The 57159-nt window shown below is 42.0% G+C and carries 72 protein-coding genes and 2 other annotated features (1 of these 74 only partly in view); of the genes, 1 reads left to right on the top strand and 71 read right to left on the bottom strand.

Annotated features, from left to right (window positions below; translation table 11 throughout):
• A protein-coding gene (gene gerD / locus TV75_RS19995; RefSeq protein ID WP_044340546.1) for a spore germination lipoprotein GerD crosses the window boundary here: on the top strand, positions 1-101 show its final stretch. It extends 541 nt beyond the left edge of the window; only the last 101 of its 642 coding nucleotides appear in the window; its start codon lies off the left edge, out of view; it ends in the stop codon at positions 99-101.
• 57 nt (positions 102-158) lie between these two features.
• Here gerD and TV75_RS19990 read toward each other — a convergent pair whose 3' ends face one another.
• The 71 genes from TV75_RS19990 to TV75_RS19645 all read right to left on the bottom strand — a co-directional run bounded on the left by TV75_RS19990 (position 159) and on the right by TV75_RS19645 (position 56601).
• On the bottom strand, positions 159-1208 hold the full coding sequence (locus TV75_RS19990; protein ID WP_044340545.1) for an Mrp/NBP35 family ATP-binding protein: 1050 nt from the start codon (positions 1206-1208) through the stop codon (positions 159-161).
• Between the two features lie 363 nt (positions 1209-1571).
• The gene (cwlD, locus tag TV75_RS19985) at positions 1572-2297 is read right to left on the bottom strand and encodes an N-acetylmuramoyl-L-alanine amidase CwlD (RefSeq protein WP_044340544.1); all 726 of its coding nucleotides are present in this window, start codon (positions 2295-2297) and stop codon (positions 1572-1574) included.
• 103 nt (positions 2298-2400) lie between these two features.
• Positions 2401-2847: a DUF2521 family protein gene (locus TV75_RS19980; RefSeq protein ID WP_044340543.1), complete on the bottom strand. Its 447-nt coding sequence runs from the start codon at positions 2845-2847 to the stop codon at positions 2401-2403.
• 207 nt (positions 2848-3054) lie between these two features.
• Complete coding sequence (rpsI, locus tag TV75_RS19975; protein WP_034765933.1) at positions 3055-3447, bottom strand: 30S ribosomal protein S9; 393 nt, start codon at positions 3445-3447, stop codon at positions 3055-3057.
• 22 nt (positions 3448-3469) lie between these two features.
• A complete protein-coding gene (rplM, locus tag TV75_RS19970; protein ID WP_044340542.1) occupies positions 3470-3907 on the bottom strand; it encodes a 50S ribosomal protein L13 in 438 nt (145 codons plus the stop codon).
• Between the two features lie 182 nt (positions 3908-4089).
• Positions 4090-4842 (bottom strand): tRNA pseudouridine(38-40) synthase TruA, encoded by a 753-nt coding sequence (gene truA / locus TV75_RS19965; protein ID WP_044340541.1) that lies wholly within the window; start codon positions 4840-4842, stop codon positions 4090-4092.
• Between the two features lie 14 nt (positions 4843-4856).
• Positions 4857-5654, bottom strand: a complete 798-nt coding sequence (locus TV75_RS19960) for an energy-coupling factor transporter transmembrane component T family protein (RefSeq protein WP_044340540.1) — start codon at positions 5652-5654, stop codon at positions 4857-4859.
• Positions 5651-6520 (bottom strand): energy-coupling factor ABC transporter ATP-binding protein, encoded by an 870-nt coding sequence (locus tag TV75_RS19955; protein WP_044340539.1) that lies wholly within the window; start codon positions 6518-6520, stop codon positions 5651-5653. The genes TV75_RS19960 and TV75_RS19955 overlap by 4 nt, the downstream gene beginning before the upstream one ends.
• Positions 6496-7332: an energy-coupling factor ABC transporter ATP-binding protein gene (locus TV75_RS19950; protein WP_044340538.1), complete on the bottom strand. Its 837-nt coding sequence runs from the start codon at positions 7330-7332 to the stop codon at positions 6496-6498. Before TV75_RS19950 ends, TV75_RS19955 begins: the two co-directional genes overlap by 25 nt.
• 284 nt (positions 7333-7616) lie before the next feature.
• A complete protein-coding gene (gene rplQ / locus TV75_RS19945; RefSeq protein ID WP_034765940.1) occupies positions 7617-7979 on the bottom strand; it encodes a 50S ribosomal protein L17 in 363 nt (120 codons plus the stop codon).
• 46 nt (positions 7980-8025) lie between these two features.
• Entirely contained in the window at positions 8026-8970 is a 945-nt protein-coding gene (locus tag TV75_RS19940; RefSeq protein ID WP_034765941.1) for a DNA-directed RNA polymerase subunit alpha, read from the bottom strand.
• A 171-nt stretch (positions 8971-9141) separates the two neighbouring features.
• Positions 9142-9531, bottom strand: coding sequence for a 30S ribosomal protein S11 (gene rpsK, locus TV75_RS19935; RefSeq protein WP_032085294.1), 390 nt, complete (start codon positions 9529-9531; stop codon positions 9142-9144).
• 25 nt (positions 9532-9556) lie between these two features.
• Positions 9557-9922: a 30S ribosomal protein S13 gene (rpsM, locus tag TV75_RS19930; RefSeq protein WP_034765943.1), complete on the bottom strand. Its 366-nt coding sequence runs from the start codon at positions 9920-9922 to the stop codon at positions 9557-9559.
• Positions 9923-9946: 24 nt separating this feature from the next.
• Positions 9947-10060, bottom strand: a complete 114-nt coding sequence (rpmJ, locus tag TV75_RS19925) for a 50S ribosomal protein L36 (RefSeq protein ID WP_003156543.1) — start codon at positions 10058-10060, stop codon at positions 9947-9949.
• Between the two features lie 38 nt (positions 10061-10098).
• On the bottom strand, positions 10099-10317 hold the full coding sequence (gene infA, locus TV75_RS19920; protein WP_034765945.1) for a translation initiation factor IF-1: 219 nt from the start codon (positions 10315-10317) through the stop codon (positions 10099-10101).
• Positions 10310-10633, bottom strand: coding sequence for a KOW domain-containing RNA-binding protein (locus tag TV75_RS19915; RefSeq protein ID WP_044340537.1), 324 nt, complete (start codon positions 10631-10633; stop codon positions 10310-10312). Before TV75_RS19915 ends, infA begins: the two co-directional genes overlap by 8 nt.
• 15 nt (positions 10634-10648) lie before the next feature.
• Positions 10649-11395, bottom strand: coding sequence for a type I methionyl aminopeptidase (map, locus tag TV75_RS19910; RefSeq protein WP_044340536.1), 747 nt, complete (start codon positions 11393-11395; stop codon positions 10649-10651).
• Positions 11395-12045, bottom strand: a complete 651-nt coding sequence (locus TV75_RS19905; protein ID WP_044340535.1) for an adenylate kinase — start codon at positions 12043-12045, stop codon at positions 11395-11397. The genes map and TV75_RS19905 overlap by 1 nt, the downstream gene beginning before the upstream one ends.
• 61 nt (positions 12046-12106) lie before the next feature.
• Positions 12107-13399 (bottom strand): preprotein translocase subunit SecY, encoded by a 1293-nt coding sequence (secY, locus tag TV75_RS19900; protein WP_044340534.1) that lies wholly within the window; start codon positions 13397-13399, stop codon positions 12107-12109.
• Entirely contained in the window at positions 13399-13839 is a 441-nt protein-coding gene (gene rplO / locus TV75_RS19895; RefSeq protein ID WP_044340533.1) for a 50S ribosomal protein L15, read from the bottom strand. The genes secY and rplO overlap by 1 nt, the downstream gene beginning before the upstream one ends.
• Positions 13840-13871: 32 nt before the next feature.
• Positions 13872-14054 carry a 50S ribosomal protein L30 gene (gene rpmD / locus TV75_RS19890; RefSeq protein ID WP_044340532.1) on the bottom strand — a complete coding sequence of 61 codons (183 nt, stop codon included), beginning with the start codon at positions 14052-14054 and terminating at the stop codon, positions 13872-13874.
• Positions 14055-14067: 13 nt separating this feature from the next.
• Positions 14068-14568, bottom strand: a complete 501-nt coding sequence (rpsE, locus tag TV75_RS19885; RefSeq protein WP_044340531.1) for a 30S ribosomal protein S5 — start codon at positions 14566-14568, stop codon at positions 14068-14070.
• 23 nt (positions 14569-14591) lie between these two features.
• Positions 14592-14954: a 50S ribosomal protein L18 gene (rplR, locus tag TV75_RS19880; protein ID WP_044340530.1), complete on the bottom strand. Its 363-nt coding sequence runs from the start codon at positions 14952-14954 to the stop codon at positions 14592-14594.
• Positions 14955-14987: 33 nt separating this feature from the next.
• Positions 14988-15527 carry a 50S ribosomal protein L6 gene (gene rplF / locus TV75_RS19875; protein WP_044340529.1) on the bottom strand — a complete coding sequence of 180 codons (540 nt, stop codon included), beginning with the start codon at positions 15525-15527 and terminating at the stop codon, positions 14988-14990.
• A gap of 30 nt (positions 15528-15557) precedes the next feature.
• Entirely contained in the window at positions 15558-15956 is a 399-nt protein-coding gene (gene rpsH, locus TV75_RS19870; RefSeq protein WP_034765964.1) for a 30S ribosomal protein S8, read from the bottom strand.
• A gap of 30 nt (positions 15957-15986) precedes the next feature.
• Positions 15987-16172 (bottom strand): type Z 30S ribosomal protein S14, encoded by a 186-nt coding sequence (locus TV75_RS19865; protein WP_044340528.1) that lies wholly within the window; start codon positions 16170-16172, stop codon positions 15987-15989.
• Positions 16173-16196: 24 nt separating this feature from the next.
• Positions 16197-16736 carry a 50S ribosomal protein L5 gene (gene rplE / locus TV75_RS19860; protein ID WP_034765967.1) on the bottom strand — a complete coding sequence of 180 codons (540 nt, stop codon included), beginning with the start codon at positions 16734-16736 and terminating at the stop codon, positions 16197-16199.
• Between the two features lie 26 nt (positions 16737-16762).
• The gene (gene rplX / locus TV75_RS19855) at positions 16763-17074 is read right to left on the bottom strand and encodes a 50S ribosomal protein L24 (RefSeq protein ID WP_034765969.1); all 312 of its coding nucleotides are present in this window, start codon (positions 17072-17074) and stop codon (positions 16763-16765) included.
• A 39-nt stretch (positions 17075-17113) separates the two neighbouring features.
• Positions 17114-17482 carry a 50S ribosomal protein L14 gene (gene rplN / locus TV75_RS19850; RefSeq protein ID WP_032085280.1) on the bottom strand — a complete coding sequence of 123 codons (369 nt, stop codon included), beginning with the start codon at positions 17480-17482 and terminating at the stop codon, positions 17114-17116.
• A gap of 44 nt (positions 17483-17526) precedes the next feature.
• On the bottom strand, positions 17527-17790 hold the full coding sequence (gene rpsQ / locus TV75_RS19845) for a 30S ribosomal protein S17 (RefSeq protein WP_032085279.1): 264 nt from the start codon (positions 17788-17790) through the stop codon (positions 17527-17529).
• A 20-nt stretch (positions 17791-17810) separates the two neighbouring features.
• Complete coding sequence (gene rpmC / locus TV75_RS19840) at positions 17811-18014, bottom strand: 50S ribosomal protein L29 (protein ID WP_032085278.1); 204 nt, start codon at positions 18012-18014, stop codon at positions 17811-17813.
• Entirely contained in the window at positions 18004-18438 is a 435-nt protein-coding gene (rplP, locus tag TV75_RS19835) for a 50S ribosomal protein L16 (RefSeq protein WP_044340527.1), read from the bottom strand. The genes rpmC and rplP overlap by 11 nt, the downstream gene beginning before the upstream one ends.
• A 2-nt stretch (positions 18439-18440) precedes the next feature.
• Entirely contained in the window at positions 18441-19097 is a 657-nt protein-coding gene (rpsC, locus tag TV75_RS19830) for a 30S ribosomal protein S3 (RefSeq protein ID WP_034765973.1), read from the bottom strand.
• Positions 19098-19100: 3 nt separating this feature from the next.
• Positions 19101-19442, bottom strand: coding sequence for a 50S ribosomal protein L22 (gene rplV / locus TV75_RS19825; RefSeq protein WP_034765976.1), 342 nt, complete (start codon positions 19440-19442; stop codon positions 19101-19103).
• Positions 19443-19461: 19 nt separating this feature from the next.
• Entirely contained in the window at positions 19462-19740 is a 279-nt protein-coding gene (gene rpsS, locus TV75_RS19820) for a 30S ribosomal protein S19 (protein ID WP_044340526.1), read from the bottom strand.
• A gap of 60 nt (positions 19741-19800) precedes the next feature.
• The gene (rplB, locus tag TV75_RS19815) at positions 19801-20631 is read right to left on the bottom strand and encodes a 50S ribosomal protein L2 (RefSeq protein WP_044340525.1); all 831 of its coding nucleotides are present in this window, start codon (positions 20629-20631) and stop codon (positions 19801-19803) included.
• A 31-nt stretch (positions 20632-20662) separates the two neighbouring features.
• Complete coding sequence (gene rplW, locus TV75_RS19810) at positions 20663-20947, bottom strand: 50S ribosomal protein L23 (protein ID WP_034765982.1); 285 nt, start codon at positions 20945-20947, stop codon at positions 20663-20665.
• A complete protein-coding gene (rplD, locus tag TV75_RS19805; RefSeq protein WP_044340524.1) occupies positions 20947-21570 on the bottom strand; it encodes a 50S ribosomal protein L4 in 624 nt (207 codons plus the stop codon). The genes rplW and rplD overlap by 1 nt, the downstream gene beginning before the upstream one ends.
• Positions 21571-21600: 30 nt before the next feature.
• On the bottom strand, positions 21601-22230 hold the full coding sequence (gene rplC / locus TV75_RS19800) for a 50S ribosomal protein L3 (protein WP_044340523.1): 630 nt from the start codon (positions 22228-22230) through the stop codon (positions 21601-21603).
• Positions 22231-22265: 35 nt separating this feature from the next.
• A complete protein-coding gene (gene rpsJ, locus TV75_RS19795) occupies positions 22266-22574 on the bottom strand; it encodes a 30S ribosomal protein S10 (protein WP_007085291.1) in 309 nt (102 codons plus the stop codon).
• A 684-nt stretch (positions 22575-23258) separates the two neighbouring features.
• Entirely contained in the window at positions 23259-24449 is a 1191-nt protein-coding gene (tuf, locus tag TV75_RS19790) for an elongation factor Tu (RefSeq protein WP_044340522.1), read from the bottom strand.
• A 129-nt stretch (positions 24450-24578) separates the two neighbouring features.
• The gene (gene fusA, locus TV75_RS19785; protein WP_044340521.1) at positions 24579-26657 is read right to left on the bottom strand and encodes an elongation factor G; all 2079 of its coding nucleotides are present in this window, start codon (positions 26655-26657) and stop codon (positions 24579-24581) included.
• A gap of 51 nt (positions 26658-26708) precedes the next feature.
• Complete coding sequence (rpsG, locus tag TV75_RS19780; RefSeq protein ID WP_034765993.1) at positions 26709-27179, bottom strand: 30S ribosomal protein S7; 471 nt, start codon at positions 27177-27179, stop codon at positions 26709-26711.
• 44 nt (positions 27180-27223) lie between these two features.
• A complete protein-coding gene (rpsL, locus tag TV75_RS19775; RefSeq protein WP_032085266.1) occupies positions 27224-27646 on the bottom strand; it encodes a 30S ribosomal protein S12 in 423 nt (140 codons plus the stop codon).
• 99 nt (positions 27647-27745) lie between these two features.
• Positions 27746-27994: a 50S ribosomal protein L7ae-like protein gene (locus TV75_RS19770; protein ID WP_044340520.1), complete on the bottom strand. Its 249-nt coding sequence runs from the start codon at positions 27992-27994 to the stop codon at positions 27746-27748.
• A gap of 159 nt (positions 27995-28153) precedes the next feature.
• Positions 28154-31753, bottom strand: coding sequence for a DNA-directed RNA polymerase subunit beta' (rpoC, locus tag TV75_RS19765; protein ID WP_044340519.1), 3600 nt, complete (start codon positions 31751-31753; stop codon positions 28154-28156).
• 51 nt (positions 31754-31804) lie between these two features.
• Positions 31805-35362 (bottom strand): DNA-directed RNA polymerase subunit beta, encoded by a 3558-nt coding sequence (gene rpoB, locus TV75_RS19760; RefSeq protein WP_044340518.1) that lies wholly within the window; start codon positions 35360-35362, stop codon positions 31805-31807.
• A 232-nt stretch (positions 35363-35594) separates the two neighbouring features.
• Entirely contained in the window at positions 35595-36203 is a 609-nt protein-coding gene (locus tag TV75_RS19755; protein ID WP_044340517.1) for a class I SAM-dependent methyltransferase, read from the bottom strand.
• Between the two features lie 156 nt (positions 36204-36359).
• Positions 36360-36719, bottom strand: coding sequence for a 50S ribosomal protein L7/L12 (gene rplL / locus TV75_RS19750; protein WP_044340516.1), 360 nt, complete (start codon positions 36717-36719; stop codon positions 36360-36362).
• Positions 36720-36776: 57 nt separating this feature from the next.
• Entirely contained in the window at positions 36777-37277 is a 501-nt protein-coding gene (gene rplJ / locus TV75_RS19745) for a 50S ribosomal protein L10 (protein ID WP_044340515.1), read from the bottom strand.
• Between the two features lie 42 nt (positions 37278-37319).
• Positions 37320-37464: a sequence feature (ribosomal protein L10 leader region), on the bottom strand.
• Positions 37465-37515: 51 nt separating this feature from the next.
• Entirely contained in the window at positions 37516-38217 is a 702-nt protein-coding gene (rplA, locus tag TV75_RS19740) for a 50S ribosomal protein L1 (RefSeq protein ID WP_034766007.1), read from the bottom strand.
• Between the two features lie 122 nt (positions 38218-38339).
• A complete protein-coding gene (gene rplK / locus TV75_RS19735) occupies positions 38340-38765 on the bottom strand; it encodes a 50S ribosomal protein L11 (RefSeq protein WP_032085258.1) in 426 nt (141 codons plus the stop codon).
• 176 nt (positions 38766-38941) lie between these two features.
• Positions 38942-39475, bottom strand: a complete 534-nt coding sequence (gene nusG / locus TV75_RS19730) for a transcription termination/antitermination protein NusG (protein WP_044340514.1) — start codon at positions 39473-39475, stop codon at positions 38942-38944.
• A 170-nt stretch (positions 39476-39645) separates the two neighbouring features.
• Positions 39646-39825: a preprotein translocase subunit SecE gene (gene secE / locus TV75_RS19725; RefSeq protein ID WP_044340513.1), complete on the bottom strand. Its 180-nt coding sequence runs from the start codon at positions 39823-39825 to the stop codon at positions 39646-39648.
• A 48-nt stretch (positions 39826-39873) separates the two neighbouring features.
• The gene (gene rpmG, locus TV75_RS21655; RefSeq protein WP_079534455.1) at positions 39874-40020 is read right to left on the bottom strand and encodes a 50S ribosomal protein L33; all 147 of its coding nucleotides are present in this window, start codon (positions 40018-40020) and stop codon (positions 39874-39876) included.
• 72 nt (positions 40021-40092) lie between these two features.
• Positions 40093-40737 carry an RNA polymerase sporulation sigma factor SigH gene (gene sigH, locus TV75_RS19720; protein ID WP_374056919.1) on the bottom strand — a complete coding sequence of 215 codons (645 nt, stop codon included), beginning with the start codon at positions 40735-40737 and terminating at the stop codon, positions 40093-40095.
• 77 nt (positions 40738-40814) lie between these two features.
• A complete protein-coding gene (locus TV75_RS19715; RefSeq protein WP_044340511.1) occupies positions 40815-41324 on the bottom strand; it encodes an NYN domain-containing protein in 510 nt (169 codons plus the stop codon).
• 5 nt (positions 41325-41329) lie between these two features.
• Positions 41330-42073, bottom strand: coding sequence for a 23S rRNA (guanosine(2251)-2'-O)-methyltransferase RlmB (gene rlmB / locus TV75_RS19710; RefSeq protein ID WP_044340510.1), 744 nt, complete (start codon positions 42071-42073; stop codon positions 41330-41332).
• Positions 42070-42495 (bottom strand): Mini-ribonuclease 3, encoded by a 426-nt coding sequence (locus TV75_RS19705; protein ID WP_044340509.1) that lies wholly within the window; start codon positions 42493-42495, stop codon positions 42070-42072. The genes rlmB and TV75_RS19705 overlap by 4 nt, the downstream gene beginning before the upstream one ends.
• Positions 42495-43895: a cysteine--tRNA ligase gene (cysS, locus tag TV75_RS19700; protein WP_044340508.1), complete on the bottom strand. Its 1401-nt coding sequence runs from the start codon at positions 43893-43895 to the stop codon at positions 42495-42497. Before cysS ends, TV75_RS19705 begins: the two co-directional genes overlap by 1 nt.
• Entirely contained in the window at positions 43892-44542 is a 651-nt protein-coding gene (gene cysE / locus TV75_RS19695; RefSeq protein WP_044340507.1) for a serine O-acetyltransferase, read from the bottom strand. The genes cysS and cysE overlap by 4 nt, the downstream gene beginning before the upstream one ends.
• A 203-nt stretch (positions 44543-44745) precedes the next feature.
• Positions 44746-44965 (bottom strand) — a binding site (T-box leader).
• 43 nt (positions 44966-45008) lie between these two features.
• Positions 45009-46466 (bottom strand): glutamate--tRNA ligase, encoded by a 1458-nt coding sequence (gene gltX, locus TV75_RS19690; RefSeq protein ID WP_044340506.1) that lies wholly within the window; start codon positions 46464-46466, stop codon positions 45009-45011.
• A gap of 86 nt (positions 46467-46552) precedes the next feature.
• A complete protein-coding gene (gene ispF, locus TV75_RS19685) occupies positions 46553-47029 on the bottom strand; it encodes a 2-C-methyl-D-erythritol 2,4-cyclodiphosphate synthase (RefSeq protein ID WP_044340505.1) in 477 nt (158 codons plus the stop codon).
• Positions 47022-47726, bottom strand: a complete 705-nt coding sequence (ispD, locus tag TV75_RS19680; RefSeq protein WP_044340504.1) for a 2-C-methyl-D-erythritol 4-phosphate cytidylyltransferase — start codon at positions 47724-47726, stop codon at positions 47022-47024. The genes ispF and ispD overlap by 8 nt, the downstream gene beginning before the upstream one ends.
• A gap of 74 nt (positions 47727-47800) precedes the next feature.
• On the bottom strand, positions 47801-48892 hold the full coding sequence (locus TV75_RS19675; RefSeq protein ID WP_044340503.1) for a PIN/TRAM domain-containing protein: 1092 nt from the start codon (positions 48890-48892) through the stop codon (positions 47801-47803).
• A 214-nt stretch (positions 48893-49106) separates the two neighbouring features.
• The gene (disA, locus tag TV75_RS19670; RefSeq protein WP_044340502.1) at positions 49107-50180 is read right to left on the bottom strand and encodes a DNA integrity scanning diadenylate cyclase DisA; all 1074 of its coding nucleotides are present in this window, start codon (positions 50178-50180) and stop codon (positions 49107-49109) included.
• A gap of 3 nt (positions 50181-50183) precedes the next feature.
• A complete protein-coding gene (gene radA, locus TV75_RS19665; RefSeq protein WP_044340501.1) occupies positions 50184-51560 on the bottom strand; it encodes a DNA repair protein RadA in 1377 nt (458 codons plus the stop codon).
• 482 nt (positions 51561-52042) lie between these two features.
• The gene (clpC, locus tag TV75_RS19660; RefSeq protein WP_044340500.1) at positions 52043-54490 is read right to left on the bottom strand and encodes an ATP-dependent protease ATP-binding subunit ClpC; all 2448 of its coding nucleotides are present in this window, start codon (positions 54488-54490) and stop codon (positions 52043-52045) included.
• Position 54491: 1 nt separating this feature from the next.
• Positions 54492-55574, bottom strand: a complete 1083-nt coding sequence (locus tag TV75_RS19655; RefSeq protein WP_044340499.1) for a protein arginine kinase — start codon at positions 55572-55574, stop codon at positions 54492-54494.
• A 3-nt stretch (positions 55575-55577) separates the two neighbouring features.
• Positions 55578-56120: a UvrB/UvrC motif-containing protein gene (locus TV75_RS19650; RefSeq protein WP_044340498.1), complete on the bottom strand. Its 543-nt coding sequence runs from the start codon at positions 56118-56120 to the stop codon at positions 55578-55580.
• Between the two features lie 19 nt (positions 56121-56139).
• Entirely contained in the window at positions 56140-56601 is a 462-nt protein-coding gene (locus TV75_RS19645; RefSeq protein WP_044340497.1) for a CtsR family transcriptional regulator, read from the bottom strand.
• Between the last annotated feature and the right edge of the window lie 558 nt (positions 56602-57159).

Genomic DNA, 57159 nt, shown 5'->3' with positions numbered 1-57159 from the left:
AAGAAGGCGGTAAGAGTGGCGGTGAGTCTTCTTCCGGCGGTGAAGAAGGCGGATCTGGTGATTCTGGAGGTTCCGGCAGTGGTGGCGGAGGAAGCCAATAATTTTAAAAAAGGACAAATGCGTGGAGATTCAAACGCATTTGTCCTTTTATTAGTTAATTAGGATAGTTTTTCAATCACTTTATGAGCGATTTCACCATAGATTTGCCCTAAACGGTGGTCTTCCGCGTAGATGGAAGGAGCAAAGTCCTCTTCGTTCCAATCAGGCTGTTGAAGTGGAAGTTTGCCCAATAAATCGGTCCGTAGTTCTTCCGTTAGCTTCTCTCCCCCACCTTGACCGAACACAAATTCCTTTTCGCCTGTTAATTTACTTTCGAAATAGGACATGTTCTCAACCACACCAAGAATGTCATGGTCGGTTTGGAGGGCCATGGCGCCTGCACGAGCCGCTACGAATGCTGCTGTTGGATGCGGCGTCGTTACGATGATCTCCTTACAATGTGGAAGCATTGTATGCAGATCAAGGGCAACGTCACCTGTCCCTGGCGGCAGGTCCAGCAGTAAATAGTCCAGATCTCCCCATTCTACTTCTGAGAAGAAATTGTTAAGCATTTTCCCGAGCATAGGACCTCTCCAAATGACGGGAGCATTGTCTTCTACAAAGAAGCCCATAGAGATGACTTTTACGCCAAAACGTTCTACTGGAATAATTCTTTCCCCTCGAACGACTGGTCGCTTCACGATTCCCATCATATCCGGGACGCTAAATCCATAAATATCCGCATCAACAAGTCCTACCTTTTTGCCTTGACGGGCCAAGGACACAGCCAAGTTAACAGAAACCGTGGACTTTCCAACTCCGCCTTTTCCACTCGCAATCGCGATAAAAGTCGTTTTGCTTGCAGGTGATAATAAATCAGTTCCTTCTCCACCGGATCCCCTGTGCTTATCAAGCTCTTCCTGTGGAAGCTCCGTGAAACGGATCCCTACAGATTCAGCTCCATTATCTTTTAGGACTTGTACGATCTTTTGCTGGAATTGCATTTGTTCACCAGTACCTGTCTTGGCAATGGCGATCTTCACGCTTACATGCTTCTTTTCTTCCTTAATTGAAATTTCTACGATACCGTTTGTTTCTTCTAACGTTTTATTTAAAAAAGGATCTTTTAATCCAAATAAAAGTTCTCGTGTCTGTTGTTCAGTTAACATGAATAACCACCCTTTACTATGTATTCGTTTTCAATCGACCTTCTTTCAGTATAACATATTCTTAGTTGAATGAATGATCAAAAGGTTTTGAATGCTTTTGTTGAATAATGAAAAAAGCTCTGTTCGTAACGTTTAATTCTTCCTTAGATAAGAAAGCAGTAGTTGATTTCCGCTCCAGGATGCTCGCTTTCCGCGGGGCTGGCGGTGAGCCCGCAGGAGTCGACCATCCTTCCGCTCCAATCAACTTTCGGAGCATGTATCCTTAAAGGCTACTTTCTACCCACTCACTGACACCGGCCAAACAGCCCTTCTGTATTACACCAACAGGCTTTTCGAAATTAGCCAAAAATAAAAGCTGAGAGATTATTCCTCGTCAGCTTCTTCTTTATCTTTTGGTATTGTTAAGTAGTTGAGAACTCCCTGATACACAGAGGCAGCTATCTTTTGCTGATAATCCTCTTTAAGTAAATTGGCCCGCTCACCTGGATTCGATAGAAATCCGATTTCCACTAAGGCTCCTGACTTTTTCGCATGTTTTAGGATATACACGCTTTGAAGGCCTTTCGCTTCACGTGTCGTGTTTTCTAAATTACGTGTCAACTCTCCTTGAATGGCTTTGGCAAGGTCCTTATTCTCTTTATACTTTGGATTATAGAATGTTTGGGCACCGCTCCACTTAGCAGATGGAATGGAGTTCAGATGGATACTTAAAAATAAGTCTGCTTCAGATTCATTGATCAAGCTAAGTCTTTTCTTTAAATCCTCCACTTTCCTGCGGCTGTATCCCTTGGTATCTTCATCAGCCAGATCCTCGTCTTTTTCCCGTGTCAAGATTACGAGAGCACCTTGTTCTTGGAGGTAATCCCTTATCATCAAAGACACATTTAATGCGATATCCTTTTCCAAGGCATCTTCATCACCGGCTCCACCATCCGGACCGCCATGACCGGGATCTATATAGATGATTTTACCTGATAAAGGGAGGTTCCAGGAATCCCAAGTATCCTTGTCTAAAATCTTATATTGAATAATGAATAATAAAATGGCCAGTGCAGAAATTATCCCGATAACTTTTAGTTTCTGAACCATTCCAGTCCTCCTATTTCCAGTATTAACCCGGAGAAAAACTCTTTACAGCTCCGTTGTCTTTACTAAAAATATGGGACAAGAATGATTTTTAGAACTGATATGATTAATTCAAGCGCAGTTTGTGACGCTTGATTCCTTTTTCATACCCTTCTGACCACCATGTTTCCACAAAGTGCTCACAACAGAAATAAAAGGATTCATCCACTTGATTAGAAACGCCCATCTCAGACCAATACAACCAGAAATTATAAAGCGTATCGATAAAGTGTTTTAATTCTTCTTCGCACCGGTTTTTAACGAGGTCGGCGGGTTCTCCCGTATAACCAAACTTGCTGAGCTTTCCACCGAGCAGATAAGCTTCAATGGCCACATCAAAGCATGCCTCATCAAAGCCCTGCTGCATAAATACGCCGCCTTGAACCTTTATATATCCAAAATGCTTTCGGACACTCTCCTGAAGCATTTTAATCGAAATCTCTTTCAGTAATGTTCTTTCCGTCTTAATTTGTTTTTCTCTTCTCTTTGTATTGAAAGTTGTAATAACGTTCAAAAATCATCCACCCCTTTGAACGTATTTTCCTACTTAACACACCACTTCATTCGAGTAACTGTTACCAATTTTTTGAGGGACGGACCTCCCGATTCAAAGCAGCCCATGAAACTGATCGAAGCTCAGGGTGTGGTGAAATTGAAGGTCCGTCCCCAACAAAAAAAGCCCAACCGAATGAATCGGTTGAGCTTTTGTTTGAAATAATAATTAACGCTTAGAGAATTGTGGCGCGCGACGTGCACCTTTAAGACCGTATTTTTTACGCTCTTTCATACGAGAGTCACGAGTTAATAATCCAGCGCGTTTTAGAGTTCCGCGGTACTCAGGGTCTGCTTGTAGTAAAGCACGAGCGATTCCGTGACGGATCGCACCAGCTTGACCAGCATAGCCTCCACCATTAACGTTTACTAAAACGTCATAGTTACCAAGAGTTTCAGTTGCAACTAGTGGTTGCTTAATTACTTCTCTTAGTGCTGCGAATGGGATATAAACTTCTACTTCACGATCATTGATAACAATGTTTCCGTTACCTGGTACTAAGCGTACACGAGCTACTGAGCTCTTACGACGACCAGTTCCGTAATATTGAACTTGAGCCAAGATAATAACCTCCTCTTATTAATTATCCACGAAGTTCGTAAACTTCAGGTTGTTGTGCTTGATGTGGATGCTCTGCTCCAGCATATACATGTAATTTCTTGAACATTTGACGACCTAGAGAACCTTTTGGAAGCATACCTTTAATAGTAAGTTCTAACATTTTCTCTGAGTAATTTGTACGCATTTCTAATGCTGTACGTTGTTTTAAACCACCTGGGTGATTAGTGTGACGGTAGTAAATCTTGTCCGTTAACTTTTTACCAGTCAGTTCAATTTTTGAAGCATTAAGAATGATAACATGATCACCAGTGTCAACATGTGGTGTGAATGTTGGTTTGTGTTTTCCGCGTAGAATAGAAGCAACTTCACTAGCTAAACGTCCTAGAGTTTTGCCTTCAGCATCTACAACGAACCATTTACGATCGATTTCGTTGGCTTTTGCCATATACGTTGTACGCATGATTTAACCTCCTATTTAATGAATCCGTAGTATTTATTTTCTAATCACAATAAGTTTCCGGGGCTTATCGTGGGGTTAATAACATACCATATGCTATATTATCTTGTTCCCAGTCTATTGTCAAGAGAATGTTACACCAGGATTAGTTGTTTTAGTATTTTTTTAATGAATTCTATATAAACCTATTTCATAACAGGATCATATTCCACTTTCCACAGATACAATCCATGGGGCGGCGCTGTCTTTCCTGCACGGTTACGATCCCGCGCTTCCAGTATTCCAGGTATATCCTCTACCGGTATATTCCCAGAACCTACCTCTAACAAGGTGCCCACCAATATCCTCACCATATTATACAGAAATCCATTGCCCACAAAAGAAAAAATGATTTCTTCCTCATGCTCCTTAATCTCTATACGGTGAATGGTTCTTACTTTATCTTCTACTTCGGTTTTCGCTGAACAAAAACTCGTGAAGTCATGCTCCCCGATCAGATGACGTGAAGCACGTTCCATAGCCGTCACTGAAAGATCATACGGAAAATGAAGGGCGAAATGACGATTGAATGGGCTTCTCGACTGTCCCGTATAAACACGGTAGCGATATTCCTTCTGTTTCACGGAAAATCTTGAGTGGAAGTCCGTTGGAACAAAGGAGGCCTCTTTAACGGTTACTTCATCCGGTAAGCGGGTGTTCAGCACCACTGGCCATTTCTCTTCAGGGATGGACAAAGGTGTATCAAAATGAAAAACCTGCCCATTCGCATGGACACCGGCGTCCGTGCGCCCAGACCCACTGATCCGGATCCTTCCCCCTTTATGAATAGTGGATAGAATCTCTTCGATGAGTCCCTGGACGGTTCGCTGATTAGGTTGTACCTGATAACCATGAAAATAAGTCCCATCGTACGCGATGGTACACTTCACTCTCTGCATACTTGACACTCCCGTTATCCTCTAAAAATAATTAATACGACTGTGAGAAGGGCCAGTACAATTAAAGCTCCCGTATCCTTCTTGTGCCAGGATAACAGCCGATATTTCGTTCTGCCTTCTCCGCCTTGATAGCCTCTCGCTTCCATGGCTGTCGCCAAATCCTCAGCACGTTTAAAGGCACTCACAAAGAGAGGGATCAGTAAAGGAATGATGGCTTTGATCCGATCTTTCACGGGACCGGAAGAAAACTCGGCCCCCCTTGCAATTTGGGCTTTCATGATTTTATCCGTTTCCTCCATCAAGGTCGGAATGAACCGTAAGGAAATCGACATCATAAGAGCCAGTTCATGAACGGGAAACTTTATTTTTTTTAATGGATTCAAAAGCGTCTCAAGGCCGTCTGTAATCGTAATAGGGGAAGTCGTCAGGGTCAATAAAGACGTGACGAGAATCAGGTATAAAAATCGTAAAGAAATAAAAATCCCCTGCCTTAACCCCTCTTCATGAACAGACAAGATTCCCAGGTCCAGAATGATAGGTCCTTCCTTGGTGAAAAATACATGCAAGAAGAATGTAAATAAAATCAACCAAAAGATAGGCTTCAATCCACCGATAATAAAACGCAAGGAAAGATTAGAAAGAATGAGTGCGCTAAATGTAAAAAGACCGAGAAGTGCATACGTAATAAAATTATTTGCCAAAAAGACGACACATATAAACCCAAAGATAAATAAGAGCTTTGCCCTTGGATCCATCTGGTGAAGAATGGACTTAGCGGGTACATAGCGTCCAAAGATCATTTTCTCCATCATAGCGCTTCACCTCCATCTCGTATGGAACGGATGGCTGAAGCTAATTCCTCTATTGTTAAGCAGGTTTTCGGGAGCTTCTTCCCCGATTTATGTTCAAATTGATATTGAAAACGGACGACGTCAGGAACGTCTAATCCCATCTCAAACAGTTCATCTGCCTGAGAGAAAATCTCTTCAGGACTTCCCTTTTTCTTCAGGCGGCCCTTTTGCATAATCACAATCTCTTCTGCGTAATGAGCTGCGTCTTCCATGCTATGGGTCACGAGAATGGTCGTCAGTCCCTTTTCTTTATGAAGAGTATAGAACATATCCATGATCTCACGTTGACCTCTTGGATCAAGTCCTGCCGTAGGTTCGTCTAAAACAATGACCTCCGGATTCATAGCAAGTACACCCGCAATGGCTACCCGTCTCATTTGCCCGCCTGATAAATCAAAGGGTGATTTTTGCAATACTTCTTCTGAAAGCCCAACCTTTACGATCAGTTCCTTCGCTCTTCGTATTGCTTCTTCCTCAGGTACGCCAAAATTCATTGGTCCATAGCAGATGTCCTTGAGCACGGTTTCTTCAAACAGCTGGTGCTCGGGAAATTGAAAGACGATACCTACCTTCTGTCTCACCGGCTTTAAACTTTTTGCCTTTTGCTTCGCTTTTACTTGATATTCTCCCACCTGGACAAGACCCTCCGTAGGCTTTAACAGTCCGTTTAAATGCTGGAGGAGTGTTGACTTTCCCGAACCTGTGTGACCGATCACCGCGAGGAATTGACCTGCAGGGATGGAAAGATTGATATCTTGTAGGGCAAGCTTTTCGAATGGAGTGTTGAATGAATACCGGTATTCTACCTGTTGAAATGTGATTTGCATAACTCATTCACCAACTCTTCTTCTGTAAAATAGGTTTTAGACAGGGGGACCCCTGCATTTTTAAGGGCTCCGGCAAGCTTAATCGTAAAAGGGGAGTCCAGTCCAAGCCCGATTAACTTGTCCTCTAACAGGAATATATCTTCAGGGACTCCTTCCTGAAAGACACTCCCTTGATTTAATACAATCATTCGATCTGCTTTGCTCGCTTCTTCCAGATCATGAGTGATGGAGATTACCGTTAAATTTTCTTCCTCTTTCAGCTTACGCACTGTTTCAAGAACTTCTTTTCTTCCTTTTGGATCAAGCATGGATGTCGCTTCATCTAAGATGATGATCGATGGCTGGAGGGCCACGACCCCGGCGATTGCTACACGCTGCTTTTGTCCACCTGACAAATGGTGCGGCTCTTGATCAAGAAAATCTTCCATATGGACACTTTTTAAAGCATCATTGACTCTCTGTACCATTGTTTCATACGGTACCCCATGGTTTTCTAGCCCAAAAGCCACATCATCTTCTACTGTAGCACCAACAAACTGATTATCGGGATTCTGAAAAACCATACCCAGCTTTGAACGGATGTCCCATATAGAACTTTCCGAAAGCAAGATTCCATCCACTGTTACGCTCCCCTTCTCAGGGAAATGAAGCCCATTCAACATCTTGGCAAGAGTCGACTTACCAGAACCGTTATGTCCGACAATCGCAAGCCATTCACCTTGATTGACCGACAGACTAATGCCTTCAAGGGCGTAGGTATTCTGATCAGGGTATCTGAAATGCACATCGTCTACTTTAATGATTTCCTTCAATTTCTGTAACCTCCTCTACGCTCTTCCATACTCAGCTCTGCTATAAAAATCTCTGCATACAAAAAAAAGCCTGCACCCCGACCAAAGAAAAGAAAGTCTTTTCTTGTTCAACCATTGAACAGCTTCTATGAATATAGAAGTTGGAAGGGGTGCACGAGCTAGACGAGTCAGCCGGAGCTGCTCATCGTAACGCTCTGCTTTTCATCACATGCACTTATACAAAAAGGGCAAAGAAGCAGTTAAGGATTAACTGTCCCGCCCTTAATGTTAGTAGTCACGAATTATTAAACTAATTCGATGATTGCCATTGGAGCACCGTCACCACGGCGAGGACCAACCTTCATAATGCGAGTATATCCGCCTTGACGCTCTGTGTAACGAGGAGCGATGTCAGAGAATAACTTTTGTAAAGCATCTTGGTTGTTTTCAGCGTTTGCAACTTCTTTACGAATGAATGCACCAGCTTGACGACGCGCGTGAATGTCACCACGTTTACCTAATGTGATCATTTTCTCCACAACTGAACGAAGCTCTTTCGCACGAGTTTCAGTTGTTTCGATGCGCTCGTTAATGATTAGGTCTGTAGCTAAATCACGTAGCATTGCTTTACGTTGAGCACTAGTACGTCCTAACTTTCTGTAAGCCATTAAGGGTTCCCTCCTTTGTTGAATCTATATATGAAAGAAGATGTTATCAGTCGTCTTTACGTAAGCCAAGTCCAAGGTCTTCAAGTTTAACTTTGACCTCTTCAAGTGATTTACGTCCTAGATTACGTACTTTCATCATATCTTCTTCTGTCTTGTTAGCAAGCTCTTGAACAGTATTGATTCCAGCACGCTTCAGGCAGTTATAAGAACGAACAGAAAGATCTAATTCTTCGATCGTCATCTCAAGAACTTTTTCTTTTTGGTCTTCTTCTTTTTCTACCATGATTTCAGCATTCTGCGCTTCATCTGTAAGGCCAACGAAAATATTTAAGTGTTCTGTCAGAATCTTAGCACCTAAAGAAATCGCTTCTTTTGGTCCAATACTTCCATCAGTCCATACATCAAGAGAAAGTTTATCGTAGTTTGTCATTTGACCAACACGAGTATTTTCTATTTGATAGTTAACGCGTGAAACTGGAGTGTAAATAGAATCGATTGGGATCACGCCAATAGGAAGATCCTCACGTTTGTTCTGGTCTGCTGGTCTGTACCCACGTCCACGGGATGCGCTTAAACGCACGCGGAAATGACCACTCTTAGATAATGTTGCGATGTGTAAATCAGGATTTAACACTTCTACATCACTATCATGAGTAATATCAGCAGCCGTTACAACTCCTTCTCCCTGCACATCAATTTCTAGCGTTTTCTCTTCATCAGAGTAAATCTTTAACGCTAACTTTTTGATATTCAAAATGATGGATGTGACATCCTCTACGACGCCTTCAATTGTTGAAAATTCATGCAGTACTCCATCTATTTGAATAGATGTGACAGCAGCACCTGGGAGTGACGATAGTAGGATACGACGTAAGGAGTTACCCAAAGTTGTACCATATCCACGCTCAAGTGGTTCTACGACGAACTTTCCATATGTGGCATCATCGCTGATCTCAACCGTTTCAATTTTTGGCTTTTCAATTTCGATCATTAATATTTACCCTCCTTCAAAACGTCGAAACTCCGGGCTAAATAAGATAAAGTCCGAAATTCCCCATGTTTACGTTCCCTATTGTGCACCAACAACTGGTTACTTTTCTGAATGAACGTATCTTGTATCATATCCCATTATAGACAACGATACAAAATTTATACAGAAAAATTAAACGCGGCGACGTTTTGGTGGACGGCATCCATTATGAGGAACTGGAGTAACGTCTCTGATTGCAGTAACTTCTAGACCTGCTGCTTGAAGAGCACGGATAGCTGCTTCACGACCAGCACCAGGACCTTTAACTGTTACTTCAAGAGTTTTTAAACCATGTTCTTGAGAAGCTTTCGCTGCAGTTTCAGCTGCCATTTGCGCTGCGAATGGAGTGGATTTACGAGAACCTCTGAATCCTAGTGAACCTGCACTTGACCAAGCAACAGCATTTCCGTGAACATCAGTAATAGTTACGATTGTGTTATTGAATGTAGAACGAATGTGTGCAATACCAGCTTCGATATTCTTTTTCACACGACGTTTACGAGTGTTTGTTTTACGTGCCATACTAAGAAGTAACCTCCTTTACCTATTATTTTTTCTTGTTAGCTACAGTCTTACGAGGACCTTTACGTGTACGAGCATTGTTCTTCGTATGTTGTCCACGAACAGGTAGTCCACGACGGTGACGAAGACCGCGGTATGAACCGATTTCCATAAGACGTTTGATGTTTAGTGATACTTCACGACGAAGATCACCTTCTACTTTTAATTTATCAACGATATCACGAATCTTTCCTAGTTCGTCGTCAGTAAGATCGCGAACGCGAGTATCCTCAGATACACCAGCTTCAGATAAGATTTTCGCTGCAGTATTTTTACCAATACCGTAGATGTATGTTAATGAAATGACAACACGTTTGTCACGTGGAATGTCTACACCAGCAATACGTGCCATAGTGATAGCGCACCTCCTTTAAGATTAGCCTTGTTTTTGTTTATGTTTAGGGTTTTCACAGATAACCATAACTTTACCTTTTCTACGAATAACTTTACATTTTTCGCAGATTGGTTTAACAGATGGTCTAACTTTCATCTTATTCTAACCTCCTTAATAGTACGGAGTGCAATAGATTATTTATAACGATAAGTGATTCTACCACGAGTTAAGTCATACGGTGATAATTCTACTGTTACCTTGTCACCAGGTAGGATACGAATGAAATGCATACGGATCTTTCCTGAAACATGTGCCAGTACTGTATGACCATTTTCTAATTCTACCTTAAACATCGCATTGGGCAAAGTCTCAGCGACCTTACCTTCAACTTCAATTACATCATCCTTAGCCATCGAACATGTCTCCCTTCTTCTCATCATTTAAAACTTCGTTAACAAACTTTGAAACAGCATAACGCAGTTTACCGTTCGTTACTCTGCCCGTTTCGATCATACTGTTTTGAACTTCTGGAGAAACATAGTCACACAAGTGAAGATGAGCGATGTTCTTTCGCTTGGCGCGATCAAACTTTCGTCTATCCCCATCTGCTATGAGTACAAAACGTTCATCCAATTGCTGAACAACGACCGAGTAGCTTCCAGTTTCTCTCCCTTTAAGGGTTTGAACAATCTGGCCAATCCTCGGAATCGTCGAATCTGACTCGATCAATCCAATCACCTTCACTTAGGCTTTCGTCAATATCTCATAGCCGTCTTCAGTAATTGCAATGGTGTGTTCAAAGTGCGCACACATTTTATCATCTACTGTGACGACTGTCCAGTTATCTGATAACGTTCTAACATATCGACTTCCTGCATTAACCATTGGTTCAATAGCCAGTACCATGCCAGGCTTTAAACGAGGACCTTTGTTGGGTGGTCCATAATGAGGAATTTGCGGGTCCTCATGTAAGTCTTGACCAACTCCGTGTCCCACATACTCTCGAACGATAGAAAAGCCATTAGCCTCAACAAATGTTTGTATACTATGAGAGATATTCGACAGACGCTCGCCTGGTTTAGCTTCCTTAAGCCCCAGAAATAATGATTCTTCTGTAACATCGAGAAGCTTCTGGGTTTCATCATCTATTGTTCCAACTGGATACGTCCAAGCTGAGTCGCCGTGATAACCGTTATATTTAGCACCGATATCGATACTGATTATATCGCCATCCTTTAATACCCGATCGCCTGGAATTCCATGAACCAACTCATTGTTGACTGAAGCACAGATGCTGCCACGAAACCCATTATACCCTTTAAAAGATGGAATTGCATCATGTTTACGAATGAATTTTTCAGCAATTGCATCCAATTCCTTCGTCGATATTCCCGGAGAAATATACTTTCGCAATTCCGCATGAGTTAATGCCACAATCTTACCAGCTTGCCGCATAATCTCAATCTCTCTCGGAGTTTTAGAAATGATCATTATGAAAGGCCTCCAAGTAGTTCATCAATGTCATCAAACACTCTATGGATGTCTTGTTGACCGTCAATGTTTTTCAGATAGCCTTTGTCTTCGTAGTAAGCCAATAGTGGTTGAGTTTGTTTAATGTTCACGTCTAAACGATTTTGAACCGTTTCTTCGTTATCATCTGCGCGTTGATATAACTCACCGCCGCAGCGATCACAAACGTCCTCTTCTGTTGGCGGATTAAAGACAAGATGATAAGTAGCGCCGCACTCTTTACAGATCCTGCGACCTGTCAAGCGCTCCATCAGGATGTCCTTATCTACATTTATATTAATGACATAATTCATTTTTTTACCAAGATCAGTCAGGATGTTTTCAAGTGCTTCTGCCTGAGCAACCGTTCTTGGAAACCCATCCAGTAAGAAGCCTTTTTCACAGTCCTCTTTGCTTAAACGTTCACGAACAATACCGATTGTTACTTCATCAGGAACAAGATCGCCATTATCCATGAATGATTTAGCTTTCAAGCCTAGTTCAGTGCCGCCTTTGATAGCTGCACGGAACATATCGCCTGTAGAGATATGGGGGATACCATATTTTTCTACGATCTTTTCAGCTTGAGTGCCTTTTCCTGCGCCTGGTAAGCCCATAAGAACTATATTCACTCGAACTCCCCCTAATTGTCTATAAAATGGTCTCAGGAACAAGATGTTCCCGAAAACCCTCTTATTTAATAAATCCTTTGTAGTGACGTTTCACTAACTGTGCTTCCAGTTGCTTCATAGTCTCAAGTGCAACACCCACTACGATGAGTAAGCTTGTTCCACCGATTTGAGCTGCAGGAGGTAAACCTGCAAAGTTAATGAAGAAAACAGGAAGAATTGAGATAACAGCTAAGAAGATTGCCCCAACAAATGTTAGACGATACAGAACGCGAGTGAGATACTCTTGTGTGGTTTTACCTGGACGAATACCAGGGATATATCCACCTTGCTTCTTCAAGTTTTCAGCCATTTGTTCTGGATTCACTTGAATGAAAGCATAGAAATACGTAAAGGCAACGATCAGAGCTACATAGATGATCATACCAACTGGTTTAGTGTAATCAAAAATGTACTGAATTGTACTGGTCACATCATTTTCTCCAAAGAAGGATGAAATGGTCTGTGGCGTGATAATGAAAGAAATCGCAAAGATAACTGGAATAACACCCGCAGCATTCACCTTTAATGGTAGATGTGTTGATTGTCCACCAACCGGACTACGCCCCACTAAACGTTTTGCATATTGAATCGGAATTTTACGAAGTGCTTGTTGAATAAACACAACACCAACTACGATTGCAATAACTGCTAAAACAAGAAGTGCAAGAACCACAATTCGAAGGAAGAGCTGTTCGCCTGCTCCTTCAATTTGTTGAGCATAGATTTGGTTTACTGTGTTAGGGATAGCCGCAACGATACCTGCAAAGATCAGGATCGAGATACCATTCCCCACACCTTTAGCCGTGATTTGTTCACCTAACCACATAAGAAAAGCCGTACCAGCTGTTAGAACTAACGCTATTAGTAGGTACGTACTAACTCCTGGGCTTTGGATGAGCATTCCACCATATATTCTGTTGAAACCATAGGACATACCTAAAGCTTGGATAAACCCTAGAACGATGGTGAAATAACGTGTAAACTGAGCTAATTTACGGCGTCCGACTTCACCTTGCTTAGACCACTCTGTAAACTTCGGAACAACATCCATTTGCAGGAGCTGTACGATGATTGAAGCAGTAATGTAAGGCATGATACCCATCGCAAAGATGGAGAAGTTTTGAAGAGCACCGCCACCAAATGTATTCAGGAATCCAAGAATTCCTGCCTGGTCTTGCATTTTCAACACATTAGCATCTACGTTTGGTACCGGAATGAAGGTACCAAGACGGAAGACTATTAACATTAGAAGGGTGAAAATAATTTTATTTCTTATATCACCCACGCGCATAAAATTGGAGACAGTCTGAAACATTAGATCACCTCGGATGTACCGCCAGCAGCTTCGATAGCTTCTTTAGCAGTGGTTGAGAATTTGTGTGCTTTTACTGTAAGCTTTTTCTCGATTGAACCTTTACCAAGAATCTTAATTCCTGCTTTTTCGTTACTCACTACACCAGCTTCTACAAGTAGCGCTGGAGTAACTTCTGTACCATCTTCGAAGCGATTCAATGCGTCAAGGTTGACGATTGCATATTCTTTACGATTGATGTTCGTGAATCCACGTTTTGGTAGACGTTGGAATAATGGTGTTTGACCACCCTCGAAGCCAGGACGAGTTCCGCCACCTGAACGGGCGTTCTGACCTTTATGACCTTTACCAGCAGTCTTTCCATTACCTGAACCAATACCACGTCCTACGCGATTGCGGACTTTACGTGAACCTTCTGTAGGCTTTAACTCATGTAATTTCATGTCGGCACCTCCTTCTTTTTAAGCGTTAAGAATTATTTTTCAGTTACTGTCACAAGGTGAGCAACTTTGTTGATCATACCGCGGATAGCAGCATTATCTTGTTGTTCAACTGTTTGGTGCATTTTGCGAAGTCCTAAAGCTTCAACCGTTTTGCGTTGATCTTGAGGACGGCCAATTGTGCTGCGAGTGAGGGTAATTTCTAGTTTGTTAGCCATCGTTATCCCTCCCTTAACCTAAGATCTCTTCTACTGATTTACCACGTAGTTTCGCTACGTCTTCAGCACGCTTTAATTGTTTTAAACCTTCGATAGTTGCGCGAACCATGTTGATTGGAGTGTTAGATCCTAAAGATTTAGATAGGATATCTTGAACACCAGCTAATTCAAGTACGGCACGAACAGGTCCACCAGCAATAATTCCTGTACCCGCAGAAGCAGGTTTGATAAGAATTTGACCAGCACCAAATCGTCCAGTTACCAGGTGAGGAGTTGTACCTTCAACCATAGGAACTTCAATTAGATTTTTCTTCGCATCTTCAATCGCTTTACGGATTGCATCAGGTACTTCTTGAGCTTTACCAGTTCCGAAACCAACGTGACCGTTTTTATCGCCTACTACTACAAGAGCAGCGAAACGGAAACGACGTCCACCTTTAACAACTTTCGCAACACGATTGATTGTAACTACGCGTTCTTCAAATTCTAGTTTACTTGGATCAATACGACGCATCTGGATTGTCCCTCCTTTTTTTATTAAAATTCTAAGCCGTTTTCACGAGCTGCTTCAGCTAAAGCTTTGATACGGCCATGATATAAATATCCACCACGGTCAAACACTACGGATTTTAATCCTTTTTCTACTGCACGTTTCGCAACTAGTTCTCCAACTTTTGCTGCTGCATCGATAGTAGCAGCTGAGTCTAGATCGAAATCTTTATCTTGAGAAGATGCACTTACTAGAGTAACACCGTTCATATCATCGATAAGTTGAGCGTAGATATTTTTGTTAGAACGGAAAACGTTCAAACGAGGACGAGTTTCAGTTCCAGTAATTTTTGAACGGACACGAGCATGTCTCTTCTTACGTGTTTTGTTCTTATCTGGCTTAGTAATCACCTACGGTCACTCCTTTCTTTTGCCTACGCGGCATTATTTACCTGTTTTACCTTCTTTACGACGAACATATTCACCTTCGTAGCGAATACCTTTTCCTTTGTAAGGCTCAGGAGAGCGTACAGCACGAATGTTAGCAGCTAATGCTCCAACACGTTCTTTGTCGATACCTTTGATAGATATCTTTGTGTTTGCCGGTACTTCGATCTCGATACCTTGTTCTGGTTCGATCTCAACTGGGTGAGAGTAACCAACGTTAAGTACAAGCTTAGTACCTTGTTTTTGAGCACGGTAACCTACACCGACTAGCTCAAGATTTCTTTGGAATCCTTTAGATACACCTTCAACCATGTTCGCGATAAGAGCACGAGTTGTACCGTGTAACGCGCGGTGTTCTTTTGCATCAGAAGGACGAGTAACTGTTGCTACGTTTCCTTCTAATTCTACTTTAATATCAGAATTGAATGTACGAGAAAGTTCCCCTTTAGGTCCTTTTACAGTTACAGTGTTGTTTTCACCTACTGTTAGAGTAACGTCAGATGGAATTTCGATTGGTAGTTTTCCTACACGTGACATCCTGTTGCACCTCCATTCATATAAAAAATATTACCAAACGTAAGCTAGTACTTCTCCGCCTACTTGTTGAGCACGAGCTTCTTTATCAGTTAAAACACCTGTAGAAGTAGAAACAAGTGCGATACCTAAACCGTTTAATACTTTAGGTACTTCAGTTGATTTTGCATATACACGTAAACCAGGTTTAGAGATACGCTTTAATCCAGTAATTACGCGTTCGTTGTTTGCTCCATATTTCAAGAAAATGCGGATAACACCTTGCTTGTTATCTTCTACATATTCTACGTCACGTACGAAACCTTCACGTTTAAGGATTTCTGCAATTTCTTTCTTGATGTTAGAAGCAGGAACTTCTAATCTTTCGTGACGAACCATGTTCGCATTACGGATGCGAGTTAGCAAATCTGCAATTGGATCTGTCATTGTCATAATAATTTACCTCCTTCCCAATATAGGGTATTACCAACTAGCTTTCTTAACGCCAGGAATCTGACCCTTGTATGCAAGTTCACGGAAACAAATACGGCAAAGCTTGAATTTACGGATTACTGAATGAGGACGTCCGCAACGTTCGCAACGTGTGTACGCTTGAACATTATGCTTTGGCGCGCGTTTTTGTTTCGCAATCATAGATTTTTTAGCCACATTTTCGCCTCCCTTATATAGCGATTACTTTTGGAATGGCATTCCGATTTGTGTCAATAATTCACGAGCTTCTTCGTCTGTGTTCGCAGTTGTTACGATTACGATATCCATACCGCGTACTTTAGACACTTTATCATAATCAATCTCAGGGAAAATCAATTGCTCTTTAACTCCTAATGTATAGTTACCGCGACCGTCGAATGCTTTTTTAGAAACACCACGGAAGTCACGTACACGTGGAAGTGAAACAGAAATTAATTTATCTAAGAATTGGTACATACGCTCTCCGCGTAGAGTAACTTTTGCACCGATTGGCATACCTTCACGTAGACGGAAGCCTGCGATAGATTTTTTAGCTTTCGTTACAACTGGTTTTTGACCAGTGATTTGAGTTAATTCATCAACAGCTACATCAAGAGCTTTTGAGTTTTGAACAGCATCACCGATACCCATGTTGACAACGATCTTTTCAACTTTAGGTACTTCCATTACTGATTTGTAATTGAATTTGCTAACTAGAGCTGGACTGATTTCTTGTTGAAATTTTTCTTTTAGGCGGTTCATTCAGAATACCTCCCTTCTTAATCGTACTATTTATCTAGAACTTCACCTGATTTTTTTGCTACACGTACTTTCTTGCCGTCTTCTGTCTTATAACCTACACGAGTTGGCTCGTTAGATTTCGGATCTAGAAGCATAACATTTGATACATGGATAGATGCTTCTTGGCTGATGATTCCGCCTTGCGGGTTCATCTGTGAAGGCTTAGCGTGTTTTTTCACAACGTTGATACCTTCAACTAGCACTCGGTCTTTCTTAGGGAATGAAGCAAGAACAACACCTGTTTTGCCTTTGTCTTTCCCAGTAATGACCATTACTTTATCGCCTTTTTTTACATGCATTTCATCGCACCTCCTTGAATGGCCCAATGCTAATATCTATTAAAGAACTTCTGGAGCTAAAGATACAATTTTCATAAAGTTGCTGTCACGTAGTTCACGGGCAACAGGTCCGAAGATACGAGTTCCACGTGGTCCCTTATCGTCACGGATAATTACACAAGCGTTCTCGTCGAACTTAATGTAAGTACCGTCTTGACGACGTACACCAGATTTAGTACGTACAACAACCGCTTTTACTACGTCACCTTTTTTAACAACGCCACCTGGTGTTGCTTGTTTTACTGTACACACGATAACATCACCGATGTTAGCTGTTTTGCGTCCAGAACCACCAAGTACTTTGATAGTTAATACTTCACGAGCACCAGAGTTGTCAGCAACTTTTAAACGTGATTCTTGTTGAATCATGTAGGTAACCTCCCTTCGGAATATAAAATATCCGAACAAATATATTAGATAATAACTGCTTTTTCAACAACTTCTACTAAACGGAAACGTTTTGTAGCAGATAGTGGACGAGTCTCCATGATACGTACGATATCGCCTACTTTTGCTTCGTTGTTCTCATCATGAGTTTTAAACTTCTTAGAGTACTTAACGCGCTTGCCGTATAGAGAATGCTTTTTATAAGTTTCTACCATAACCGTTACTGTTTTATCCATTTTGTCGGAAACAACACGGCCAGTGTATACCTTACGTTGGTTGCGGTCACTCATTTAAGCAAACCTCCTCTCATTTATCGATTGTTAACCCCGATCTCTCTTTCACGGATTACAGTTTTCATACGAGCGATCCCTTTGCGGACTTCACGGATGCGAGCTGTGTTTTCTAATTGCCCAGTCGCAAGTTGGAAGCGAAGGTTAAATAACTCTTCTTTCAGAGTTTTTACTTTTTGTTCAATTTCAGCAGTGGTTAGGTCACGAATTTCATTAGTTTTCATTTGATTCACCACCAATTTCCTCACGTTTTACAAACTTCGTTTTGATAGGAAGTTTATGTGATGCTAGACGAAGCGCTTCACGAGCTACCTCTTCAGATACACCAGCGATTTCAAACATGATTTTTCCAGGCTTAACTACTGCTACCCAACCTTCTGGAGCACCTTTACCTGAACCCATACGTACTTCTAAAGGTTTTGCAGTGTAAGGTTTATGAGGGAAGATTTTAATCCATACTTTACCGCCACGTTTCATGTAACGAGTCATAGCGATACGAGCTGCTTCGATTTGACGGTTAGTGATCCAAGAAGCTTCAACTGCTTGTAAACCGTATTCACCGAACGCTACCTCTTGACCGCCTTTAGCACGTCCACGCATTTTTCCGCGGTGTTCGCGACGATGTTTAACGCGTTTAGGTAATAACATAATTATTTGCCTCCTTCCTCAGATTTCTTTCTTGTAGGAAGAACTTCTCCACGGTAGATCCATACTTTAACGCCAAGCTTACCATAAGTTGTGTCAGCTTCTGCATGAGCATAGTCAATGTCAGCGCGTAGTGTATGAAGTGGAACAGTACCTTCACTGTAATGTTCTGCACGAGCGATATCTGCTCCGCCTAAACGACCAGATACTTGTGTTTTGATTCCTTTTGCCCCAGCACGCATAGCACGTTGGATCGATTGCTTCTGAGCACGACGGAAAGAAACACGATTTTCTAATTGACGAGCGATGTTTTCAGCTACTAATTTAGCGTCAACGTCTGCTCTTTTAATTTCAACGATGTTGATGTGTACACGCTTTGAAGTAAGTTCGTTAAGAGCTTTACGAAGTGCTTCAACTTCTGTACCACCTTTACCGATAACCATACCAGGCTTAGCTGTATGAACAGTAATGTTAATACGATTTGCAGCGCGTTCGATTTCTACTTTAGAAACTGAAGCGTCTACTAAACGTTTTGCAATATATTCACGTACTTTAATGTCTTCGTGTAATAGATTAGCGTAATCTTTATCTGCGTACCATTTAGATTCCCAATCACGGATTATACCGACACGAAGTCCGACCGGATGTACTTTTTGACCCACAGCTTATCCCTCCTTCTTTTCTGATACGACAAGTGTAATGTGACTTGTACGTTTGTTAATTTGACTTGCACGTCCCATCGCACGAGGACGGAAACGTTTAAGTGTTGGTCCTTCATTTACATAAGCCTCAGTTACCACTAGGCTATTAATATCCATATCAAAGTTGTGCTCTGCGTTCGCAATAGCAGACTTAAGTACTTTTTCGATTACTGGTGAAGCAGCTTTAGGTGTGTGCTTTAAGATAGCAACCGCTTCTCCAACTTGCTTACCTCGGATTAGATCAACGACTAAACGTACTTTACGAGGAGCAATACGTACTGTTCTTGCAACAGCTTTTGCTTGCATTAGGATACCCTCCTCTCAATTAGCGTCTTGTTTTCTTATCATCACTTGCATGACCTTTGTAAGTACGAGATGGCGCGAATTCACCAAGCTTGTGTCCTACCATGTCTTCAGTGACGTATACAGGTACATGTTTACGACCATCGTAAACTGCGATAGTGTGACCGATGAATGCTGGGAAGATCGTTGAGCGACGAGACCAAGTTTTAACAACTTGTTTGCCTTCAGTTTCGTTCAATTTCTCGATCTTATTCATTAAATGATCATCAACAAAAGGTCCTTTTTTTAAGCTACGACCCATGTTTGAACCTCCCTTCGTGATTGATCTACGGCTCTTTTCAGGAACCGTAGTACAATCCCGTTATTTTTTGCGACGACGCACAATAAATTTATCAGATTTGTTGTTTTTCTTACGTGTCTTGTATCCAAGAGTAGGTTTACCCCATGGAGACATTGGTGATTTACGTCCGATTGGAGCGCGTCCTTCACCACCACCGTGTGGGTGATCGTTAGGGTTCATTACAGAACCACGAACTGTTGGGCGTTTACCTAACCAACGAGAACGTCCGGCTTTACCAATGTTGATTAATTCGTGTTGTTCATTTCCAACTTGACCTACAGTAGCACGACAAGCAGAAAGGATCATACGAGTTTCACCAGAGTTAAGACGTACAAGTACATATTTACCTTCTTTACCAAGTACTTGTGCAGATGTTCCAGCAGAACGTACTAACTGGCCACCCTTACCTGGTTTAAGTTCGATATTGTGTACAATTGTACCAACAGGGATGTTGATAAGTGGTAATGCGTTACCCACTTTAATATCTGCTTCAGGTCCAGACATTACTTCCATACCTACTTCGATTGTTTTCGGTGCAAGAATGTAACGTTTTTCCCCATCAGCGTAGTTGATTAGTGCAATGTTTGCTGAGCGGTTTGGATCGTATTCGATCGTAGCAACGCGTCCAGGTATACCATCTTTTTCACGTTTGAAGTCGATGATACGGTATTGGCGCTTATGACCGCCACCTTGATGACGAACTGTTAACTTACCTTGGTTGTTACGGCCACCCTTTTTGTGTAGGGGTGCTAAAAGTGACTTTTCCGGAGAATCCGTAGTGATTTCAGCGAAATCAGAACTAGTCATGCCGCGACGACCATTAGAGGTAGGTTTATACTTTTTAATCGCCATGTTTTTCCCTCCTCTTCTTAATTAAAAGATTTTATACTTCAAAGAATTCGATTTCTTTACTATCAGCAGTAAGCTTAACGATAGCTTTACGACGCTTGTTAGTGTAACCAGCGTGTTTACCCATGCGCTTGAACTTACCTTTGTAGTTCATGATATTTACTTTATCTACTTTCACGTCAAAGATAGCTTGAACAGCGTCTTTTACTTGAGTCTTGTTCGCTCTAGTATCAACTTCGAAAGTATATTTTTTCTCAGACATAAGATCAGTTGAAGCCTCTGTAATTACGGGGCGCTTAATGATTTCACGTACATCCATTATGCGAGCACCTCCTCTACTTTTTCAACAGCTGATTTAGTCATCACTAGTTTGTCGTGTCCAATTACATCTAGAACGCTAATTCCATCAGCAGGAACAACAGTTACACCAGGGATGTTACGAGCTGAAAGTGCTACGTTTTCGTCAAGACCGTCAGTGATTACTAATGTTTTAGAATCAACAGAAAGACCTTTAAGGACGTTAGCAAATTCTTTTGTTTTAGGAGCATCGAATGATAATGCTTCTAATACTAAGATATTTTCTTCTACTACTTTAGAAGAAAGAGCAGATTTAATCGCTAAGCGACGTACTTTTTTAGGAAGTTTGTAGCTGTAGCTGCGTGGAACTGGTCCAAATACAGTACCACCACCGCGCCATTGTGGAGAACGGATTGACCCTTGACGAGCACGACCTGTTCCTTTTTGACGCCAAGGCTTACGCCCACCGCCACGTACTTCAGAACGATTTTTTACTTTGTGATTACCTTGACGTAAAGAAGCTCTTTGCATCAATACCGCTTCAGTCATCACATGTGTGTTTGGTTCAATACCAAAAACAGTGTCATTAAGTTCGATTTCACCAACTTTAGAACCGCTTTGGTTGAATAATGCTACTTTCGGCATTCTTGTTTCCTCCTTTCTTGAAAAGTTCTATTAGTTTGCTTTAATAGCTGACTTTACTTTGATTAGTTGTTTCTTAGGTCCAGGTACATTACCTTTTACTAAGATAAGGTTACGTTCAGCATCAACTTTTACAATTTCAAGGTTTTGAATTGTAATTTGCTCTCCGCCCATACGTCCAGGTAGTAATTTACCTTTGAAAACACGGTTTGGATCAACAGGACCCATTGAACCAGGACGACGGTGATAACGAGAACCATGGGACATAGGTCCGCGAGATTGGTTATGACGCTTGATAGCACCTTGGAATCCTTTACCTTTTGAAACTCCTGTTACATCCACGATTTCGCCTGCAGCGAAAATATCAACTTTGACTTCTTGACCAACTTCGTACTCTTCTACGTTTACACCGCGGATTTCACGGATGAAGCGCTTAGGAGCAGTTTCAGCTTTAGCAACGTGGCCTCTCTCTGGTTTGTTAGAAAGCTTTTCACGTTTGTCTTCAAAACCTACTTGGATAGCTTCGTAGCCATCAACATCGATAGATTTCTTTTGAAGTACCACGTTTTGAGCAGCTTCGATAACAGTTACAGGGATAAGATCACCGTTTTCAGCGAAAACTTGAGTCATACCGATCTTTCTTCCTAAGATTCCTTTGGTCATAAGTCACACCTCCTAATAATTATGGTTTTTATGAATTAAAGTTTGATTTCGATATCTACACCTGATGGTAAGTCTAAACGCATAAGCGCATCAACTGTTTGAGGTGTTGGGTTTACAATGTCGATTAAGCGTTTATGAGTACGCATTTCGAATTGCTCACGAGAATCTTTGTATTTGTGCACAGCACGTAAGATTGTGTAAACAGACTTTTCAGTCGGTAGTGGGATCGGTCCAGAAACCGCCGCACCAGAACGTTTTGCTGTTTCAACAATTTTCTCAGCTGATTGATCAAGAATTCTGTGATCATAAGCCTTTAAACGGATACGAATCTTTTGTTTTGCCATTATTTTCCCTCCTTTATCGCCTATTTTTGAATAGACATTCTCCACAGAAATTTCCCACACACTCGCCATGGCAAAGCGGCCGTGTGTGTCAGCAACCTTCTGTTTCATCGCAGTCAAAGACCAACATTGTCTATTATAACTAAAACACCTAGAAGATGCAAGGGGTTCTTGCAATTTCTTTATGTTTTGCACACTTTCTCTATTATACAAACGAAGCCTATTATTTTCAAGTACATCGGTTATTTTCACAATATTTAATACAACAATGTTAATGGGTTAAATTACTTTAATCCAAAGTGAACTATTAATCATTCTTATATAGTCCTTAGTTATAATATTTCTTCAAGAGTAAGTGATTGTTGATTTCCGCTCCGGGATGCTCGCTTTCCGCGGGGCGTGAGTTGAGCATCCCTCCGCTCCAATCAACTTAGATTTTTCAAATATATATGGATGAAGATCTCAACCATATTAAAAATCACGCTTCAGAAACAGTGTGATTTGATAATCTAAAGTAAGCTAGTACTTTATAAAATATAGAAGCTTTATTAATTTGCATAATCACATCTTATATAGAAGAAACTCGTCAAGACTTCAATCTTGTCCCTATATATACAAAACATTTATATAGAAATTTACACAAAAAAACAGATGGACATGATGTCCATCTGTTTTTGATATCAATGATTACTCAGTGATTGTAGCTACTACTCCAGCACCTACAGTACGTCCACCCTCACGGATAGAGAACTTAGTACCTTCTTCGATAGCGATTGGAGCGATAAGTTCAACAGTCATTTCGATGTTATCGCCAGGCATAACCATTTCTACACCTTCAGGAAGGTTACAGATACCAGTTACGTCAGTTGTACGGAAGTAGAACTGTGGGCGGTAGTTAGTGAAGAATGGAGTGTGACGTCCACCTTCTTCTTTAGAAAGAACATAAACTTCTGCTTTGAACTTTGTGTGTGGAGTGATTGTACCTGGCTTAGCAAGTACTTGTCCACGTTGGATATCTTCACGAGCTACACCACGAAGTAGTGCACCGATGTTGTCTCCAGCTTCAGCATAGTCAAGAAGCTTACGGAACATTTCTACACCTGTTACAGTAGTAGATTTTGGCTCTTCAGAAAGACCGATGATGTCGATAGTGTCTCCAACTTTAACTTGTCCACGCTCAACACGACCAGTAGCAACTGTACCACGACCTGTGATTGAGAATACATCCTCAACAGGCATCATGAATGGTTTTTCAGTGTCACGCTCTGGAGTTGGGATATAGCTATCTACAGCTTCCATAAGTTCGAAGATTTTCGCTTCCCACTCAGCATCTCCTTCAAGAGCTTTAAGAGCAGAACCTTTGATTACTGGTACGTCATCGCCAGGGAAATCGTACTCAGAAAGAAGGTCACGTACTTCCATTTCTACTAATTCAAGAAGTTCTTCGTCGTCTACCATGTCACATTTGTTCATGAATACAACTAGGTAAGGTACACCTACTTGACGAGAAAGAAGGATGTGCTCACGAGTTTGTGGCATTGGGCCGTCAGCAGCAGATACTACTAGGATCCCACCATCCATTTGTGCAGCACCAGTGATCATGTTTTTAACATAGTCAGCATGTCCTGGGCAGTCAACGTGTGCATAGTGACGAGTATCAGTTTCATACTCAACGTGTGCAGTAGAGATTGTGATTCCACGTTCTCTTTCTTCTGGAGCACCGTCGATTTGGTCATATGCCATTGCAGTTCCACGACCATACTTCTTGTGAAGTGTAGTTGTGATTGCAGCTGTTAGAGTTGTTTTACCGTGGTCAACGTGACCGATTGTACCGATATTCGCATGTTGCTTGGAACGATCAAATTTTTCCTTACCCATTTGAAAATCCTCCTTTGATTTTAAAGAAAATAAGTATATTTTGGGTGCCTCAGAGACGGTTAAATAACCATCTCTGACACAACAATTGCTTACATTAGTATTTATACTTTATAAAAGCGAATAAATCAATTATTCACCTTTATTTTTTTTGATGATTTCTTCAGAAATCGATTTAGGTACTTCTTCATAGTGATCGAAGTGCATGGAGTATGTTCCGCGTCCTTGTGTGTTAGAACGAAGAGAAGTTGCATATCCAAACATTTCTGATAGAGGTACGAACGCTTTAACAACTTGAGCGTTACCGCGTGCTTCCATACCTTCTACACGTCCACGACGAGAAGTTACATCACCCATGATATCTCCAAGGTATTCCTCAGGGATAACAACCTCAACCTTCATCATTGGCTCTAAGATTACCGGCTTACATTTAGAAGCGGCATTCTTAAGTGCCATAGAAGCAGCGATCTTAAACGCCATTTCAGAGGAGTCAACATCATGGTATGAACCATCGAATAATCTTGCTTTAACATCAACTAGTGGGAAACCAGCCAATACTCCGTTTTCAAGAGCATCTTGAAGACCGGCTTGTACTGCAGGGATGTATTCACGAGGAACTACACCACCGACGATACCGTTCTCGAATTCGAATCCTTTACCTTCTTCGTTAGGTGCGAACTCGATCCAAACGTGACCGAATTGTCCACGTCCACCAGATTGACGTGCGAACTTACCTTCAACTTTAGCCGTGTCACGGAAAGTCTCACGGTAAGATACTTGAGGAGCACCTACGTTTGCTTCTACTTTGAATTCACGTTTCATACGGTCAACGATGATATCTAAGTGAAGCTCACCCATACCCGCGATGATAACTTGACCTGTTTCCTGGTCAGTATGCGCACGGAATGTTGGGTCTTCCTCTTGAAGTTTTTGTAGAGCAGTAGTCATTTTATCTTGGTCGGCCTTTGATTTAGGCTCAACAGATAGTGAGATAACCGGCTCTGGGAATACCATTGATTCAAGAATAACTAAGCTCTTTTCATCACATAGTGTGTCTCCAGTACTTGTATCTTTAAGACCAACTGCTGCTGCAATGTCTCCAGCATATACTTTAGAGATTTCTTCACGGGAGTTAGCGTGCATTTGCAGGATACGACCTACACGTTCACGTTTCCCTTTTGAAGAGTTTCTTACGTATGAACCTGACTCAAGGACACCAGAGTAAACACGGAAGAAAGTTAATTTACCAACATAAGGGTCAGTTGCAACTTTGAACGCTAAAGCAGAGAATGGTGCTTCGTCTGAAGATGGACGAGTTACTTCTTCTTCTGTATCAGGTACAAAACCTTTGATATCTTCAACGTCTGTTGGCGCTGGAAGATAGTCGATAACTGAGTCAATTAATAATTGAACCCCTTTGTTTTTGAAGGCAGATCCACAAACTACAGGATAGAACTCTACAGTTAGAGTTGCAGTACGGATAGCTGCTTTAAGCTCATCATTTGTAAGCTCTTCGCCTTCTAGGTATTTCATCATTAACTCTTCATCAAGTTCAGAAACTGCTTCAATTAATTTTCCGCGGTATTCTTCAGCTTGATCTTTGTACTCTTCAGGAATGTCGCGAGCTTCTGCGCGTGTCCCAAGGTCATCTTCATAGAAGTAAGCTTTCATTTCTACTAAATCGATGATACCTTCGAAGTCATCCTCAGCACCGATTGGTAGCTGAATTGGATGTGCATTCGCTTGTAAACGCTCATGAAGTGTACCTACAGAATAAAGGAAGTCAGCACCGATTTTGTCCATTTTGTTAACGAACACAACACGGGGAACCCCGTAAGTTGTTGCTTGGCGCCAAACAGTTTCAGTTTGAGGCTCAACACCAGATTGAGCATCAAGTACTGCTACTGCACCATCAAGTACACGCAATGAACGCTCAACTTCAACAGTGAAGTCTACGTGTCCTGGTGTATCGATGATGTTAATACGATGGCCTTTCCATTGAGCTGTTGTCGCAGCAGAAGTGATAGTGATACCACGTTCTTGCTCTTGCTCCATCCAGTCCATTTGAGAAGCACCTTCGTGAGTTTCTCCTATTTTATGGATACGACCTGTATAAAATAGGATACGCTCAGTTGCAGTTGTTTTACCAGCATCGATGTGAGCCATGATACCGATATTACGAGTGTTTTCTAAGGAGAACTCTCTAGGCATGCGGTCTTTCTCCTTCCTTATATGAGAATGATTTGTTTGTTTAAGATCAGATTACCAACGATAGTGAGCAAACGCTTTGTTCGCTTCAGCCATCTTGTGTGTATCTTCACGCTTCTTAACAGAAGCTCCAGTGTTATTAGCTGCATCAAGGATTTCGTTAGCTAAACGCTCTTCCATTGTCTTCTCACCGCGAAGACGAGAGTAGTTTACTAACCAACGAAGACCTAATGTAGTACGACGCTCTGGACGCACCTCTACAGGTACTTGATAGTTTGAACCACCAACACGACGAGCTTTAACTTCTAATACCGGCATGATATTTTTCAAAGCTGCATCGAATACTTCCATTGCATCTTTACCTGAACGCTCGCTAATGATATCAAACGCAGCGTATAGTTTCTTTTGAGCTTTACCTCTTTTACCGTCAATCATGATTTTGTTGATTAAACGAGTAACTAATTTTGAATTGTACATTGGATCAGGTAAAACGTCTCTTTTTGCTACAGGACCTTTACGTGGCATGTGATTTCCTCCTTTCAACGAGAAATGAATTTATAGTATTTTTATTATTTTTTAGCTGCTTTAGGGCGCTTAGTTCCGTATTTAGAACGTCCTTGCATACGGCCTTCAACTCCAGCTGTATCAAGCGCACCACGTACGATGTGATAACGTACCCCCGGTAAATCCTTTACACGTCCTCCACGGATAAGAACAACACTGTGCTCTTGAAGGTTATGTCCGATACCAGGAATGTAAGCAGTAACCTCGATTCCATTCGTTAAACGAACACGAGCATATTTACGTAGCGCCGAGTTCGGTTTCTTTGGAGTCATTGTACCAACACGAGTACATACACCACGTTTTTGTGGAGAAGACAAGTTCGTGTGCACTTTCTTAAAGCTGTTGTAACCTTTGTTAAGTGCAGGTGACTTTGATTTAGTTGATTTAGACTGACGAGGCTTGCGAACTAATTGGTTAATAGTTGGCATTTTGTTTTCCTCCCTTCTTATTTGGTAAGCCCACACATCCAGGTGGTTCTTTTTTGGGTAAAAGTAAAGTTTTTGCAGATAGCTTCTACAAAAACTATTTTACTGTATAATCGCAACAGCTGCTGCTCCAACATCTATTCCGCACGATTTACCAAGTTTCTTCATGGAATCCACTTTGTTAACCGGTACTTTAAGATCAATAGCGGCCTGGACTACTTTCGCTGTAACTTTGGGATCAGCATCCTCCGCAATAACAACTTCTAGTACATGACCTATTTTCAGAGCTTTCACTGCTTGCTTTGTTCCTACAATAATTTCTTTAGCCTGCGCTACTTTTTCATAAGACATTTCATATCCTCCAAAGTAACAGGTTATTAATAGGAGCAACCTTGAATATATTATCATCTTAAAATCTCTATGTCAACATAGATTTAAAAGATTTATAAAAGCTAACTCTTAGAGTTATGTTTGAGTAATCAAACGCGTCTAAGAGTTAGCCTGAATAGATTACTCTACTGTTACTGTTTCTTCACTAGTATCTTCTGCTAATACCGGCTCTGCCTTGCGGTATCGTTGCATACCTGTACCGGCAGGAACCAATTTACCGATGATAACATTTTCTTTCAATCCAAGTAACTCATCACGTTTTCCTTTAATGGCAGCGTCCGTTAACACACGAGTTGTTTCCTGGAACGATGCTGCTGATAAGAAGGAGTCCGTTTCAAGGGAAGCTTTGGTGATTCCGAGCAGTACAGGACGTCCTGTTGCCGGAAGCTTTCCGCCGAACAATGCTTTCTCGTTCGCATCTCTGAATTGATGGATGTCCATAAGAGTACCTGGAAGTACCTCAGATTCACCCGCATCAATAACACGAACTTTGCGTAACATTTGACGAACCATAACCTCAACGTGTTTGTCGCCGATTTCAACCCCCTGCATACGGTATACTTTTTGTACCTCACGCAGCAAGTATTCCTGAACGGCTGACACATCACGCACTTTAAGAAGTTCTTTCGGATCGATCGAACCTTCAGTGATTTCCTGACCGCGTGCTACTTTATCGTTCACAGCGAATTTCAAGCGGGCTGTGTAAGGGGCTGTGTAACTTCTCGTTTCCACGTCACCTTGAACGGTAATTTCGTACTGGCGATCTTTTCCTTCACTGATGGAAGTAATGACACCATCGATTTCAGAAATAACGGCTTGACCTTTAGGGTTACGCGCTTCGAAGATCTCTTGGATACGCGGTAAACCTTGAGTGATATCGTCTCCTGCTACCCCACCAGTATGGAACGTACGCATCGTTAACTGTGTACCCGGTTCCCCGATGGATTGAGCAGCGATGATACCCACAGCTTCCCCTACTTCGACTTTTTGACCTGTTGCCAGGTTCGTTCCGTAACATTTCTCACAAACACCATGTCTAGTGTTACAAGTGAAAGCAGAACGGATCGAAACATGTTCGACACCAGCATCAATGATTGTCTTAGCCAAGTCTTCTGTGATCAGCTGATTTTCTGTGATGATGATTTCATCTGTCTCAGGATGACGCAATGTTTTACGTGAGTAACGACCAAGCAAACGTTCTTCAAGGGGCTCGATGATTTCTGTACCCTCTTTAATGGATCCTACAAGTAGGCCTCTGTCCGTTCCACAGTCTTCTTCACGCACGATTACATCCTGGGCCACATCAACAAGACGACGTGTCAGGTAACCTGAGTCAGCTGTTTTCAGTGCTGTATCGGCAAGACCTTTACGTGCACCATGTGTAGAGATAAAGTACTCAAGAACCGTAAGACCTTCACGGAAACTTGATTTGATCGGTAACTCAATGATACGACCAGCCGGGTTGGCCATCAGACCACGCATACCAGCAAGCTGAGTAAAGTTAGATGCGTTACCACGGGCACCTGAATCACTCATCATGAAGATTGGGTTGCGTTTATCCAGTGTCGCCATTAATTTACCTTGAATTGTATCTTTCGCAGCACTCCAGATTGAAATAACACGATCGTATCTTTCATCTTCTGTAATAAGACCACGTTTAAATTGTTTTAATACGTTGTCTACTTTACTTTGTGCTTCGATTAAGATTTCTTCTTTTTCCGCTAGTACGACGATATCTGCGATACCAACCGTAATACCGGCTTTAGTAGAGTATTTGAATCCTAAGTCTTTCATCTTATCAAGCATACGGGACGTTTCAGTGATAGCAAACTTCTTGAATACTTCCGCAATGATATTCCCTAGGAATCCTTTTTTGAACGGGTTGATTAACTCACGGTTTTGGAATACTTCCTTAACGTCCGTTGACGGATCAACAAAGTAGTTCTCAGGAGTAGCCACTTCCAAGTTCGTTCTTGTTGGTTCGTTAATGAACGGGAATGTATCAGGCAAGATCTCGTTGAAGATTACTTTACCTACCGTTGTTAACAATAATTGCTGATTTTGCTTCTCAGTGAACGTTTGGTTGTTGATGGTGCTGGCATGGATCGCAATACGGGTATGCAAGTGTACATAACCATTTTGATACGCAAGAATGACTTCATTTGCATCATTGAAGATCATACCTTCACCTACAGCATTTTCACGCTCAAGTGTCAGGTAATAGTTACCTAATACCATATCCTGTGACGGAGTAACAACCGGTTTACCGTCTTTCGGATTAAGGATGTTTTGGGCAGCAAGCATCAGCATACGCGCTTCAGCTTGTGCTTCAGAAGATAAAGGTACGTGAACCGCCATTTGGTCACCATCAAAATCCGCGTTGTATGCTGTACATACAAGTGGGTGGAGACGGATCGCTCTACCTTCGACAAGAGTTGGTTCAAATGCTTGAATACCAAGTCTGTGAAGTGTAGGTGCACGGTTTAAGAGAACTGGATGTTCTTTAATAACCCCTTCTAATACATCCCATACTTCCGGTTGTACGCGTTCAATCTTACGTTTTGCACTCTTAATGTTGTGAGCCAATCCTTTTTCAACAAGTTCTTTCATAACGAATGGCTTGAATAACTCAAGAGCCATTTCTTTAGGAAGACCACATTGATACATCTTAAGGTTAGGTCCAACTACGATTACAGAACGACCAGAATAGTCAACACGTTTACCAAGAAGGTTCTGACGGAAACGACCCTGTTTCCCTTTAAGCATGTGTGAAAGGGATTTTAATGGACGGTTACCCGGTCCAGTAACTGGACGTCCGCGGCGGCCATTATCAATTAAAGCGTCGACCGCTTCTTGAAGCATACGCTTTTCGTTTTGAACGATGATGCTTGGAGCGCCAAGGTCCAATAAACGTTTCAAACGGTTATTACGGTTAATAACACGACGATATAAATCATTTAAGTCAGAAGTCGCAAAGCGTCCACCGTCAAGCTGAACCATCGGGCGAAGCTCTGGAGGAATGACAGGTAATACATCAAGAATCATCCAATCCGGATCATTCCCTGAGTTTCTGAAAGATTCCACTACTTCTAAACGCTTGATTGCACGGGTACGGCGTTGACCCTGAGCTGTTTTCAGTTCTTCTTTAAGGAAATCAGCTTCTTTATCCAGATCAATGTCCTGCAGAAGCTTTTTAATCGCTTCAGCTCCCATTGCAGCTTGGAATTTCACTCCGTATTTCTCACGGTAGGCACGGTATTCTTTTTCAGAAAGAAGTTGTTTTCTTTCCAGAGCCGTGTCACCTGGTTCTGTTACAACATAGGAAGCGAAGTAAATGACTTCTTCCAAAGCACGTGGGGACATGTCTAAAACAAGACCCATTCGGCTTGGGATTCCTTTGAAGTACCAGATGTGAGATACAGGGGCAGCAAGTTCGATGTGACCCATGCGTTCACGACGGACTTTAGCCTTTGTTACTTCAACACCACAGCGGTCACAAACGACGCCTTTATAACGGACACGCTTGTATTTTCCACAGTGACATTCCCAGTCCTTTGTAGGACCGAAGATACGTTCACAGAACAAACCATCTTTTTCTGGTTTTAACGTACGATAGTTAATCGTTTCGGGCTTTTTAACTTCCCCGAAAGACCACGAACGGATCTTATCAGGTGAAGCTAAACCAATTTTCATATACTCAAAATTATTTACATCTAGCAAGGGGCCTACCTCCCTTTTAATCTACAGGCTCTAACCCTAATTGCTCTAAATTTATTCTTTTGACCCAACTGTCTCGGATTCTTGTGCATTAGATTCAGAGATATTTAGCGTGTCTGCTTGTTGTACTTCTTCTTCATCCTCTAAGTCACGCATTTCGATTTCTTCTTCGTTACTAGAGAGGATCTTAACATCCATACCTAAACTTTGAAGTTCTTTGATCAGAACTTTGAATGATTCCGGAACACCAGGTTCAGGTACGTTTTCACCTTTGACAATGGCTTCGTATGTCTTCACACGACCCACAACATCATCAGACTTAACTGTTAGAATTTCTTGTAGAGTGTAAGCAGCACCGTAAGCTTCAAGTGCCCATACCTCCATCTCACCGAAACGCTGTCCACCGAATTGTGCTTTACCACCGAGTGGCTGCTGCGTAACAAGTGAATAAGGACCAGTTGAACGAGCGTGAAGTTTATCATCGACCATGTGAGCAAGCTTGATCATATACATGATACCAACTGATACACGGTTATCAAACGGTTCACCTGTTCTACCATCATAAAGAACGGTTTTCGCATCACGTGCCATACCTGCTTCTTCGATGGTTGCCCATACGTCTTCCTCTCGCGCTCCATCAAATACGGGTGAAGCGACATGAACACCAAGATATCTTGCTGCCATACCTAAGTGAAGCTCCAACACCTGTCCGATATTCATACGAGATGGTACCCCTAGTGGGTTCAACATGATATCGATCGGTGTACCGTCTGGTAAGAACGGCATGTCTTCTTCAGGAAGGATTCTTGAGATAACACCCTTATTACCGTGACGACCAGCCATTTTGTCACCTTCAGAAATCTTACGCTTCTGAACGATGTATACACGGACAAGCTGGTTTACACCTGGAGGCAATTCGTCGCCGTCTTCACGATTGAAGACTTTAACATCGAGGATGATTCCTCCACCACCATGTGGTACACGAAGGGATGTATCCCGGACTTCTCGAGCTTTCTCACCGAAGATTGCATGTAATAAGCGTTCTTCAGCAGTCAACTCCGTTACACCTTTAGGCGTTACTTTACCAACAAGTAGATCGCCGTCTTTCACTTCAGCACCGATGCGGATGATTCCACGTTCATCAAGATTGCGAAGTGCATCTTCACCAACGTTAGGAATATCACGAGTGATTTCTTCAGGTCCTAATTTCGTATCACGGGATTCAGACTCATATTCTTCAATATGAATAGAAGTATATACATCGTCTTTCACAAGACGTTCACTCATGATGATCGCATCTTCATAGTTGTAACCGTCCCAAGTCATGAATCCAACCATTACGTTACGCCCTAAGGCTAGTTCACCTTTTTCCATTGAAGGACCATCAGCAAGGATTTCCCCTTTAACTACACGGTCGCCTTCACTAACAATCGGACGCTGGTTGTAACATGTTCCCTGGTTAGAACGGATGAATTTTTGCATACGATATTTATCGAGGTCACCTTTTACTTCTTGACCATCGATTTCTTTCACACGACGCACCCAAACTTGTTTCGCTTCAACCTTTTCTACAATACCTTCATATTTACAAATCACGGCTGCACCAGAGTCTTTAGCAGATACGTGCTCCATACCCGTTCCGACAATCGGTGATTCCGGATTCATTAAAGGTACTGCTTGACGTTGCATGTTCGCTCCCATAAGAGCACGGTTAGAGTCATCGTTCTCTAAGAAAGGAATACATGCTGTCGCGGCTGATACTACTTGTTTAGGGGATACATCCATGTAGTCAAGACGTTCACGCTTAATGACCGTGTTCTCACCACGGAAACGGGCGATGACTTCTTCATCAAGGAATGCACCGTCATCACCTAGACGTGCGTTCGCCTGAGCCACTACATAGTTGTCTTCTTCGTCTGCTGTCAAGTAATCGATACGATCGGTCACTTTCCCTGTATCAGGGTCAACACGACGATACGGCGTTTCGATAAAGCCGAATTTATTCACTTTCGCAAACGAAGAAAGTGAGTTGATCAGTCCGATGTTTGGTCCCTCAGGAGTTTCAATCGGACACATACGACCATAGTGGGAATAATGTACGTCACGTACTTCGAATCCTGCACGTTCACGCGTTAATCCACCAGGTCCTAAAGCAGAAAGACGACGTTTGTGCGTTAATTCTGCAAGAGGATTCGTTTGATCCATAAATTGAGACAATTGAGAGCTTCCAAAGAACTCTTTAATTGAAGCGATAACCGGTCGAATGTTGATCAGTTGTTGAGGCGTGATCGTGTTCGTGTCTTGAATGGACATTCTTTCACGAACTACACGCTCCATACGTGATAAACCGATACGGAATTGGTTTTGCAGCAATTCACCAACCGAACGTAAACGACGGTTTCCTAAATGGTCAATATCATCCGTCAATCCTACCCCATGTAATAAATTAAAGAAGTAAGAAATTGAGGAAATGATATCTGCAGGTGTAATGTACTTAACCTCTTCTTCAACATAAGCGTTACTAATTACATTGATTTCCATTTCTCCCTCTTCGTTAGGAGAATAGATTTTGATAGATTGAAGAACTACGTCTTCCTCTAATACGCCGCCGGACTGTTGGTAGTTTTTAAATCCAATGCCGTTTTCTAAATAAGGAATGACCTTATCCAGCGCGCGACGATCAAGAACCGTGCCCTTCTCTGCAAGAATCTCGCCCGTTTCCGGATCTGCTAGAGTTTCTGCTAGAGTTTGACCGAATAAACGGTTCTTAATGTGAAGCTTTTTGTTCATTTTGTAACGTCCAACGTTTGCTAAGTCATAACGCTTAGGATCAAAGAAACGAGAAACGAGTAAACTTTTAGCATTTTCTACTGTAGGAGGCTCTCCTGGACGCAGACGCTCGTAAATCTCGAGCAATGCCTTGTCGATACCTTCCGTGTTGTCTTTCTCGAGCGTGTTACGAATGTACTCATTATCACCGATCAAATCGATGATTTCTTGATCAGAGCCAAACCCAAGGGCACGTAAAAGAACCGTTACCGGTAGTTTGCGAGTTCGATCAATTCGCACATATACAACATCTTTCGCATCTGTTTCATACTCAAGCCAAGCTCCGCGGTTTGGTATAACGGTAGCAGTAAACCCTTTCTTTCCGTTCTTATCTACTTTTCCGCTAAAGTAAACACTAGGTGAACGTACTAACTGAGATACGATAACACGCTCAGCACCATTAATGACAAAAGTACCTGTGTCTGTCATTAATGGGAAATCACCCATAAATACGTCTTGATCTTTTACTTCTCCTGTTTCCTTGTTCACAAGACGGACTTTCACTCTAAGCGGTGCAGAGTAAGTAACATCTCTTTCCTTTGATTCTTCCACCGAGTACTTTGGCTCTCCCAGACTATAATCAATAAATTCCAAAGAGAGATTACCAGTGAAGTCCTCAATCGGAGAAATGTCACGGAACATTTCTCTTAACCCCTCATCAAGAAACCATTGATACGAGGAAGTTTGAATTTCGATTAAATTCGGTAATTCTAAAACTTCACTGATACGCGCAAAACTTCTGCGTTGGCGGTGTCGTCCATACTGAACTAGTTGACCTGTCAACTGATTCACCCCTCAAATCAAGCGTTTTGGTTGTGTCTATATGCCTTAAAGTAGGAATGCTACTCTACACAAGACAAAAAGAAAAAGGGTTTTAATGATAAAACCTCATTTTCAAATGACGAACTATTATTTTATAATCTTTTCCAATTTATCCAATATATATACATATGGACATAATACCGGAAAATAATATTTTTGCATTTTATAATGTTATCATAGCAGCAAAGCTACGTCAACGGATTTCTTTTACCGATTTCAAGATGTAGTAACCCTTTTTTCTAGCTGCGATTTCTACATTTGAAAACAATTCTTCCATTTTATCCATGGCAGATGGAGCACCTTGTTTCTTCTGAATAACGACCCACAATTCACCATTCTCCTTCAGATAGTCATAACTGGTTTCAAGAATCGAATGAACCGTTTCTTTCCCTGCCCGGATCGGCGGGTTTGTTAAAATGGCCGCAAATTCCGTTTCAACAACATTCGTAAATCGGTCGCTTTGATAGATGGTCACGTTTTGAACTTTGTTCTCTCTAGCATTTTCTTTCGCTAAAGATAGCGCTCTTTCATTTACATCAATCATGTGAACCGTACGATCATCATTGTCTTTAGCTAAAGACAATCCGATCGGGCCATACCCACAACCGACATCAAGTAACGGACCCGTTACGTCAGGTAATTCAAACGTTTCGATTAATACTCTTGAACCAAAGTCAACTTCCTTCTTCGAGAATACACCTTGGTCCGTTTTGAACCGGAACCCATGTCCTCTTAACTCAAAGGTAATCGTTTGGGGGTTGCTCTCTACATCAGGGTTATGAGAATAATAGTGATTGGTCATTATATCATCTCCATCCATTCTTACATCACGTCTATCTACCATCATTCCCGAAAAGGCTCTGATGATAACGGACGAACAATCCATGTTTATATTCTGTTAGAAGCCAGACAAGAAAAAAGCCCGCCAAATATAGCGAGCTTTTCATCTATACAATCATTACTTAACTTCTACGCCAGCTCCAACTTCTTCAAGTTTAGCTTTAAGTTCTTCAGCTTCCTCTTTAGAAATACCTTCTTTAAGAGCTTTAGGAGTGTTATCAACCATTTCTTTCGCTTCTTTAAGTCCAAGACCTGTGATTTCACGAACAACTTTGATAACTTTGATTTTTTGAGCTCCAGCGCTCTCAAGAATTACGTCGAATTCAGTTTTTTCAGCAGCAGCTTCTGCTCCGCCACCAGCTACAGCTACAGGTGCAGCAGCAGTTACTCCGAATTCTTCTTCGATTGCTTTAACTAGATCATTTAATTCAAGAACTGACATTTCTTTAATCGCGTCAATGATTTGCTCTTTACTCATTTTAAATTTCCTCCTTGTATTGTATGCTTGTTTTTTATTTAAACGACTTGCTTTAACTTACGCGCCTTGCTCTTCTTTTTGATCTGCAACGGCTTTTGTTGCCAATGCAAAGTTGCGCATTGGTGCTTGAAGCACGCTGAGTAACATAGAAAGAAGTCCTTCGCGGCTTGGAAGTTCAGCGATTGCTTTAACATCCTCAACTGAAGTGATTGTTCCTTCAATGACACCCGCTTTAATTTCAAGCGCTTCGTGTTCTTTAGCAAAGCTGTTAAGAATCTTTGCAGGTGCAACTACTTCTTCACTGCTGAACGCGATCGCGTTAGGACCAGTTAGGAATTCGTTTAACCCTTCAAGACCAGCTTCTTCTGCAGCACGACGAACCATAGTGTTTTTGTACACTTTGAAGTCGATGCCAGCTTCACGAAGTTGTTTACGAAGCTCAGTTACTTCGGAAACATCCAGGCCACGGTAATCCACAATGATTGTAGATACACTGTTTTTTAGCTTGTCAGAGATTTCTCCAACGATATGTTTCTTTTGTTCTAGAATGCTGCTCATCATTACACCTCCTGTAGATTGACTGATGAACATTTATACCGTCATCCAATAAAAAATGCCCTTATATCAAGGTAGACATAAGGGCATTGCAAACACGCTATAAGCGGTTATTTTATCGCAATTACCTCGGCAGGACATTAAGCTCAGGAAGAGCACCTACTGTCTACGGTACAAATGTATTCGTTTTTTAACAACAGAACTAATTATAATCATTAGCTCTTAGTAAGTCAATACCAAATTATGCCTTAACTGCGAAAGTTGAAGGATCGACTTTAACGCCAGGTCCCATTGTAGAAGTTACAGAAACGTTTTTCATGTAAGTTCCTTTTGCAGCAGCAGGTTTAACTTTAAGCATTGTTTCATACATTGTAGCAAAGTTTTCAACAAGCTTCTCGTTGTCGAATGAAATCTTCCCAACAGGAACGTGTACGTTACCTGATTTGTCAGCACGGTATTCAACTTTACCTGCTTTGATTTCATTGACAGCTTTAGTCACGTCGAATGTAACTGTTCCAGTTTTAGGGTTTGGCATTAAACCTTTAGGTCCTAATACACGACCAAGTTTACCAACTTCACCCATCATGTCCGGAGTTGCTACGATTACGTCGAACTCGAACCAACCTTGGTTGATTTTGTTGATAAGTTCCGCATCACCTACGAAGTCAGCGCCAGCAGCTTCTGCTTCTTTTGCTTTATCGCCTTTAGCGAATACAAGAACTTTTTGAGTTTTACCAGTTCCGTGCGGAAGTACAACTGCTCCACGGATTTGCTGGTCATTCTTACGAGTATCTACACCTAAGCGGAACGCTACTTCGATCGTCGCGTCAAACTTAGCGAAGTTTGTTTTCTTTACTAATTCGATTGCTTCTTCAACTGAGTAAGCTGTAGTACGATCTACAAGCTTTTGAGCTTCAAGAAACTTTTTACCTTTTTTAGCCATTATAAATTTCCTCCTATATGTGGTTTTAGCGGAATAACCTCCCACGAAATAAGGTTGCGAGTGAAACGTACATTTCATCATCGCAACCTCGTTCAACAGGAACCTTTTTGCCGAAGCAGGGATTAGTCTTCGATGACGATACCCATGCTGCGCGCAGTTCCTTCTACCATGCGCATAGCTGATTCAACACTAGCTGCATTTAAGTCAGGCATTTTTGTTTCAGCAATTTCACGTACTTTGTCGCGTTTAAGTGTTGCCACTTTCTTGCTGTTTGGTTCGCCTGAACCAGACTCGATACCAGCAGCTTTCTTAAGAAGAACAGCAGCGGGTGGAGTTTTTGTGATGAATGTAAATGAACGGTCTTCAAATACCGTGATTTCAACAGGAATGATTAAGCCAGCTTGATCTGCTGTACGAGCATTGAATTCCTTACAGAATCCCATGATGTTAACACCTGCTTGACCTAGTGCAGGACCAACTGGTGGAGCTGGATTAGCTTTACCGGCAGGAATCTGCAATTTAACCATTTTAATAACTTTTTTAGCCACGAGACACACCTCCTTAAGTCCGTGATGTGGTTATTGGGTTTTTCACCCTCCCACTCATGTAAAAAATGTCTTTATCAACATAAAGAACGTCTATTAGTTTCAGTATCTCTTTAGTGGAGACGCACTGACTTATGAAATAGTACCATTTTTTCAGAATGATTTCAAGTTCTTTTCCATTATAATTTATCAATTTGGGAGAAATCCAGTTCTACCGGGGTATCTCTGCCAAACATATTAACATGAACTTTCACTTTTGCTTTCGCATTATCTATCTCTTCAATCGATCCAGTAAAGTTCGCAAACGGACCTTCGTTCACCTTTACCGTTTCTCCCAATTCAAAGTCGATCTCTACCTTTTTCTCTGTCATACCCATTTGCTTCAGAAGATTTGTCACTTCTTCGGGTAATAACGGAGTAGGCTTTGAACCGGAACCTGATGAACCGACAAACCCGGTAACCCCAGGCGTGTTACGAACAACATACCAGGAATCATCCGTCATGACGATTTCCACGATCACATAACCAGGGAATACCTTCTTCTTAACGACTTTTTTCTTACCGTTCTTGAAATCCGTCTCTTCTTCTTCAGGTACGATCACGCGGAAGATTTTGTCTTGCATCCCCATCGATTCAACACGTTTCTCAAGGTTTGCTTTAACCTTGTTCTCATATCCTGAATAAGTATGGACTACATACCAATTTTTCTCCATTTAATAGGACTAAACGTCCGTCCCTCCTCGCTATTTAAGAATACTAATCCGCCTTTTTTCTCCAAATGAAAAAACCCGTAAAAAGATAACGGGCTCTAAGGTCATGTACTCTATTAACATTCATTATACCATGATTTCACGGTATATATACAACTAATTCTATGTTTCTCTTACTTAGAACCAATGATCAATCGCATAAGTTCTGAGATTCCCAGGTCAATGACGGCAAAGAATAGGGCAACAAATACTACCGTCGTAATAACCGTAATCGTATAGCGTGTTAACTCTTTACGTTTAGGCCAGCTGACCTTTCTCATTTCCGATGCAACATTGCGAAAGAATTTAAACATCCGTTTGTAACCTCCAACTAATATCAATACGCAAGACTTGGTGCTTCACTATTTTGTTTCTTTGTGTAGGGTGTGAGCATTACATGTATTACAGAATTTCTTTAATTCTAATCGAACTGCTTGATTACGATTACCCGGTACACTATAATTCCTGGAACCACACACCGTACAAGCAAGTATTAATTTAGTAGTCATATATTCCACCTGTACTATCCATAGTAAGTCCTAACAAAAATAACACGACCACCAATTTGTGTCAATATGACTTTACATCGTTATTTCGCGAACTTCCAAGTATCGTTCGAGCTTTCTTTTCACTCGCTGCAAGGCATTGTCGATGGATTTCACATGGCGGTTCAGTTCTTCGGAGATCTCCTGATAAGATTGACCATCCAAATAGAGAGCCAGTACTTTCCTCTCAAGATCACTTAATAACTGGGCCATCTTGTCTTCCATATTATCGAATTCCTCACGATTGATAATCAGCGCTTCCGGATCCATTACTTTCGCACCTGAAATAACATCTAAGAGCGTTCGGTCAGACTCGTCGTCATAAATAGGTTTATCCAATGAAACATATGAGTTGAGCGGTATATGCTTCTGTCTGGTGGCTGTCTTAATGGCTGTAATGATTTGTCTCGTGATACATAGCTCTGCAAACGCTTTAAAAGAAGTGAGCTTGTCCTCCTTATAATCACGTATCGCCTTGTATAATCCAATCATACCCTCCTGGACGATATCTTCCTTATCGGCTCCAATCAAAAAATACGAGCGGGCTTTTGCTCTTACAAAGTTACGATATTTCCTGATCAAAAAGTCTAGCGCTTCGCTGTGACCCTGATGGACGGCTTCTATTATCTCTTCATCATCCATGCCTTCTAATCGATTATCAAATGCTTCTGTCCTGGTGATATTGCTCACACACATCCCCCCGCGCAAAACAATAGATAGAAATATTATACATTACAGAAAATTCAATCGTCAACCTCTCATTGTTCCCCACGGCGCCATTTTTCGAAAATTTCAGCAACTTCATCTGACAATTGGATTTTGGAAGCCGGCCTTTTATCACTTGAATTCCGCACTTTTCTTTCGATCTTTTTTTCGATGACTTTTACTTCTGTATGCAGCTCCCTAGCTGATTTACGAAGGGCTCCCTGGCCAAAGATTGCCCACTGCTCGGTAAAATCAGAAGTGGCTACATGGATTTGTGTTTTAATATTACTTAACTCAATCGCTAATTTTTCAATTCGTTCATCCGCTGTTTCATTTTCTTTCGTGAAAATGACCTCTACCTTATAATTTTTATATTTACGGGCAATTCCCTGAACGTAATAAGCATCAAACACGACAATCACGCGGTAGCCAGTATATCCTTGATATTCTGCCATTTGTTCTACAAGGCGGTCTCTCGCTGCGGCTAAATCTTTATGTTTCAATTCATTCAGCTCCGACCAGGCACCTATTATGTTATAGCCATCCACAAGGAGAATGTCCATCTCCGCTATTCTCCCAGCGGGTGGCGTTTTCGATAAACCTCATACATTAAAATACTAGCTGCCACCGAAGCGTTTAATGATGTTACATGACCGATCATTGGCAACTGAACAAGGAAATCACATTTGTCTCTGAGTATACGGCTCATCCCTTTTCCTTCGCTTCCGATGATTAAACCGATAGGCAGGGTACCATCCAATTGGCGGAAGTCCTGCTTTCCTTTCGCATCCGTACCCGCCACCCATACGCCACGCTCTTTCAACTCATCTACCGCTCTCGACAGATTCGTTACACGTGCGACGGGGATGTGCTCAATGGCACCGGTGGAGGCTTTGGCTACTGTTGACGTAAGTCCCACTGCTCTCCTCTTCGGAATAATGATTCCATGGGCACCTGCCGCATCCGCTGTTCTCATGATCGAACCAAGGTTATGCGGATCCTCTAATTCATCAAGGATAAGAATAAAAGGGTCTTCTCCTTTTTGCTTGGCTCTATGAAACAAGTCATCGATTTCTGCATACTGGTAAGCAGCTACAGAAGCCACGACCCCTTGATGATTTTCAGGTACCATCTGTTCAATCTTCTTCTTGGGAACGTATTGAACCATCACATTCGATTCCTTTGCAAGTCCGACAATTTGCTGGATGGACCCTTTCTGAGAACCTTCTGCGATCCAAATCTTATTGATATCCCTTCCTGACTTCAATGCTTCCATAACGGGATTTCTACCCCCGATAAAATCTTTACTCATCCCTGCTCCTCCTTTCCTGCCTGGGCTTGTTCAAAAATAATCTTCAATAGTTCCTCTAATCGCTCAGTTCGATTAAGTAAGAACAAATATCCAATCAGAGCCTCAAAAGCAGTGCTGTGTTTATACGTTTGTACATCTGTGTTTTTTGGAGTTGTCCCTGATTTTGCGTTGCGGCCGCGCTTTACGATCGATATCTCTTCTTCTGTTAAAAGCTCCTGATCGAACAACGTTCTGAGAATGGCCGCTTGGGCTTTAGCAGACACATACTTAGTCGCCGCTCTGTGCAGCTGATTCGGTTTGATCTTTCCTTTCGTTAAGAGGAGCTGCCGTACATATGTTTCATATACAGCATCCCCCATATAAGCCAGTGCAAGTGCATTGATCTGTTTCGCATCAATTTGTTCATTTATCTCATACAGCATTAAGACCCTCTTTTCCAGCGGGTGCCTTGAGGAGTATCTTCCAAGATGATATTCATCCCTTTTAACGTTTCACGAATTTCATCGGCTAATTGGAAGTTGCGATCTTTACGTGCCTGGATTCGTCTTTCGATCAATTCTTCCACTTCTTCATCCAATAGTTCCGCTTCCCGGAGGCTTAGTCCGAGGACAGAGAAGAAATCCTCGAATCGGTGTAAGAACGTATCAATCACTTCTGTGGACGTATTCTTTTCCATTAAATAATAATTGGCTTGCCTTGATAATTCGAATAAGACGGAAATTCCGTTGGCTGTATTAAAATCATCATCCATTTCCGTAATGAACTGCGCTTTTAACTCAGCAATTTTGTCCAGCCATTCCTGGTTGTTCTTCGTTAAGTCCGTACTGGATTCTTTGCGGTGCTTCAAATTCTCATAAGCTGTCTTAATACGATCTAAAGCAGCTTCTGCGTTTTGAAGAAGCTCTAAATTGTAGTTGATCGGATGACGGTAATGGACAGATAACATAAAGAAACGAAGCACCTGTGGATCTTGTTCTTTAATAATGTCGTGAACCAATACAAAATTCCCCAGTGATTTAGACATTTTCTCATTATCGATATTAATATATCCATTGTGCATCCAGTACTTTGCAAATGGCTTACCAGTAAGTGCTTCTGACTGAGCGATTTCATTCTCATGGTGAGGGAATGTTAGATCCTGCCCTCCAGCGTGAATGTCAATGGTCTCCCCCAAATAGCGTCTTGCCATGGCGGAGCATTCAATATGCCAGCCGGGACGACCTTCTCCCCAGGGACTTTCCCACGATATTTCCCCTTCTTTCGCTGCTTTCCATAATACGAAATCAAGAGCATCTTCTTTTTTGTCCCCTACATCAATGCGGGCCCCTGCTTTAAGCTCATCGATCGGCTGATGAGACAGTTTACCGTAGCCATCAAATTTTCTTGTACGATAATAAACGTCCCCTTGAGATTCATACGCATACCCTTTTTCAACAAGAGCCGAAATAAAATCAATGATGGTATCAATATTGTCTGTTACAGTCGGATGAACATCCGCTTTCTTACAGCCAAGCGCTCCCGTATCTTCAAAATAAGCTTCAATAAAGCGCTGGGCAACAGTCGGAACATCCACTCCAAGTTCCTTTGCCGCTCTAATTAATTTATCATCCACATCTGTGAAGTTAGAGACAAAATGAACATCATAGCCCCTGTATTCCAAATAGCGTCTCACCGTATCGAAGACAATGGCAGGGCGGGCGTTTCCTATATGAATATAGTTATAAACCGTCGGCCCGCACACATACATTTTGACTTTACCCTCTTCCAGGGGTATGAATTCCTCTTTTTGCCTTGTCAGTGTGTTATATAAACGAATCGTCAATATGATCGACTCCTTCCCTCATATTCCCTTAATAATGATTTTAACTCATTCACTTCTTTTTCCAGTTGCTTCATGCGGTCGTTCATCGGATCCGGGAGATCACAGTGATTCAGGTCCTTCTGTATCTTCACTCCGTCTTGAATGACCACCTTCCCCGGGATACCGACTACGGTTGAGTTGGGAGGAACATCTTTTAGGACAACGGACCCTGCCCCTACCTTAGAATTTTCCCCAACTACGATGGATCCTAATACTTTCGCACCTGTAGCAATCAGCGCATTATCCTGGATCGTCGGGTGACGCTTCCCTTTTTCTTTCCCGGTTCCACCGAGGGTGACCCCTTGGAAGAGCGTGACATTATCTCCGATTTCACACGTCTCACCAATCACCACACCCATACCATGATCGATGAAAAAACGACGGCCGATCTTAGCACCGGGGTGAATCTCCACTCCTGTAAAGAAGCGGCTGACCTGTGAAATGACCCGTGCAATAAAAAAGAATTTACGTTTAAAAAATGCATGAGCAATACGATGCGCCCAAATGGCATGAAGACCCGAATACGTGAGGATGACCTCCACATAATTCCTCGCAGCCGGATCCTGATCAAACACGACCTCTATATCTTCCTTAAACGACTTAAACATCTTATCCCCCCTTCATTTAAAAAACCAAAGCGCAGGCGGCTTGGTCAGAGGCGACAAGCATAAGGCTAGCCCACCGGAAAGGCGTTCTTTGCCTTTTTGGTGGGATTGACTTATGACCTCGAGCCTCTAGCCGCTGGAGCTGGATAAACCAAAGCGCAGGCGGCTTGGTCAGACAATAAAAAAAACGCCCCTGTCAATATAATGACAGAGACGCATAGGCAGCGCGGTTCCACTCTGATTGAGAAGATAACTCCTTCTCCAACTCGAATCCTGTTAACGGTAGGAAGCCGCCTTTACCTACTATATTTCAGTAACGGGCTCTGAGGTGCATTTCAGAATCGGAGGGGCTTAAACCACTTTCAGCCGGTGATGGTTCTCTCTTCTAAGCATCCTTTTCTTACTTCTCCTCATCAACGCGATATCATTTAGTGTGATACTCTTACTATATTACATAACATCCAAAATGTTAACCTAAAAGACTTTGCAGACGATGTTTAACTGTATCTTTCCCTAAAAGCTCGATTGCATTCGGTAATTCAGGACCATGAGTCTGACCAGTGACGGCTACACGGATCGGCATGAACAGCTTCTTGCCTTTATGTCCCGTAGACTTTTGGACCGCTTTAATGGACGATTTAATTTCTGCTGCTTCATAATTTTCAAGAGCTTCTATTTCATTTAAGAAGGCTTGAAGAACTTCAGGAACCTGCTCTTCTTCCAGTACCGCTTTTGCATCCTCATCATATTCGAGGTCCGTCTTGAAGAACATTTCAGACAGCTCCACGATTTCAGCACCGAAGCTCATTTGCTCCTGGTATAAAGAAATGACGCGACTCGCCCATTCACGCTGCTCGTCAGACATATTCTCTTCTACTTTACCAGCACTGATTAAGTGAGGAAGGGATAACTCCACCACTTGCTCTAATTCTAAATTCTTCATGTACTGATTGTTCATCCATGTTAGCTTCTGGTTATCAAACAGGGCAGAAGAAGTAGATAAACGTGCGGGATCAAAGATTTCAATAAACTCATCTTTAGAAAATATCTCTTCTTCTCCTTTTGGAGACCAGCCGAGTAGGGCGATGAAGTTGAATAGAGCTTCCGGTAAATAGCCTAATGCTTCATATTGCTCGATGAACTGAATGATGCTTTCATCACGCTTACTCAGCTTCTTGCGGCTTTCATTAACGATCAAAGTCATATGCCCGTAAACAGGTGCTTCCCATCCAAGAGCTTCAAAGATCATCAATTGCTTCGGTGTATTGGAAATATGATCTTCTCCACGTAGAACGTGGGAAATTTTCATCAGATAATCATCTACTGCAACGGCAAAGTTATATGTTGGTGTACCGTCTTTTTTCGCAATGACAAAGTCACCGATTCCGTCTGATTCAAATGCCACATCTTCTTTTACGATATCATTGAAAGAATATACTTTCCCTGCAGGCACTCGGAATCGAATGCTTGGTTGACGCCCTTCTGCAGCTAATCTTTCTTGATCTTCTTTTGTCAGGTTACGGCATTTACCGGAATATCGGGGCATTTGGCCTGATGCTGATTGAGCTTCACGTTCCGCTTCCAGCTCTTCTTCCGTACAGTAGCATTTATAAGCTTGTCCGCTTTCTAACAGCTCACTTAAATACTGCTCATATATATGGTTACGCTCTGATTGGCGATAAGGGCCATAGTCACCAGGCTTATCTGTGCTTTCGTCCCAATCGATTCCAAGCCATTGAAGATATTTAAGCTGACTTTCTTCTCCGCCTTCAATATTACGTTTCTTATCCGTGTCTTCAATACGGATGATGAACTTTCCACCTACACTGCGGGCGTATAAGTAATTAAATAAAGCGGTTCTTGCATTACCTATATGTAAATGGCCCGTTGGACTCGGGGCATAACGGACGCGTACTTCTTTTGTCATTTGATTTCCTCCTCTTTGTATTCTGTTTTAAAGTCTCTGACCTATTTTAACACCGTTATGTAAGGGAATAAAGCGAATTTGTCCCCTTACTTCTTTTTGATCAACACGGTTGTTTGCGATGCGATCCCTTCGCCTCTTCCGGTAAAACCAAGCTTCTCTGAGGTTGTGGCTTTCACGTTCACTTGGGAAATATCCGCCTCTAATAACGTTGCGATGCTTTGTCTCATTTCATCGATATAAGGAGCCATCTTTGGTTTCTGAGCAATGATCGTGCAATCGATATTGCCTAATTCATAGCCTTCCTCTTTCACAAGGGCCCATACATGCTCGAGAAGCTTTGCTGAATCTGCATCCTTGAACTCAGGATCTGTGTCTGGAAAATGCTTGCCGATATCCCCTGCAGCAATAGCCCCCAAACATGCATCCGCTACAGCATGTAATAATACATCTGCATCTGAATGGCCTAATAAGCCTTTTTCATATGGTATCGTTATACCTCCCATAATAAGAGGTCTATTTTCCACTAATTGATGAACATCAAATCCTTGTCCGATCCTAAACATGTTTGTCTCCTCCACTCATTTCCTCTTGCTTCTTCAAAATGGCCTCAGCAAAATATAAGTCCTCAGGTGTTGTCAGTTTAATATTGTCATAATCACTCTCCACAACAGCAACCTCAACATCCATTCTTTCTACTAGAGAAGCATCGTCTGTTCCGAGGAAAGCATCTTGCTCCGCTTCGCTGTGTGCTCTTTTCAACAATGAAACACGAAAAGCTTGTGGAGTTTGAACCATCCACAAGCTTGAGCGTTCAATCGTTTCCTCGACTTCTCCATCCAGCACTTTTTTGATTGTATCTTTAACAGGAACAGCGGCAATGGAGGCTCCTGTTGATTGAGTTTTTTCTACTAATTGGTGAATCGTGGATTCTTTAATAAATGGTCTTGCCCCGTCGTGTACAAGGACAATTTCATGACCAACCTCAAGCAATGCATTGTATACACTATGCTGTCTTTCTTCCCCGCCATCTACAAGCTTAACAACCTTCGTAATGCCGAAGCGTTCAAGCAAACTCTTAAACACATCTCGTTCAGATGGATGAATCGCTAAATAGATACCCTGACAATGGGAGTCTTCTTCAAACACACGCAGTGTATGAATAATGACTGGACAGCTATTCAGCTCAAGGAGCAGTTTATTCTTGCCAGCTTTCATTCGTTTCCCTTGCCCCGCAGCCGGAATGACAACTTCATATTCCATACGATAACTCCTTTAACTCGAGTAATACTATTTATTATACCTCACTGAATCAATAGAGTCAGGGCAAAGATTACTTATAAAGCTTTTTCTAATTGCTTCGGCTTCGCAAAGATCATTCGACCGGCAGATGTTTGAAGAACAGACGTTACAAGTACATCGATGTACTTGCCGATATAATTGCGTCCCTCTTCAACGACGATCATCGTACCATCATCGAGATAGGCAATCCCTTGATTATGTTCTTTACCGTCTTTGATTACCTGAACCTTCAATTCTTCCCCAGGTAATACAACTGGCTTAACGGCGTTTGCCAAGTCATTGATATTTAATACTTGTACACCTTGAAGATCGCAAACTTTATTCAAGTTGAAATCATTCGTTACAACGATCCCATTCGTAAGTTTCGCTAATTTCACAAGCTTTGAATCAACTTCCTGAATTTCCTCAAAGTCACCTTCATAAATCTGAACCTCTACAGGCAGCTCCTTTTGAATACGATTCAGGATATCAAGCCCGCGACGTCCACGATTTCGTTTTAACACGTCTGAAGAATCCGCAATATGCTGAAGCTCCTCCAGCACAAACTGTGGAATCACGACAATTCCTTCTAAGAATCCAGTTTGACAGATATCAGCGATACGACCATCGATAATCACACTCGTATCCAATATCTTAAGGGTTTTCACACCTGGTTCATCAGAATCTTCGTCAGTCCCTTTTTTCTTACCCCTATTTGACGTACCGAAAAGACTGACAAGCTCATCCCTCTTCTTAAAGCCGACCTGAAATCCTAAATATCCAAGAAGCAACGTTAACAGAATCGGAACCACTGTGTTGACAATCGGAATCTCCATTTGATTGAAAGGAATCCCAAACAAATACGCAACAAAAAGACCGATAATAAGACCTAAACTACCAAATAACAGATCCGTTACTGGAGCTTTTACTAAACTATCTTCAAACCACTTGACGAAATTGACAACATACTCGACTGCCCAAAACGTAAGAATATAAAATATAATGGCACCAAATATAGCAGTCATATAAGGGTTATTAATTAAAGGAATGTCTGATAAATTTATGACGGTAAATAATTCGGGAAGCAGAAATATCCCTAGTGTCCCCCCGACGATAAGGAAGCACGCTTGAACGATTCTTTTTAACATTCCCTCACCTCCTCCTATTCATTATAAACAATTTACTATTTTTGAAACGTATTAGCCCTTGAAAATTTTAAATTTAATCGAATGGAAACCATTTTGATATAAAAATCCCATTTTAATAGAGTCCTCTATGAAAGGCTAACATGCCTCATTACAAACTGTCAATTTTTTGAAAAAACCTATATTGTATCATATCAGGCCCTCCGGAACCACATACCTATAGCTGTCGATCGGCAAAAGTCTGCTCCTTGATCAGTTTCAGCCCCTCTTTAATCTTTCTGGCCCTCACTTCACCGATTCCCTCTACTTCATCCAAATCATCTACTGAAGCACTCACCACATGAGGAAGGGTTTCAAACCTTGTAATCAGATTTTCAATGATCACAATCGGTAAACGGGGGATCTTATTCAACACGCGATAGCCCCTTGGGAAAATGGCATCATCATGATGAACATATCCATGGTATCCTAATAACTTTAATAGGACATTATCCTCTAACACTTCTGAATGCACAAGCTCCTGGAATTTATAAAGAAGTTCAAACGGCTTGATATTTCTCTCTTGAGAATAATCCCTGATAATCAACATTGCTTCATCTTCAATATCCGCCAATAGCTCATTCATTTGTAAACGGATCAGCCTGCCCTCGACCCCCAACTCGCTTAGATAGGTTAATAACTCATTCTTAATCCGTAAAACCATCTCGAATCGATGAAGAACCTGCAGTAAGTCACTTTGTGTCACAAGCTCCTCAAACTCCAAAACCGATAGATTAGAGATACTCTGATCGAGAACCACTTTATACTTCTCCAAAGTCTGAATCGCCTGGTTCGCCTTCGTTAAGATGACAGAGATATCTTTTAAAGCATATCGGAAATTCCCTTGATACAACGTTATCACGTTCCTACGTTGAGAAATAGCAATGACAAGGGCATTGGTTTGTCTCGCAACCCGCTCCGCCGTGCGATGTCTCATTCCCGTTTCGGTAGACGGAACGTACACATCGGGAGCCAACTGAGCGTTTGCCAAAATAATCTTCGTACCCGCTTCGTTCAGGATGATGGCCCCATCCATCTTGGCCAGCTCATACAGATAGCTAGGAGAAAAAGCACAATTGATATGAAATCCGCCATCCAGTACAGATTTCACCTTATCATTATAGCCAACGACAATCAGTCCCCCCGTATTGGCTCTCAGCACATTATCGATGCCATCTCTTATCGGAGCACCTGGAGCAACAAATTGCAATATATCCGACATGGACTTTTCTCTTGCCTTCTTATCTTCCATTTCTTATCCTCCTAAAATAATAGCCAGCGCTTCGTTTATATTTGATACTCCTGTTACCTCTATATCCGAAGGCGGCTGCCATCCACTTAAGTTATTTTGGGGAATAATCACACGTCTAAAGCCTAGTTTAGCCGCTTCTTGGACACGTTGCTCAATTCTCGACACCCTCCTTATTTCACCCGTCAATCCGACCTCTCCGATGATACAATCATGAGCACTGGACGCTTTATCCCGGAAGCTGGACGCAATACTCGCGGCAACAGCCAGATCAATCGCAGGTTCATCCAGTTTGACTCCACCTGCCACTTTTAAATAAGCATCCTGCTGCTGCAATAGCATTCCTGCCCGCTTCTCCAACACGGCCATAATAAGTGAAACACGGCTATGATCGATCCCTGTTGCCATACGTCGGGGGTTATTGAAGCTTGTAGGTGTGACAAGGGCTTGTATCTCCACCAGAACAGGCCTTGTACCTTCCATGGAGGCAACGACCGTTGAGCCTGCCGCACCTTGGGAACGCTCCTCCAGGAATATCTCGGAAGGGTTTGCGACCTCCTCCAAACCAAGCTCCTTCATTTCAAAGATCCCCATCTCATTCGTGGAACCGAAGCGATTCTTCACGGCTCTTAAAATACGATATGAATGATGGCGCTCCCCTTCAAAATACAGCACGGTATCTACCATATGTTCCAATAAACGCGGTCCGGCAATCGACCCTTCCTTTGTAACATGCCCTACAATGAAGATGGCGATGCCTTTTGTTTTTCCGATTCTCATTAATTCAGCTGTACATTCCCTTACTTGGGAAACACTGCCGGGAGCAGACGTCACTTCTGGATGGAAAATCGTTTGAATCGAGTCGATTATGACAAAATCAGGTGAGATTTGTTCAATCGTTTGATGAATCAATTCAAGGTTCGTTTCCGCAAATATATATAAGTCATCCGACTTGATACTTAATCGATCTGCACGAAGTTTTGTTTGCTTGATCGATTCTTCTCCGGATATATATAGGACCTTCTGTTTTTGATCGGCCAGCTGGGAAGATACCTGAAGCAATAAAGTAGATTTACCGATCCCGGGATCTCCACCTATCAACACCAGTGAACCCGGGACTACCCCTCCACCTAACACCCGATTCAGCTCTTTCGATTCGGTCAATACTCTTGGTTCTTGCTTTGTTTCGATTGAGATAAGCTTTTCTGCTTTAGTGGGCCCGCTATTTTCAGAATGCATAAATGATCCCCGAGGCTTTTTCCCCGTCATTTCAACTTCTTCCACCATCGTGTTCCACTCGTTACACCCCGGACATTTCCCCATCCATTTAGCAGACTCATATCCACATGATGAACATACAAACTTTGTCTTTTTCTTTGCCAATCTATTCTTCTCCTCTTTTACTCTATTTGTTCTTTTTACATTTCATGACAATATCCATCCCATTTGAAATGATTGTATCGGTTTTATGTATTTAATTCAATTTAGGACCCTTAAAAGCGGAGGTGGCTTGCTCAGGCCCGACAAGCATAAGTCGAGCTCGTTGAAAAGGCGGTCTTTGCCTTTTTGGCGAGATTTACTTATGACCTCGAGGGACTAGCCACCGGAGCTGGACAATAAGAAAAGCGGAGGTGGCTTGCTCAGAGGCGACAAGCATAAGACGAGTTAACCGGAAAGGCGCTTTTTGCCTTTTTGGTTAACTTGGCTTATGACCTCGAGCCTCTAGCCACCGGAGCTGGACAATAAGAAAAGCGGAGGTGGCTTGCTCAGAGGCGACAAGCATTTCCGGATTCCTTTAAAAGGTATCCATTATGATAAAAGAGGTACACGAAAAACATAAACGTGTACCTCTTTTCTACCTTGTATTAAGTAGGAGTATTAGCTGCTTCTTCTTCTTTTACCTTTACAACAAACTCACTATCCTCTACATCGATGATAATATTCTGACCTGTCAGGACCTTGCCTCTTAACAGCTCCTCTGACAGTTTATCCTCTACATGTTTCTGAATGGCCCGGCGCAGTGGGCGTGCACCGTATTCAGGATCGAATCCTTCTTCTGCTATTTTTTCTTTAGCAGCAGCAGATAGCTCTAAATGAATATCCTGCTCTTTCAAGCGACTTGTCAGTTGGTTTGACATTAATGTCACAATCTCTTTCAAGTGATCTTTTTCAAGTGAGTGGAAAACGATAATTTCATCGATACGGTTAAGGAACTCTGGTCGGAACGCACGTTTCAGCTCCTCCATCACCTTGCCTTTCATATCCTTATAATCCTGCTTTCCATCTTGAATATTGAACCCGACATATTTGTTGCTCTTAAGTGACTGGGCACCGACGTTAGATGTCATGATCAACACCGTGTTTCTAAAGTCTACCGTTCTTCCTTTAGAATCTGTCAGACGACCGTCTTCCAAGACTTGAAGGAGGATGTTAAATACATCAGGATGGGCCTTTTCGATTTCATCTAAAAGCACGACGGAATATGGCTTACGGCGAACTTTTTCTGTTAACTGACCGCCTTCTTCATATCCTACATACCCTGGAGGAGAGCCTACTAAACGGGAAGTCGAATGCTTCTCCATGTACTCAGACATATCAATACGGATCATGGCATCCTCGTCACCGAACATAGATTCCGCTAATGCACGGGCAAGTTCCGTTTTCCCTACTCCTGTAGGTCCTAAGAAAATAAAGGAACCAATCGGACGCTTCGGATCTTTCAGCCCCGCTCTTGCACGACGGACTGCTTTCGATACCGCTACGACTGCTTCAGATTGACCGATGACTCTGGAATGAAGGATCTCTTCTAACTTAAGTAATCGATCCGTCTCGGTCTGAGCAAGTTTCGATACCGGTACTCCCGTCCAGTTCGATACAACCTTTGCAATGTCTTCTACCGTCACTTCCGTATTTTCCTGACCTTGCTTTTCTTTCCATGTATTCTTCGTTTCTTCCAGCTCTTCACGAAGCTTTTGCTCCGAATCCCTTAGAGAAGCTGCTTTTTCAAACTCTTGGCTTTGGACAGCTGCATCCTTCTCTTTACGGATTTCTTCCAGCTTCGCTTCAAGCTCTTTCAGGTTTGGCGGCGTTGTATAAGAACGCAAACGAACCTTTGAACCGGCTTCATCAATTAAATCGATTGCCTTATCCGGTAAGAACCGGTCTGAAATGTAGCGATCAGACAGTTTCACTGCCGCATCAATCGCTTCATCTGTGATCGATACGCGGTGATGGGCTTCATAACGATCGCGTAAGCCCTTCAGGATCTGAATAGACTCCTCTGCCGTTGGCTCATTGACTTGGATAGGTTGGAAACGACGCTCGAGCGCAGCATCCTTTTCAATATATTTACGGTACTCATCTAATGTTGTCGCACCGATACATTGTAACTCTCCACGAGCAAGGGATGGTTTTAAGATGTTTGATGCATCGATGGCGCCTTCAGCTCCACCTGCTCCGATTAGTGTATGAAGCTCATCGATAAACAGGATGATATTACCCGCCTGACGAATTTCATCCATCACTTTCTTTAATCGATCCTCGAATTCACCGCGATATTTCGTACCGGCTACCACTGTACCCATATCCAGGGTCATGACCCGTTTATCCCGAAGAATTTCAGGCACTTCATTTGCAATGATCTGTTGTGCAAGACCCTCAGCAATCGCTGTCTTACCTACACCGGGCTCACCGATCAACACCGGGTTATTCTTTGTACGGCGACTTAACACTTCAATGACACGCTGAATTTCTTTGCTTCGTCCGATAACCGGATCCAGGCTTCCTTCACGGGCAATTGCCGTTAAGTCCCGGGCTAAGCTATCAAGGGTAGGCGTATTGGCATTGGCATTGCCCCCTCCCTGGTGGTTGCTTGAGTCATTGCTTCCAAGTAACTGCAATACTTGCTGCCTTGCTTTATTTAAGCTGACACCAAGATTACCGAGTACACGGGCTGCCACTCCTTCACCTTCACGGATCAACCCTAATAAAATATGTTCCGTTCCTACATATGAGTGACCCAGCTTACGGGCCTCATCCATAGAGAGCTCAATCACCTTCTTCGCTCGGGGTGTATAATGAATCGTTTGAGATTTCTCGGTTCCTTTCCCGATCAGCCCTTCCACTTCTTTCTGAATCTTTTCAGGGCTCAGTCCCAACGCCGTAAGTGCTTTAGCGGCAATTCCTTCACCCTCGCGGACAAGTCCCAATAAAATATGTTCAGTACCAATATTACTGTGCGCCAAACGAATCGCTTCTTCCTGAGCTAACGCTAATACCTTTTGTGCTCTTTCTGTAAATCGACCAAACATCATATTATTTTTCCTCCTCACATGTATCCTTATCTAACTTAATTCGCTCCCTAATCAAAGAAGACCTTCTTATATCTCTTTCATTTGGTCTCAATGGACCTCCAGAATATTGTTGTAAAAATCCCGGTTGGGTTAAAATCATTAGTTCATTCAATATATTCTTAGATATGACTTTGATGTATCCTAAATCAATCCCAAGCCTGACATCGGATAAACACTTCGCTGCTTCCTTGGACTCGATGATCCGACTGTGCTCCAAAACGCCAAGTGAACGAAATATCCTATCTTCCAATTGTATGTTAGACGTTTTTACTAATGCGTCCCTTGCCGATTGTTCCTTATCGATGATCTGTTTCACGACACTCAATAAATCTTCCACTATATCTTCCTCAGACTTACCTAGTGTCGTTTGATTCGAAATCTGAAAAATGTTTCCCAACGCCTCGCTGCCTTCTCCATAAATCCCTCTTACCACCAGACCTAATTGATTAATGGCAGGAATGATCCTATTCAACTGCTGGGTTAAAACCAGACCAGGCAGGTGCATCATGACAGAAGCTCTAAGCCCCGTCCCTACATTGGTAGGACAAGTCGTTAAATATCCATTTTTCTCATCAAAAGCAAAATCAAATTCGCTTTCAAACCAGTCATCAATCTGATTCGCTCTTTGTAATGCTTCCTTCAATTGTAAGCCTGGATATAAACACTGTATTCGAATATGGTCCTCTTCGTTTACCATTATGCTAATATCTTCTTCACCGGATAAAAGGACAGCCCCATAGTTCGTGTCCTCTGCCAAGTTAGGACTAATGAGGTGTTTCTCCATCAATACCCTCTTTTGGAGTGGCTGAATCTCACTTGTAGGTAAAAATTCTAATTCACCTAATTTCTTCGGGTATAAAGAGAGTTTATCCTTCACACGATCCACGATTTCTTTTGCTTCCTCAGAAGAATAAAGAGTGGAGAAACGAAAGTCTGTCAGGTTTCTTGCAAGGCGAACCCGTGAGCTGAGAACAATATCCGAATTCGGTCCCTCTTCATTCATCCAAGAACTAACGGCATTTTGTAAAAACCTTTCCAGGCTCATCCTTTATCTCCCCCCGTCATTTTTAATATCTTTTTCCAGGGAGCGAATTTCGTCTCGTATTTCTGCGGCTTTTTCAAACTCTTCATCCGCAATCATCGTTTGCAGGTCTGACTTCAGCTGCTGAATTTTTTTCTTCACATGAATCGCCCCGCCCATACGTTCCGGTACCTTCCCGTGATGCTCCACATTTCCACTATGAACTCGCTTTAATAGAGGAGTCAGCTCATCCTTGAACGTCTCATAACAATGTGCACACCCAAATCGTCCTACATTAATAAATTGCTGTAAGGTCATCTTACACTTTTCACACTGTAAAACCTCTGACTTGGGTATTTCCGTTTCCTTTGCCTGCTTAATAGCAGGGGCTATATTAAGAAGACCTGCCAAAAGATTGTTCACAGAGAAGCCGGAAGAAGAATCAAACATAAACATTTCACCCTTATCCTGAGCGCATTGCTCACATAAATGAACCTCTGTCTTTTCTCCATTTATCACCTTGGTAAAATGAAGGGTTGCAGGTCTTTCATTACACTCTTGACAAATCATCCTACTCACCTCTCAAAACTTACTCGTACTTCAAAGAATCCAGCATGGCTCTGAGCATTCTTCCTCTCAAAACATCCCGTTCTGGTAAATCTACCATGATTACCGAGCGATCCATCACGCTCAGCATGATCTTTGCTTCCCGTTCAGAAATAATATCCTCTTCTACTAAACGAAAAACAATATCAGCTGCCGTATTCTGGCTGATCGTCTGAGTAATGAGTGCCACTAGCTGGTCAATAAGATGAACTTGATCGTGGGCCTTTACTTTCATAATCCTGATATAGCCCCCGCCACCTCGTTTACTCTCTACTACATACCCTCTTTCAATCGTGAAACGGGTATTGATCACATAATTAATTTGAGAAGGAACACATTGAAACTTATCAGCGATCTCGCTTCTTTTAATCTCGACTATCTCACTTTCACTCAGTTCTAATACATTCTTTAAATAACGTTCAATGATGTCGGATATGTTCCTCATCAAACCTCCTCCTCATTTTGACTTTGACTATATTTGACTATAATTATACAACTGCGTTTAAATCTTTGCAATTATGAAGTTTAACCTTAGAAGTTTTCCTGTTTTAGGAAAGTTTTAAACGTGTAAATGTGAGATTATTGGATAGAAAACAGGAAATGGGGCATTGAGTGGGTGTGAATTTATTGGACCACGGGGGTTTGATTTGTGATGTGGTGTGGGTTACTGGAATGATGGATTAGAAGTTTTGGTTTGGTGGGAGAATCACTTTGTTAGATAGTGAATGTGATCTCATTAGGACGAATAATGATGTTTTGACTGGTAAGATGTGTGTGTTTTGAAGAATTCGTGGTAATTGCGTCGTTTTCGACTTTATTGCGTCGTTTTCGACTTTATTGCGTCATTTCTCAGCTTAATTGCGTCACTTTTCCGTTTTATGCGTAGTTTACCAATTACCACCTAGGTAGTGAGCACCCGCTGAATTAGATAATCTGTATTGAGGATTGATGTACCATCCATAATCTCAAAAATGCAAACAACAAAAAAGAGTAACCCCTAAGA

The organism is Rossellomorea aquimaris (assembly GCF_000935355.1).
Classification (GTDB): domain Bacteria; phylum Bacillota; class Bacilli; order Bacillales; family Bacillaceae_B; genus Rossellomorea; species Rossellomorea aquimaris_B.
The sequence above is the reverse complement of the archived record's forward strand: the minus strand, read 5'-3'. Positions and strand labels throughout refer to the sequence as shown.

Coding starts and splice junctions, on each gene's coding strand:
- TV75_RS19990 (WP_044340545.1), bottom strand. CDS start 1,208: ATGTTAACTGAACAACAGACACGAGAACTTTTATTTGGATTAAAAGAT.
- cwlD (WP_044340544.1), bottom strand. CDS start 2,297: ATGGTTCAGAAACTAAAAGTTATCGGGATAATTTCTGCACTGGCCATT.
- rplM (WP_044340542.1), bottom strand. CDS start 3,907: ATGCGTACAACGTATATGGCAAAAGCCAACGAAATCGATCGTAAATGG.
- truA (WP_044340541.1), bottom strand. CDS start 4,842: ATGCAGAGAGTGAAGTGTACCATCGCGTACGATGGGACTTATTTTCAT.
- TV75_RS19960 (WP_044340540.1), bottom strand. CDS start 5,654: ATGATGGAGAAAATGATCTTTGGACGCTATGTACCCGCTAAGTCCATT.
- TV75_RS19955 (WP_044340539.1), bottom strand. CDS start 6,520: ATGCAAATCACATTTCAACAGGTAGAATACCGGTATTCATTCAACACT.
- rplQ (WP_034765940.1), bottom strand. CDS start 7,979: ATGGCTTACAGAAAGTTAGGACGTACTAGTGCTCAACGTAAAGCAATG.
- TV75_RS19940 (WP_034765941.1), bottom strand. CDS start 8,970: ATGATCGAAATTGAAAAGCCAAAAATTGAAACGGTTGAGATCAGCGAT.
- rpsK (WP_032085294.1), bottom strand. CDS start 9,531: ATGGCACGTAAAACAAACACTCGTAAACGTCGTGTGAAAAAGAATATC.
- rpsM (WP_034765943.1), bottom strand. CDS start 9,922: ATGGCACGTATTGCTGGTGTAGACATTCCACGTGACAAACGTGTTGTC.
- rpmJ (WP_003156543.1), bottom strand. CDS start 10,060: ATGAAAGTTAGACCATCTGTTAAACCAATCTGCGAAAAATGTAAAGTT.
- infA (WP_034765945.1), bottom strand. CDS start 10,317: ATGGCTAAGGATGATGTAATTGAAGTTGAAGGTAAGGTCGCTGAGACT.
- map (WP_044340536.1), bottom strand. CDS start 11,395: ATGATCATTTCTAAAACTCCGAGAGAGATTGAGATTATGCGGCAAGCT.
- secY (WP_044340534.1), bottom strand. CDS start 13,399: ATGTTTCAGACTGTCTCCAATTTTATGCGCGTGGGTGATATAAGAAAT.
- rplO (WP_044340533.1), bottom strand. CDS start 13,839: ATGAAATTACATGAGTTAAAGCCTACAGAAGGTTCACGTAAAGTCCGC.
- rpmD (WP_044340532.1), bottom strand. CDS start 14,054: ATGGCTAACAAACTAGAAATTACCCTCACTCGCAGCACAATTGGCCGT.
- rpsE (WP_044340531.1), bottom strand. CDS start 14,568: ATGCGTCGTATTGATCCAAGTAAACTAGAATTTGAAGAACGCGTAGTT.
- rplF (WP_044340529.1), bottom strand. CDS start 15,527: ATGTCACGTGTAGGAAAACTACCAATCGAAATTCCATCTGACGTTACT.
- rpsH (WP_034765964.1), bottom strand. CDS start 15,956: ATGACAATGACAGATCCAATTGCAGATTTGCTAACTCGCATCCGTAAT.
- rplE (WP_034765967.1), bottom strand. CDS start 16,736: ATGAACCGCCTAAAAGAAAAATTTCAACAAGAAATCAGTCCAGCTCTA.
- rplX (WP_034765969.1), bottom strand. CDS start 17,074: ATGCATGTAAAAAAAGGCGATAAAGTAATGGTCATTACTGGGAAAGAC.
- rplN (WP_032085280.1), bottom strand. CDS start 17,482: ATGATTCAACAAGAATCACGTTTAAAAGTTGCTGACAACTCTGGTGCT.
- rpsQ (WP_032085279.1), bottom strand. CDS start 17,790: ATGAGTGACCGCAACCAACGTAAGGTATACACTGGCCGTGTTGTTTCC.
- rpmC (WP_032085278.1), bottom strand. CDS start 18,014: ATGAAAACTAATGAAATTCGTGACCTAACCACTGCTGAAATTGAACAA.
- rplP (WP_044340527.1), bottom strand. CDS start 18,438: ATGTTATTACCTAAACGCGTTAAACATCGTCGCGAACACCGCGGAAAA.
- rplV (WP_034765976.1), bottom strand. CDS start 19,442: ATGCAAGCAAAAGCTGTTGCAAGAACAGTACGTATTGCTCCTCGTAAA.
- rpsS (WP_044340526.1), bottom strand. CDS start 19,740: ATGGGTCGTAGCTTAAAAAAAGGACCTTTTGTTGATGATCATTTAATG.
- rplB (WP_044340525.1), bottom strand. CDS start 20,631: ATGGCGATTAAAAAGTATAAACCTACCTCTAATGGTCGTCGCGGCATG.
- rplW (WP_034765982.1), bottom strand. CDS start 20,947: ATGGATGTACGTGAAATCATTAAGCGCCCCGTAATTACAGAGGCTTCA.
- rplD (WP_044340524.1), bottom strand. CDS start 21,570: ATGCCGAAAGTAGCATTATTCAACCAAAGCGGTTCTAAAGTTGGTGAA.
- rplC (WP_044340523.1), bottom strand. CDS start 22,230: ATGACCAAAGGAATCTTAGGAAGAAAGATCGGTATGACTCAAGTTTTC.
- rpsJ (WP_007085291.1), bottom strand. CDS start 22,574: ATGGCAAAACAAAAGATTCGTATCCGTTTAAAGGCTTATGATCACAGA.
- tuf (WP_044340522.1), bottom strand. CDS start 24,449: ATGGGTAAGGAAAAATTTGATCGTTCCAAGCAACATGCGAATATCGGT.
- fusA (WP_044340521.1), bottom strand. CDS start 26,657: ATGCCTAGAGAGTTCTCCTTAGAAAACACTCGTAATATCGGTATCATG.
- rpsG (WP_034765993.1), bottom strand. CDS start 27,179: ATGCCACGTAAAGGTCCTGTAGCAAAAAGAGACGTTTTACCTGATCCA.
- rpsL (WP_032085266.1), bottom strand. CDS start 27,646: ATGCCAACTATTAACCAATTAGTTCGCAAGCCTCGTCAGTCTAAATCA.
- TV75_RS19770 (WP_044340520.1), bottom strand. CDS start 27,994: ATGTCTTATGAAAAAGTAGCGCAGGCTAAAGAAATTATTGTAGGAACA.
- TV75_RS19755 (WP_044340517.1), bottom strand. CDS start 36,203: ATGACCAATCACTATTATTCTCATAACCCTGATGTAGAGAGCAACCCC.
- rplL (WP_044340516.1), bottom strand. CDS start 36,719: ATGAGTAAAGAGCAAATCATTGACGCGATTAAAGAAATGTCAGTTCTT.
- rplJ (WP_044340515.1), bottom strand. CDS start 37,277: ATGAGCAGCATTCTAGAACAAAAGAAACATATCGTTGGAGAAATCTCT.
- rplA (WP_034766007.1), bottom strand. CDS start 38,217: ATGGCTAAAAAAGGTAAAAAGTTTCTTGAAGCTCAAAAGCTTGTAGAT.
- nusG (WP_044340514.1), bottom strand. CDS start 39,475: ATGGAGAAAAATTGGTATGTAGTCCATACTTATTCAGGATATGAGAAC.
- secE (WP_044340513.1), bottom strand. CDS start 39,825: ATGTTTAAATTCTTTCGCAATGTTGCATCGGAAATGAGAAAGGTCAGC.
- rpmG (WP_079534455.1), bottom strand. CDS start 40,020: ATGACTACTAAATTAATACTTGCTTGTACGGTGTGTGGTTCCAGGAAT.
- TV75_RS19715 (WP_044340511.1), bottom strand. CDS start 41,324: ATGGACATTCTCCTTGTGGATGGCTATAACATAATAGGTGCCTGGTCG.
- rlmB (WP_044340510.1), bottom strand. CDS start 42,073: ATGAGTAAAGATTTTATCGGGGGTAGAAATCCCGTTATGGAAGCATTG.
- TV75_RS19705 (WP_044340509.1), bottom strand. CDS start 42,495: ATGCTGTATGAGATAAATGAACAAATTGATGCGAAACAGATCAATGCA.
- cysE (WP_044340507.1), bottom strand. CDS start 44,542: ATGTTTAAGTCGTTTAAGGAAGATATAGAGGTCGTGTTTGATCAGGAT.
- gltX (WP_044340506.1), bottom strand. CDS start 46,466: ATGACAAAAGAAGTACGCGTCCGTTATGCCCCGAGTCCAACGGGCCAT.
- ispF (WP_044340505.1), bottom strand. CDS start 47,029: ATGTTTAGGATCGGACAAGGATTTGATGTTCATCAATTAGTGGAAAAT.
- ispD (WP_044340504.1), bottom strand. CDS start 47,726: ATGGAATATGAAGTTGTCATTCCGGCTGCGGGGCAAGGGAAACGAATG.
- TV75_RS19675 (WP_044340503.1), bottom strand. CDS start 48,892: ATGTTAAAAAGAATCGTTCAAGCGTGCTTCCTTATCGTCGGGGGGACA.
- disA (WP_044340502.1), bottom strand. CDS start 50,180: ATGGAAGATAAGAAGGCAAGAGAAAAGTCCATGTCGGATATATTGCAA.
- clpC (WP_044340500.1), bottom strand. CDS start 54,490: ATGATGTTTGGTCGATTTACAGAAAGAGCACAAAAGGTATTAGCGTTA.
- TV75_RS19655 (WP_044340499.1), bottom strand. CDS start 55,574: ATGAGCCTGGAAAGGTTTTTACAAAATGCCGTTAGTTCTTGGATGAAT.
- TV75_RS19650 (WP_044340498.1), bottom strand. CDS start 56,120: ATGATTTGTCAAGAGTGTAATGAAAGACCTGCAACCCTTCATTTTACC.
- TV75_RS19645 (WP_044340497.1), bottom strand. CDS start 56,601: ATGAGGAACATATCCGACATCATTGAACGTTATTTAAAGAATGTATTA.